General features: G+C 65.1%; 54 protein-coding genes (2 of these 54 running past the window's edge). 19 read left to right on the top strand and 35 right to left on the bottom strand.

Annotated features, from left to right (window positions below):
• From OSH05_RS08730 to OSH05_RS08720, 4 genes are all read left to right on the top strand, one after another.
• A protein-coding gene (locus OSH05_RS08730; protein WP_104219565.1) for a sugar phosphate isomerase/epimerase family protein crosses the window boundary here: on the top strand, positions 1–69 show its 3' end. The gene continues 849 nt to the left of window position 1, outside the view; only the last 69 of its 918 coding nucleotides appear in the window; its start codon lies off the left edge, out of view; the stop codon is at positions 67–69.
• Positions 70–92: 23 nt separating this feature from the next.
• Entirely contained in the window at positions 93–824 is a 732-nt protein-coding gene (locus OSH05_RS08725) for an endonuclease/exonuclease/phosphatase family protein (protein WP_133163121.1), read from the top strand.
• Positions 755–1,117, top strand: coding sequence for an endonuclease/exonuclease/phosphatase family protein (locus OSH05_RS25120; RefSeq protein WP_323181446.1), 363 nt, complete (start codon positions 755–757; stop codon positions 1,115–1,117). Before OSH05_RS08725 ends, OSH05_RS25120 begins: the two co-directional genes overlap by 70 nt.
• A 98-nt stretch (positions 1,118–1,215) precedes the next feature.
• Positions 1,216–2,313 (top strand): choloylglycine hydrolase family protein, encoded by a 1,098-nt coding sequence (locus OSH05_RS08720; protein ID WP_104219567.1) that lies wholly within the window; start codon positions 1,216–1,218, stop codon positions 2,311–2,313.
• Positions 2,314–2,428: 115 nt separating this feature from the next.
• Here OSH05_RS08720 and OSH05_RS08715 read toward each other — a convergent pair whose 3' ends face one another.
• The 4 genes from OSH05_RS08715 to OSH05_RS08700 all read right to left on the bottom strand — a co-directional run bounded on the left by OSH05_RS08715 (position 2,429) and on the right by OSH05_RS08700 (position 7,259).
• Positions 2,429–4,366 (bottom strand): hypothetical protein, encoded by a 1,938-nt coding sequence (locus OSH05_RS08715; RefSeq protein WP_133163122.1) that lies wholly within the window; start codon positions 4,364–4,366, stop codon positions 2,429–2,431.
• Between the two features lie 107 nt (positions 4,367–4,473).
• A complete protein-coding gene (locus OSH05_RS08710; RefSeq protein WP_266352123.1) occupies positions 4,474–5,244 on the bottom strand; it encodes a M48 family metallopeptidase in 771 nt (256 codons plus the stop codon).
• A gap of 85 nt (positions 5,245–5,329) precedes the next feature.
• Positions 5,330–5,773, bottom strand: a complete 444-nt coding sequence (locus OSH05_RS08705) for a DUF2852 domain-containing protein (RefSeq protein ID WP_104219570.1) — start codon at positions 5,771–5,773, stop codon at positions 5,330–5,332.
• Positions 5,774–5,900: 127 nt separating this feature from the next.
• Positions 5,901–7,259, bottom strand: coding sequence for an aminotransferase-like domain-containing protein (locus tag OSH05_RS08700; protein ID WP_104219571.1), 1,359 nt, complete (start codon positions 7,257–7,259; stop codon positions 5,901–5,903).
• A 119-nt stretch (positions 7,260–7,378) separates the two neighbouring features.
• Between OSH05_RS08700 and OSH05_RS08695 the strand changes: the two genes are divergently transcribed.
• Positions 7,379–7,795 carry a DUF983 domain-containing protein gene (locus OSH05_RS08695; protein ID WP_104219572.1) on the top strand — a complete coding sequence of 139 codons (417 nt, stop codon included), beginning with the start codon at positions 7,379–7,381 and terminating at the stop codon, positions 7,793–7,795.
• A gap of 30 nt (positions 7,796–7,825) precedes the next feature.
• On the opposite strand, the gene gyrB is transcribed toward OSH05_RS08695, so the two are convergent.
• Complete coding sequence (gene gyrB / locus OSH05_RS08690; protein ID WP_266352122.1) at positions 7,826–10,282, bottom strand: DNA topoisomerase (ATP-hydrolyzing) subunit B; 2,457 nt, start codon at positions 10,280–10,282, stop codon at positions 7,826–7,828.
• 251 nt (positions 10,283–10,533) lie between these two features.
• On the opposite strand from gyrB, the gene OSH05_RS08685 reads away from it, so the two are divergent.
• The gene (locus OSH05_RS08685; RefSeq protein WP_104221176.1) at positions 10,534–11,136 is read left to right on the top strand and encodes a DedA family protein; all 603 of its coding nucleotides are present in this window, start codon (positions 10,534–10,536) and stop codon (positions 11,134–11,136) included.
• A gap of 2 nt (positions 11,137–11,138) precedes the next feature.
• Here the strand turns inward: OSH05_RS08685 and recQ are convergent, their stop codons facing one another.
• The 10 genes from recQ to mutM all read right to left on the bottom strand — a co-directional run bounded on the left by recQ (position 11,139) and on the right by mutM (position 21,780).
• The gene (gene recQ / locus OSH05_RS08680; protein ID WP_104221177.1) at positions 11,139–12,944 is read right to left on the bottom strand and encodes a DNA helicase RecQ; all 1,806 of its coding nucleotides are present in this window, start codon (positions 12,942–12,944) and stop codon (positions 11,139–11,141) included.
• A gap of 44 nt (positions 12,945–12,988) precedes the next feature.
• Positions 12,989–13,882, bottom strand: coding sequence for a DUF817 domain-containing protein (locus OSH05_RS08675; protein ID WP_104221178.1), 894 nt, complete (start codon positions 13,880–13,882; stop codon positions 12,989–12,991).
• Positions 13,879–14,502, bottom strand: coding sequence for a LysE family translocator (locus OSH05_RS08670; protein ID WP_104221179.1), 624 nt, complete (start codon positions 14,500–14,502; stop codon positions 13,879–13,881). The genes OSH05_RS08675 and OSH05_RS08670 overlap by 4 nt, the downstream gene beginning before the upstream one ends.
• Before the next feature lie 5 nt (positions 14,503–14,507).
• Positions 14,508–15,632, bottom strand: coding sequence for a DNA replication/repair protein RecF (gene recF, locus OSH05_RS08665; RefSeq protein WP_104221218.1), 1,125 nt, complete (start codon positions 15,630–15,632; stop codon positions 14,508–14,510).
• 32 nt (positions 15,633–15,664) lie between these two features.
• The gene (dnaN, locus tag OSH05_RS08660; protein WP_104221180.1) at positions 15,665–16,786 is read right to left on the bottom strand and encodes a DNA polymerase III subunit beta; all 1,122 of its coding nucleotides are present in this window, start codon (positions 16,784–16,786) and stop codon (positions 15,665–15,667) included.
• A gap of 243 nt (positions 16,787–17,029) precedes the next feature.
• A complete protein-coding gene (gene dnaA / locus OSH05_RS08655) occupies positions 17,030–18,544 on the bottom strand; it encodes a chromosomal replication initiator protein DnaA (protein ID WP_104221181.1) in 1,515 nt (504 codons plus the stop codon).
• Between the two features lie 27 nt (positions 18,545–18,571).
• On the bottom strand, positions 18,572–19,018 hold the full coding sequence (locus OSH05_RS08650; protein ID WP_104221182.1) for a rhodanese-like domain-containing protein: 447 nt from the start codon (positions 19,016–19,018) through the stop codon (positions 18,572–18,574).
• Between the two features lie 648 nt (positions 19,019–19,666).
• Complete coding sequence (rpsT, locus tag OSH05_RS08645; RefSeq protein WP_104221183.1) at positions 19,667–19,933, bottom strand: 30S ribosomal protein S20; 267 nt, start codon at positions 19,931–19,933, stop codon at positions 19,667–19,669.
• Positions 19,934–20,081: 148 nt separating this feature from the next.
• A complete protein-coding gene (locus OSH05_RS08640; protein WP_104221184.1) occupies positions 20,082–20,855 on the bottom strand; it encodes an enoyl-CoA hydratase in 774 nt (257 codons plus the stop codon).
• A gap of 61 nt (positions 20,856–20,916) precedes the next feature.
• Positions 20,917–21,780 carry a bifunctional DNA-formamidopyrimidine glycosylase/DNA-(apurinic or apyrimidinic site) lyase gene (gene mutM / locus OSH05_RS08635; protein ID WP_104221185.1) on the bottom strand — a complete coding sequence of 288 codons (864 nt, stop codon included), beginning with the start codon at positions 21,778–21,780 and terminating at the stop codon, positions 20,917–20,919.
• A 103-nt stretch (positions 21,781–21,883) separates the two neighbouring features.
• Here mutM and ubiE point away from each other — a divergent pair, with 103 nt between their 5' ends.
• The 7 genes from ubiE (at position 21,884) to cysK (ending at position 28,934) form a co-directional block, all read left to right on the top strand.
• Positions 21,884–22,660 (top strand): bifunctional demethylmenaquinone methyltransferase/2-methoxy-6-polyprenyl-1,4-benzoquinol methylase UbiE, encoded by a 777-nt coding sequence (gene ubiE / locus OSH05_RS08630; protein ID WP_104221186.1) that lies wholly within the window; start codon positions 21,884–21,886, stop codon positions 22,658–22,660.
• A 5-nt stretch (positions 22,661–22,665) separates the two neighbouring features.
• A complete protein-coding gene (ubiB, locus tag OSH05_RS08625; RefSeq protein ID WP_104221187.1) occupies positions 22,666–24,240 on the top strand; it encodes a 2-polyprenylphenol 6-hydroxylase in 1,575 nt (524 codons plus the stop codon).
• A gap of 381 nt (positions 24,241–24,621) precedes the next feature.
• Complete coding sequence (locus OSH05_RS08620; protein WP_104221188.1) at positions 24,622–25,050, top strand: type II toxin-antitoxin system VapC family toxin; 429 nt, start codon at positions 24,622–24,624, stop codon at positions 25,048–25,050.
• The gene (gene coaBC / locus OSH05_RS08615; protein ID WP_104221189.1) at positions 25,047–26,264 is read left to right on the top strand and encodes a bifunctional phosphopantothenoylcysteine decarboxylase/phosphopantothenate--cysteine ligase CoaBC; all 1,218 of its coding nucleotides are present in this window, start codon (positions 25,047–25,049) and stop codon (positions 26,262–26,264) included. The genes OSH05_RS08620 and coaBC overlap by 4 nt, the downstream gene beginning before the upstream one ends.
• Before the next feature lie 98 nt (positions 26,265–26,362).
• Entirely contained in the window at positions 26,363–27,397 is a 1,035-nt protein-coding gene (locus OSH05_RS08610) for an Lnb N-terminal periplasmic domain-containing protein (RefSeq protein ID WP_104221190.1), read from the top strand.
• Positions 27,398–27,461: 64 nt separating this feature from the next.
• Positions 27,462–27,932, top strand: coding sequence for a dUTP diphosphatase (gene dut, locus OSH05_RS08605; RefSeq protein WP_104221191.1), 471 nt, complete (start codon positions 27,462–27,464; stop codon positions 27,930–27,932).
• A 27-nt stretch (positions 27,933–27,959) separates the two neighbouring features.
• Entirely contained in the window at positions 27,960–28,934 is a 975-nt protein-coding gene (cysK, locus tag OSH05_RS08600; RefSeq protein ID WP_104221192.1) for a cysteine synthase A, read from the top strand.
• A gap of 7 nt (positions 28,935–28,941) precedes the next feature.
• Here cysK and OSH05_RS08595 read toward each other — a convergent pair whose 3' ends face one another.
• The 3 genes from OSH05_RS08595 to OSH05_RS08585 are packed head-to-tail and all read right to left on the bottom strand — an operon-like array spanning position 28,942 to position 32,090.
• The gene (locus OSH05_RS08595; RefSeq protein WP_104221193.1) at positions 28,942–29,931 is read right to left on the bottom strand and encodes an Hsp33 family molecular chaperone; all 990 of its coding nucleotides are present in this window, start codon (positions 29,929–29,931) and stop codon (positions 28,942–28,944) included.
• Positions 29,931–30,854 (bottom strand): ornithine carbamoyltransferase, encoded by a 924-nt coding sequence (gene argF, locus OSH05_RS08590; RefSeq protein ID WP_104221194.1) that lies wholly within the window; start codon positions 30,852–30,854, stop codon positions 29,931–29,933. Before argF ends, OSH05_RS08595 begins: the two co-directional genes overlap by 1 nt.
• Positions 30,855–30,860: 6 nt before the next feature.
• Positions 30,861–32,090: an aspartate aminotransferase family protein gene (locus tag OSH05_RS08585; protein WP_104221195.1), complete on the bottom strand. Its 1,230-nt coding sequence runs from the start codon at positions 32,088–32,090 to the stop codon at positions 30,861–30,863.
• Between the two features lie 409 nt (positions 32,091–32,499).
• Between OSH05_RS08585 and OSH05_RS08580 the strand changes: the two genes are divergently transcribed.
• Complete coding sequence (locus tag OSH05_RS08580; RefSeq protein WP_104221196.1) at positions 32,500–33,042, top strand: GcrA family cell cycle regulator; 543 nt, start codon at positions 32,500–32,502, stop codon at positions 33,040–33,042.
• A gap of 189 nt (positions 33,043–33,231) precedes the next feature.
• Here the strand turns inward: OSH05_RS08580 and phoB are convergent, their stop codons facing one another.
• The 7 genes from phoB to OSH05_RS08545 form a co-directional block, all read right to left on the bottom strand.
• The gene (gene phoB, locus OSH05_RS08575; protein ID WP_104221197.1) at positions 33,232–33,933 is read right to left on the bottom strand and encodes a phosphate regulon transcriptional regulator PhoB; all 702 of its coding nucleotides are present in this window, start codon (positions 33,931–33,933) and stop codon (positions 33,232–33,234) included.
• Between the two features lie 33 nt (positions 33,934–33,966).
• Positions 33,967–34,683 (bottom strand): phosphate signaling complex protein PhoU, encoded by a 717-nt coding sequence (gene phoU / locus OSH05_RS08570; RefSeq protein ID WP_104221198.1) that lies wholly within the window; start codon positions 34,681–34,683, stop codon positions 33,967–33,969.
• Positions 34,684–34,705: 22 nt separating this feature from the next.
• Positions 34,706–35,500 carry a phosphate ABC transporter ATP-binding protein PstB gene (gene pstB / locus OSH05_RS08565; protein ID WP_104221199.1) on the bottom strand — a complete coding sequence of 265 codons (795 nt, stop codon included), beginning with the start codon at positions 35,498–35,500 and terminating at the stop codon, positions 34,706–34,708.
• Entirely contained in the window at positions 35,497–36,378 is an 882-nt protein-coding gene (gene pstA, locus OSH05_RS08560) for a phosphate ABC transporter permease PstA (protein ID WP_104221200.1), read from the bottom strand. Before pstA ends, pstB begins: the two co-directional genes overlap by 4 nt.
• Before the next feature lie 10 nt (positions 36,379–36,388).
• The gene (pstC, locus tag OSH05_RS08555; RefSeq protein WP_407660355.1) at positions 36,389–37,318 is read right to left on the bottom strand and encodes a phosphate ABC transporter permease subunit PstC; all 930 of its coding nucleotides are present in this window, start codon (positions 37,316–37,318) and stop codon (positions 36,389–36,391) included.
• Between the two features lie 146 nt (positions 37,319–37,464).
• On the bottom strand, positions 37,465–38,484 hold the full coding sequence (pstS, locus tag OSH05_RS08550) for a phosphate ABC transporter substrate-binding protein PstS (protein ID WP_104221202.1): 1,020 nt from the start codon (positions 38,482–38,484) through the stop codon (positions 37,465–37,467).
• A 182-nt stretch (positions 38,485–38,666) separates the two neighbouring features.
• Positions 38,667–39,992: an ATP-binding protein gene (locus OSH05_RS08545; RefSeq protein ID WP_104221203.1), complete on the bottom strand. Its 1,326-nt coding sequence runs from the start codon at positions 39,990–39,992 to the stop codon at positions 38,667–38,669.
• A 175-nt stretch (positions 39,993–40,167) separates the two neighbouring features.
• Here OSH05_RS08545 and ppk2 point away from each other — a divergent pair, with 175 nt between their 5' ends.
• Together ppk2 and OSH05_RS08535 are read left to right on the top strand one after the other, a co-directional pair.
• A complete protein-coding gene (gene ppk2 / locus OSH05_RS08540) occupies positions 40,168–41,133 on the top strand; it encodes a polyphosphate kinase 2 (RefSeq protein WP_104221204.1) in 966 nt (321 codons plus the stop codon).
• A 36-nt stretch (positions 41,134–41,169) separates the two neighbouring features.
• Complete coding sequence (locus OSH05_RS08535; RefSeq protein WP_104221205.1) at positions 41,170–42,411, top strand: hypothetical protein; 1,242 nt, start codon at positions 41,170–41,172, stop codon at positions 42,409–42,411.
• Here OSH05_RS08535 and cysN read toward each other — a convergent pair.
• The 4 genes from cysN to ald form a co-directional block, all read right to left on the bottom strand.
• Positions 42,408–44,315, bottom strand: a complete 1,908-nt coding sequence (gene cysN, locus OSH05_RS08530; RefSeq protein WP_104221206.1) for a sulfate adenylyltransferase subunit CysN — start codon at positions 44,313–44,315, stop codon at positions 42,408–42,410. The genes OSH05_RS08535 and cysN overlap by 4 nt on opposite strands.
• Positions 44,315–45,223, bottom strand: coding sequence for a sulfate adenylyltransferase subunit CysD (cysD, locus tag OSH05_RS08525; RefSeq protein WP_104221207.1), 909 nt, complete (start codon positions 45,221–45,223; stop codon positions 44,315–44,317). The genes cysN and cysD overlap by 1 nt, the downstream gene beginning before the upstream one ends.
• A gap of 154 nt (positions 45,224–45,377) precedes the next feature.
• Positions 45,378–46,208: a 3'(2'),5'-bisphosphate nucleotidase CysQ gene (gene cysQ / locus OSH05_RS08520; RefSeq protein ID WP_104221208.1), complete on the bottom strand. Its 831-nt coding sequence runs from the start codon at positions 46,206–46,208 to the stop codon at positions 45,378–45,380.
• 175 nt (positions 46,209–46,383) lie between these two features.
• Positions 46,384–47,496 carry an alanine dehydrogenase gene (ald, locus tag OSH05_RS08515; RefSeq protein WP_104221209.1) on the bottom strand — a complete coding sequence of 371 codons (1,113 nt, stop codon included), beginning with the start codon at positions 47,494–47,496 and terminating at the stop codon, positions 46,384–46,386.
• A gap of 139 nt (positions 47,497–47,635) precedes the next feature.
• On the opposite strand from ald, the gene OSH05_RS08510 reads away from it, so the two are divergent.
• Together OSH05_RS08510 and OSH05_RS08505 are read left to right on the top strand one after the other, a co-directional pair.
• Positions 47,636–48,091: an Lrp/AsnC family transcriptional regulator gene (locus OSH05_RS08510; protein ID WP_104221210.1), complete on the top strand. Its 456-nt coding sequence runs from the start codon at positions 47,636–47,638 to the stop codon at positions 48,089–48,091.
• 75 nt (positions 48,092–48,166) lie between these two features.
• Positions 48,167–49,342 carry an NAD(P)/FAD-dependent oxidoreductase gene (locus tag OSH05_RS08505; protein ID WP_104221211.1) on the top strand — a complete coding sequence of 392 codons (1,176 nt, stop codon included), beginning with the start codon at positions 48,167–48,169 and terminating at the stop codon, positions 49,340–49,342.
• Positions 49,343–49,391: 49 nt separating this feature from the next.
• Here the strand turns inward: OSH05_RS08505 and OSH05_RS08500 are convergent, their stop codons facing one another.
• Genes OSH05_RS08500 through OSH05_RS08490 form a run of 3 tightly spaced genes read right to left on the bottom strand, consistent with a single transcriptional unit; the run spans position 49,392 to position 52,474 of the window.
• Complete coding sequence (locus OSH05_RS08500) at positions 49,392–50,390, bottom strand: ABC transporter substrate-binding protein (protein WP_104221212.1); 999 nt, start codon at positions 50,388–50,390, stop codon at positions 49,392–49,394.
• 33 nt (positions 50,391–50,423) lie between these two features.
• Positions 50,424–51,548 (bottom strand): ABC transporter permease, encoded by a 1,125-nt coding sequence (locus tag OSH05_RS08495; protein ID WP_104221213.1) that lies wholly within the window; start codon positions 51,546–51,548, stop codon positions 50,424–50,426.
• The gene (locus OSH05_RS08490) at positions 51,545–52,474 is read right to left on the bottom strand and encodes an ABC transporter permease (protein ID WP_104221214.1); all 930 of its coding nucleotides are present in this window, start codon (positions 52,472–52,474) and stop codon (positions 51,545–51,547) included. Before OSH05_RS08490 ends, OSH05_RS08495 begins: the two co-directional genes overlap by 4 nt.
• Before the next feature lie 74 nt (positions 52,475–52,548).
• On the opposite strand from OSH05_RS08490, the gene OSH05_RS08485 reads away from it, so the two are divergent.
• A complete protein-coding gene (locus OSH05_RS08485; RefSeq protein WP_104221215.1) occupies positions 52,549–52,962 on the top strand; it encodes a cupin domain-containing protein in 414 nt (137 codons plus the stop codon).
• A 151-nt stretch (positions 52,963–53,113) separates the two neighbouring features.
• Here OSH05_RS08485 and OSH05_RS08480 read toward each other — a convergent pair whose 3' ends face one another.
• The 3 genes in view from OSH05_RS08480 to OSH05_RS08470 are tightly spaced (at most 29 nt apart) and all read right to left on the bottom strand, a layout consistent with a single transcriptional unit that may run on beyond the window.
• On the bottom strand, positions 53,114–53,929 hold the full coding sequence (locus OSH05_RS08480; protein WP_266352121.1) for an ABC transporter ATP-binding protein: 816 nt from the start codon (positions 53,927–53,929) through the stop codon (positions 53,114–53,116).
• 7 nt (positions 53,930–53,936) lie between these two features.
• Positions 53,937–55,394 (bottom strand): dihydropyrimidinase, encoded by a 1,458-nt coding sequence (gene hydA, locus OSH05_RS08475; RefSeq protein WP_104221216.1) that lies wholly within the window; start codon positions 55,392–55,394, stop codon positions 53,937–53,939.
• Positions 55,395–55,423: 29 nt separating this feature from the next.
• A protein-coding gene (locus OSH05_RS08470; protein WP_104221217.1) for a Zn-dependent hydrolase crosses the window boundary here: on the bottom strand, positions 55,424–56,281 show its 3' portion. The gene runs 393 nt beyond the window's last position; the window shows 858 of its 1,251 coding nt (coding positions 394–1,251); its start codon lies off the right edge, out of view; it ends in the stop codon at positions 55,424–55,426.

Below are 56,281 nucleotides of genomic sequence, written 5' to 3'. Positions count from 1 at the left end.
GAATGCCTCGTCCGGGCCCGCGACCTCGCCGAGCGGGTCAATCGTCGCCTCTCCGACGTCGATGCTTGAGAGAGCCGACCATGGACCATCGGGTGAACGTTCCCCACGTCGTGACCGCCACGGTGCCCGCCTTGCCGACGCCGCCTGCGGAGCTCTTCGGCGCAGCTCCGCAGGCGGAGCTGACGCGCGCGGCCCATGATGGCCTCGCCCTCGATCTTCTGGCGTTCAACGCGCTGGAAGTGCGGGCGGCGCCGAGGCGCGTCCCCGATACCGGGACGCTCCGAGTGGCCGCCTGGAACGCCGAGCGGCTCAAGCATGCGGCGCCTTCGGCCGACCTGGTGCGGGCGGTCGGGCCCGATGTTCTGCTCCTGTCGGAGGCCGATATCGGCATGGCCCGCTCCGGCAACCGCCACACCGTTGCCGATCTCGCGGCAGCGCTCGACATGGGCTACGCCTATGGCGTGGAGTTTCTGGAACTTGGCATCGGCGACGAGCGCGAAAGCGAATGGCACCGCGGCGAGCGCAATGATGTCGGTTTCCATGGCAATGCCGTTCTGTCGCGGCTGCCCTTCTCCAATGTGGCCTTGATCCGTCTCGATGACGGCGCCGTATGGTGGATCGATGCGCGGGAGGGTCAGCGCCGTCTCGGTTTCCGCATGGCGGTCGCCCCGAGATCGAAACCCGTGCCGGCCCGCTGCTTGCCGTTTCCGTTCACCTCGAGAGCAAGTCGGACGCAGCCGACCGTGCCGCGCAGATACGCCGGCTCATCGAAACGCTGGACCGACTCTATCCAGGCTCTCCGGCGATCGTCGGCGGCGATCTGAACACGAAGGCTCTGCCGCTCGATCCGTCGCTGTGGCTGACGCAGCCGGAGGCCGACGAACCGCTTTTTGCCCTGCTGCGGGCGGCCGGCTTCGATTGGCTCCCCAGCAACGATGCCCAGGCGACGCTGCGCACCCTTCCCGACGGCAAGCCTTTGCCGCCGTTCCGGCGCATCGACTGGTTGTTCACGCGCGGTGTGCAAGCCTCGCATCCGCGAACCATCGAGGCGGTCGACAGCGAGCGGCGGGCCATCTCCGACCACGAGATGATCGCGGTCGACATTTCATGGCGCTGACGCTGACCCTCGTGAAGCCTTAACCGCGATCTGCTACGATCGCGACGGGGCGTGGCGACGGGCCGCATGGCTCGCCGCGGTCATAGGAAGAGGTTCTCATGCTACGCATTCTCGCCGCCGGCCTGGCGCTCGCGGCCAGCTTCAGCCAGGCCTTCGCCTGCACAGCGGTTGACATCGTCGCCGCCGACAACACGGTCATCGCCGGACGCACCATGGAATGGGCGTTCGACATGAAATGGACGCTGCAGAGCTTCCCCAAGGGTACCGAGCTGACGCTGACGGCGCCGCCGGAACTTGGCCTTCCGGCGAACAAGGTCGCGACGCAATACGCCGTGGTCGGCATCAGCGCCGAGGTCATCCCGGGTGGCGCCATTCTGGAAGGCCAGAATTCCGCTGGCCTCGGCGTCAGCGGCAACTTCCTGCCGGGCTTCACGCAGTATCAGACCGTGACCAAGGACGACACCAGCTACGTGTCGATCCTGGGCTTCGGCCAGTGGGTGCTCGGCATGAACGGCTCGGTCGCCGACGTCCGCGCGAACTTGCCGAAGATCAAGGTCTGGACCGATCCGTCGCTGCCCTCCGGCCCGACCCCCCCGACCATCCATATGGTCTTCACCGACAAGACGGGCGACGGCGTCGTCGTCGAATATGTCGGCGGCGAACTCAAGATGTACGACAATGCCGCGCATGTGCTTACCAACGCGCCGACCTATGACTGGCATCTCCTGAACGTACGCAACTATCTGAACCTGTCGACCATCGGCGTGAACAGCCGCGACATCGGCTCCGTGAATGTCACCGCGCTCGGCCAGGGCGGTGGCATGATGGGTCTGCCGGGAGATTTCACCCCGCCCTCGCGCTTCGTCCGCGCCGCCTTCATGCGCCACAACATCACGCCGCCGCAGACCGGCGCCGAGGCGATCCAGGCGATCGGCCACGTTCTCAACACGGTCGATATCCCGATCGGCATCGCCCAGAGTACGGACGGCAAGGAAGTCGTCTCCGACTATACGCAGTGGGTGGCGATCAAGGATCTGACGCACAACAAGCTGATGATCTCCGATTACGCGCACCGCTTGACCTATGTGACGATCGATCTCGATACGATCTTCGCGCAGGACAAGCCGGCATCGAAGCTGGTGAGCGACCTGCCCTATCCGGCGGCAATTGACGGCACGTCGGCGCTGAAGAACTGACATCGCCCGGACGGCGTTCGTTTCACGCCGTTTGGGAGCGAAACGGTCCGGGTTTCGTCCCGGATCACATCGCGCATCGGCCGGAATGGGGGAACCGCCGGCCGATTGTCCCGGATCACTGGACCTTCTGGGTCGACGACGGCCCGCTCGGTAGGGGGGCCTTGCCGGATGCGGCTGGCGCGGCGGAGGGAGCCTCGCTCGCCGGTGCGGCCTTTGAGGCCCGCGCCGCATCGAGCTGCAGCTTGCCGAGCGCCAGGAGCAGGGCACCCTGACGCATGGCTTCCGCCGACACCTTGTAGGGCGCATCGCTGGTCTTTTTCTCGCCCGTCTGCGCGACGATGACGACATTGTCGTCCTGATAGGGAAAGCGAACCCATCCGCGCTTCTCCCCCTCGGCTTCGCCGACCATGTAGCTGAGCTTCTCGTTGAAGGGCGGGAACGGGTCGATCTGGCCTTGCCCGAACTTGTTGGTCCCCAGCTCGGTGAAGATCGAATTGTCGAAGTTCTCCAGGCTCAGATATTGGCCGGACGCCGCCGCGTCGGGAAAGAAATAGAACGACAAGCTGGTCTCGACGGTGTCGGCAGGGGACTTCAGCGCATAGACGATCTCGGCCGTGCCGTGTCCCGTGGGCGGTGTCAGACTGCCCTTCACATCGATCAGCGCCGTGTCGAGCTTGGCGAGATTGTTGGCATCGGGCGGTGTCGCCAGCAGCCGATCGTAGACAGCCTGCATCTCGGCATTCAGCGATGCCGTGACACCATTCGCCGGACCCGTTCCGGTGCTGATCTTCATGTCCTGGATCGCGTCGAGCTGGTATTTGCCCGCGAGCAGAAGATTGAGTCCCCGCTCCAGCGTTTCGTCCGAGACCTTGTCGGTGGTGACGACCCCTTCCTTCAAGGGTTCCAGCGTCTGGTCGGTGAAGGCAATGATGACGACACGGCCATCCTGGTAGGCCCACCGCGTCCAGCCTATGCGCTTCAGCGCCTGGATGCCGAAGGCATAGTCGATGGGATGACCGAACGGAGCGTCGGCATCATAAGTGTCGTGGTGCACGCTGCCCTCGGGCGAATCCCAGAAGAAGTTGGAGCCCGAGATCTTCTCTGCGAGATATTTCGCGGCTTCGGTTGCGTCGGGATAGATGAGGAATGACAGCCGGCTTGCCGTGCTGCCCGCCAGCGGCTTCAGGGCATAGGTGACCTCCGCCGAACCATGTTGCCAGCGCTGCGACGGCGCCAGATTTCCCGTCGCCGCCACGAAGTCGGAACGGACGAGTGCGGCGTAGGCCGGATTGAGCGGCACCGCCATCAGCAGATCGTAGATCCGCTTGCCCTCGACATCGAGCGGCGGCACGACTTCCTTGGCCGCCTCCGCGGTCTTCTGCGCATCGTCGGCGGGTGTCACGGGGCTCGCGTCCGCGGACGGGGTCGCCGGCGTGTCGGTCTGCGTCGGCGAGCGCACATTGGTGAAATCGAATTGGGCGGCCGCCTTGTTGGCCTCGGCCATCAGCGCCGTGGCGTAGCCGCCCTTGCCGCCCGGCAGGCGTTCGACTGTCTTGTAGAGCTTGCCATTGATGTAGAGCTTCGCCGTGTCGCCGCTGGTCGTCAGGCGGAGTTCATTGCGCTCGTTGAGGCCCTTCTTCAGCGACTTGGCCCGGCCCCATTTGACGATGCTGATCCACTTCTCGTTTTCGTAGCGAAGAACCGCGGCATTGCCGCCCGAATCGACCTCCAAGGCATAGAAATCGTCGCTGGTTGACTGTCCCGAACGCCAGAACTGGATCCCGCCGGCGGATGAGCGCGGATCGTCATCGATCCGTGCCGCGATGGTGAAGCAGACGTCAATCTCGCTGCCGACGACCTGGCGCAGCAGCAGCGCATTCCAGCCATCCGGCTTGGGGCGCAGGATCACCGTGTCGCCGGAAACGAGGATGCCGGAATCATGATCCTGCGTCGTGGTCTTCTTCAGCGCGACGACGGGTCCGTCGCAGGCCGCGAAGGCTGACGTGGCCAGAAGGACAAGAAACGCCAGTGACACGAACATGCGGTGGATCATGGTGCCAATCCGTTCGGTAGACCGGATCTGCAGCATGATCGCGCCAATGCGGCGATGCAACTATGACGAATAGGGAGGGGTCCGAATCGGAGGGCCGGGAGGCCGGATCAGTCGGCGCCCACCGCATGCAGGCTGGCGCCATGTCGGTGCAACCAGTCCTTGCCCGCCTCCATGCCTGGGCAAATCGTGCGGACCAGGCGCCAGAAGCGCGGCGAATGGTTCATCTCCCGCAAATGCGCCACTTCATGCGCGACGAGGTAGTCGAGCACCTCGGGCGGCGCCATGATGATGCGCCATGAGTAGGCGATCGTTCCCGACGAGGAGCAGGAACCCCAGCGGCTCGCCGGATCGCCCAGGCGGATCGCCTTGACGGTGACGCCGAGAGCCGCCGCATGGCGGGCCGTCGCTGCCTCGAGATCGGCCCGCGCCTCCCGCTTCAGGAAATCGGTGACCCGGCGGGGAAGGTGCTCGGCATCGCCAGCCACGACCAGCTCGTCGCCCGTAAGGGTGTGTTGCAGCCGGACCGTGCCACGACCGCCGACATGGCGAAGGCGGACGCTCTCGCCGCGCAGCGGGATCGATGCGCCATCGGCAAGCGGCGTCGCCATCGGCAGCGCGTCGATGCGCGCCTTCAGCCAGCCGCGATGCCGGTCGAGAAAGCCGCGCACCTCGGCCAGCGTACCGCGATAGGGAATGGTGACGACGGGCTCACGCACCGAACCGCGCAGGCGCAGCGTGTAGCGGCTGGCCCGTGGATTCCAGTTGAGCGCGACGCGAACCCGCTCGCCGTCGATCTCGACATGGCAATGATCGGGCGTCGGTGGCGTCTCGGCGCCTCGGCTGCGGAGTCTCGGCAGGAAGCCCATGGCCTGTTTCACGACCGGCGGTGATTCGTCATGTCAGTTTCGCATGAAAAAGGCCGGACCTTGCGGCCCGGCCTCGAATGGATGCGTCGACCTGAATTTAGAGGTCGATGATGCGCCCGTCGTTCTCACCATTGGCGGCTTGCGGGCGAGCCCGGTCCCGATCGGCCTTGAAGCGGTCGAACTCTTCCTGGTCGCGAGCGCGCCGCAGATTGCGGACGAAGGTTTCGAATTCGGCGCGCTCATCCTCAAGACGGCGGCGCTCCTCGTCGAGCCGGCGAAGCTCGGCTTCGCGATAGTCGTCAAACGCTGCATTGCCGCTGGGAGCACTGTTCCAGCTCTTGCGCGCACCACAACCACCGAACGACCGGCTGAAATCGGCCTTCATGCTCTTTGCATTCCGGCGAAACTCGGGAATGCGATCGCCCCAGATGATGTAGGCGAGCATGGCCAGACCGAGCGGCCAGAAAAAGACGAAGCCGAGGACCATCATCGCGATGGTGAGCGGCGTCCAACCGGGACGCAGGGCCTGAGTTTGGGTCATGGATCCTTCCTTCCTGGAAATTTCCCAACGAGAACGGAAGTGGGAATGGAAAATCCGCGATTCAAGAAAAATCGGACATGACGGTTCCGAAATCGGGAAACCTATTCCGGCGGGCGACCCTCGGCTGTCAGGCCGGCGGACCCGAAAGGAGGTCGCGCAGGCGGCGAAGGCCGGATGCGAGCGCCGTGCGATCCGGCGCCGCACCGAGCGAGACTCGGACGGCGCCGGCTCCATCATGACCGATCGCGAAGGCTGCGCCGGGAACGACGGCGACGCCGCCCGTGCCGGCGGCGGCGGCAAAGGCAGAGGATGTCCAGCCGTCTCGCATGGTGAGCCAGAGATGGTAGCCGTTCGCATCCGCACGGTAGTCCGCCGCCGCAAGGTAGCGCGCCGCCAATAGCTGACGCGCCGCGGCCTCTTCCGTGAGTGCGGCGGTGATCCGGTGTAGCGTGCCATCGGAGATCCAGCGCGAGGCAACCGCCGCCATGAGCGGAGACGCCATCAGCGCGGTCGCCCGCAGGACTTCGCCGGGTCCGATCAGGGCGCTGGCGGAGGGCGCGGCGAGATAGGCGATCCGCAGTCCGGGCGTTGCGCATTTCGACAGCGTGGCGATGTGGTAGCTGCGTTCCGGCCCGATCGTGGCGATCGGCGCGGGCGCGCCGTCCGCGAGCGGCCGATAGGGATCGTCCTCGACGATGATGATGTCGAAGCGTCGCGCCACCGCTACGATCGCCTCCCGCCGCGATGTCGGCATGGTTGCAGTGGTTGGATTGTCGATCGTCGGCACGACATAGATCGCCTTCGGGCGATGGCGCTCACAAGCCGTCTCGAAGGCGTCCGGAAGGATCCCTTCGCGGTCCATGGCAAGGCCGATCAACGAGATGCCGATCTGCGCCGCTACGTCCTTGACGCCCGGGTAGGTGGAGGCGCCAGCGCAGAGGCCGTCACCGGGCCGCAGCAGGGTTGCACAGACGGCGTGGAGCGCGGCCTGCGCTCCGTTGGTGACGGCGATCCGATCGGAAAGGTCCGGTCCGAACGCCTCCAGCAGCCAGGCGGCACCCGCGGCCCGGTCCGCTTCGGAGCCGATCGAGGGCACGTATTGCAGCGGCGACGCCGTGCCCGCTCGCAGGATATCCGCCATCGCTCGGCCGATCCGCGCTGGGAGATCGGCGCGGGCGGGCTGCGGCGGGATGTTGAGGCTGAGATCGACCGGGCTTTCCCCGGCCCGGCGCGCGAGCGTGTCGGCGTTTCCCGCAACCCAGGTCCCTCCGCGTCCGGGCCTGGCGGAAAGGAGGCCGCGCGTTTTCGCTTCCCGATAGGCACGCGTGACTGTGGTGAGGTCGATGCCGAGCGCATCGGCGACGCCGCGTTGGGGCGGCATGCGCTCGCCTTCCGTGATCAGCCCTGCCGCGATGTCCTCCGCGATCGCCGCGACGAGGCCCATGAACTTCGAGGGAGCCGATTTCTGAATCCGGGGCTGCCACATGGCGGTTCCTGCTGAAGACCCTACAAACGGATCCATACAATAGACGGGTCAATGCCATTTAATATGCCGCGATCCATACAATATGAAGATCAATCGACTGGAAGTTGGAGTTCCCGTTTATGGAACCGCGCAGACCCGAATATCCGCCGCTCTCCCCGCTCAAGACGGGGATCCGGGGGCGATGCCCACGTTGCGGCGAAGGGCATCTCTTCAGCGGCTTCCTGACGCTGGCGCCCCGCTGCGAGGTCTGCGGCCTCGATTATTCCTTCGCCGACCCGGCGGACGGCCCGGCTTTCTTCGTGATCTGTTTTGCCTGCGTGCCGGCGGTGGTCCTGGCGCTGTGGATCGAGGTCGCGTTCCAGGCGCCCTATTGGGTGCACCTCTTCACGACTTTGCCCTTCCTGCTCGCCACCTGCATTCCGCCGCTCAGGCCGCTGAAGGGCTGGCTCGTCGCCAGCCAATATTACTTCAAGGCTGGCGAGGGACAGATCGACGCCGACTACCATGCCCGCAGCGAAGCGGCGCGCCGGCTGTAAGCGCCGGCCGCCTGTCAGGAGGAGGCGAACTCAGACGTCCAGATTGACGACGTTGAGCGCATTGTCCTGGATGAAGTCGCGGCGCGGCTCGACCTCGTCGCCCATCAGCTTCGTGAACAGATCATCGGCTGCGTCGGCCTCCTTGATGCGCACCTGCAGCAGGGAACGGACATTCGGATCGAGCGTCGTCTCCCAGAGCTGGCTTGCGTTCATCTCGCCGAGGCCTTTGTAGCGCTGCAGCTGGATGCCTTTGCGGCCGGCGGCATAGACGGCATCGAGCAGCGAGCGCGGCCCGAAGATCGGCGTCTCATTGTCCTTGCGGCGGAAGCGCGACGGAGCGCCGTAGATCTCGCGCATGCCGGCCGTGAGGCTGTCGAGCTTGCGTGCATCGGCGGAATCGACCAGCGCGGCATCGATCATGGTCGCCTCGCGTACGCCGCGCACCTCGCGTTCGAACAGATAGCCGCCATCGCTGCCGACTTTCCCCGTCCAGCCGCGTTCGATGTCGTCGGCGACGGTGTCGAGACGCCGCGCCACTTCCTGGACCGCCGCCTGCGCCTGATCGGGATCGTTCATCACAGCGGTGTTGAGCGCCCCGGCGATTGCCGCCTGCTCGATGAGCGTGCGGTCATAGCGTGTGTGCATCGCGTCGATCAGATGCTTGACGGTGCGCGTGTCGCTCACGATCGAGGCGAGGTCCGCCCCGGCGATCACTTCGCCATTCTCCAGCGTCAGCGACGCGTCCTCGACGCCCTGGGTGATGAGATAGTCCTCAAGAGCCCGCTCGTTCTTCAGATATTGCTCGGAACGGCCCCGCGTGACTTTGTAGAGCGGCGGCTGGGCGATGAAGATGTGTCCGCGCTCGATCAGCTCCGGCATCTGGCGGAAAAAGAACGTCAGCAACAGGGTCCGGATATGGGCGCCGTCGACGTCGGCGTCCGTCATGATGATGATCTTGTGGTAGCGCAGCTTGTCTGGCGCGAACTCGTCCTTGCCGATCGATGTGCCGAGCGCAATGATCAGCATGCCGATCTGCTCGGACGAGAGCATCTTGTCGAAGCGGGCTCGTTCCACGTTCAGGATCTTGCCGCGCAGCGGCAGCACGGCCTGGTTCTCGCGGTTGCGGCCCTGCTTGGCCGAGCCACCTGCCGAGTCGCCCTCGACGATGAAGATTTCGGACTTGGCTGGATCGCGCTCCTGGCAATCGGCGAGCTTGCCGGGCAGCGAGGCGATGTCGAGCGCACCCTTGCGGCGCGTCAGCTCGCGCGCCTTGCGCGCCGCCTCGCGCGCCGTCGCGGCCTCGACGACCTTGGTGAGGACCTGCTTGCCCTCGCCCGGATGCTCTTCGAACCACTGGCCGAGCAGATCGTTGACGAGGCTTTCGACCACGGGCCGGACCTCGGACGAGACCAGCTTGTCCTTGGTCTGCGACGAGAATTTCGGATCGGGCACCTTGACGGAGAGCACGGCCGTCAGGCCTTCGCGGCAATCATCACCGGTGAGCGACACCTTCTCGCGCTTCGAGACGCCCTGGCTGTCGGCATAGCTGGTGATCTGCCGCGTCAACGCGCCGCGAAAACCGGCGAGATGCGTGCCGCCATCGCGTTGCGGGATGTTGTTGGTGAAGCAGAGCACATTCTCGTGGTAACTGTCGTTCCACCACATCGCGACTTCGACGGTGATCCCGTCACGTTCCGCCGAAATGCCGATCGGGCCCGGCAGCAGCGGATGCTTGGCGCGGTCGAGATAGCGCACGAAGGCTTCCAGCCCGCCCGTATAGATCAGTTCCTCGCGGCGCGGCTCGACACCGCGACGATCGGTCAGAACGATGCGGACGCCGGAGTTCAGGAAGGCGAGCTCGCGCAGCCGATGTTCCAGCGTGTCGAAATCGAACTCAACCTTCGTGAACGTCTCCGTCGACGGCAGGAAGCTGATCTCGCTGCCGCTGCGGCCCTCATTGACGCCGGCCACGTCCATGGCCTCGTAGGTGCCCGTCTCCTTGAGCGGCGCATCGGCATTGCCATGCGTGAAGCTCATCTCATGGATTTTCCCGCCGCGGCGGATCTTGAGCTTTAGCCAGCTCGACAGCGCGTTCACCACCGAGACGCCGACACCGTGCAGGCCGCCCGAGACCTTGTAGGAATTCTGGTCGAACTTCCCGCCAGCATGGAGCTGCGTCATGATCACTTCGGCGGCGGAAATGCCCTCGCCGGTATGAATATCGGTCGGAATGCCACGGCCATTGTCGATGACCGTGCAGGATCCGTCCGGATTGAGCGTCACGCTGACGAGGTCGGCATGGCCGGCTAGCGCTTCGTCGATCGCGTTATCGACGACCTCATAGACCATGTGGTGCAGGCCCGAACCATCGTCCGTATCGCCGATATACATGCCAGGGCGCTTGCGGACAGCATCCAAGCCCTTCAGAACCTTGATGGAATCGGCGCCGTAGGCTTCGGTGGCTTGGTCGCGGGCGGTATCCGACATTCAATCTTCCTTGGATTCGCGCGCATACACGCGCGCGAGAACTCGATTCGTCGTGCTAATCTATTGCTTCGTCGTGCGAATTGCACGTTTCCGCCTATCATTGAAAGACGGCGCCAAGGTGGCGCGGCCGCATTCTGCCGCCGTTTCGGCGGTTCCCGGCGACGCGTGTCTCCGGCGGGCTTGCGCCGGGACGGCGGAGCATCGATTCTCCCGTTTCATTTGGCGGCGAAAGAGGCGATCGAACTCCACCAATGATGCACGCAATCGATCAGTTCCTGGCGACCTACGGCCTTGTCGTTGTCTATTTCGGTGTGATCATCGAAGGCGACAGCGTGCTGATCGCAGCGGGATTTCTGGCGCATCAGGGCGTCATGAACCCGATCACCGTCTTTCTGGCCGCCTTTGCCGGTTCGGTCACGTCCGACCAGATCCTCTATTATATAGGAAGATATTCTGCGGATTCGAGGCTGGTGAAGCGCCAGACGGTACGGCCTGCTTTTGCAAAGGTGCTGGATATCATCCATCGCCGCCGCGTTCTGTTCATCCTGTCCTTCCGCTTCATCTACGGTGTACGAACGATAAGCCCGATCGCCATCGGCATAGCGGGCGTTTCCCCGTGGCTCTATACGCCGCTGAACGTTGTCGCGGCTGCGGTCTGGGCCGCGCTCGTCACGTCGATCGGCTATTTCTTCGGTCAGATCATCGAGCAATATGCCGGCCGCCTGCATCATATCGAGCACAAGCTGCTCGTCGCGCTGGCGATCGGCCTGGTCTCGCTCGTCGTGCTGCATCTGGGGCGAGGCTGGTGGATGCGACGCCAGGCGGCCGGCGACCCGCCGCCGCCCGGCGCATAGGCTCAGCCGATCTCGGCGATCCGTTCCAGAAACACCTCGCCATAGAGCGACAGCTTGCGCTCGCCGACGCCCTGGACTTCGCGCATCTCGGCGAGCGTCGCCGGCTTGGTCTCCGCCATCTCGATCAGCGTCCGGTCGGGGAAGACCATATAGGCGGCAACACCTTCCTCGCGGGCGATCTCGCGGCGGAGCGCGCGCAGGGCCTCGAACAGCGATGACGCGGCATCGTCGAGGCCGCTGGTGCGGTTCTCGCGCGCTTCGGAACGCCGCGCCCGCTTCGGCGCCTCGCGGCTCTTCCGAAGCGCGATCGTCTCGCGGCCGAAGAGGATGTTTTCGCCCGTGTCGGTCAGGCGGAAGCCGCCATGCTCCGCGCTGGCCTCGGCGAGGGCCCCGGCGGCGAAAAGCTGGCGGATGACGGTCCGCCACTCATTGGCGCCACGGGCCGCGCCGACCCCGAAGGTCTTGATCTGGTCATGGCCGAGCCGGCGGACATTGTCGCTGGCCTCGCCGCGCAGGATGTCGACCAGATGGCCGGCGCCATAGCGCTGGCCGGTGCGCATGACGGCCGACAGCACCTTCTGCGCATCCACCGTGGCGTCAACCAGTTCGGCACCACCCTGGCAGAGGTCGCACGCCCCGCAGGGTCCGCTCGTCTCGCCGAAATAGGCGAGCAGCGCCTGCCGGCGGCAGGTGACGGCTTCGGCGAGGTCGATCATGGCCGAGAAGCGCCGGTGCTCCAGCTGGCGCTGGGCGTCGCTGATCGCCTTCTCGTCGATCTGGCGTCGGCGGAAGGCGAAATCGTCGATGCCGTAGAGCGTCAGCGTCTCGGCCGGCAGGCCGTCGCGCCCGGCGCGCCCGATCTCCTGGTAATAAGCCTCTACGCCGGAGGGCAGATCGGCGTGGATGACGAAGCGCACATCCGGCTTGTTGATGCCCATGCCGAAGGCGATCGTTGCGCACATGACGACGCCGTCCTCCTGCAGGAAGACGTCCTGCCGCTGCGAGCGCACCGCCGCATCGAGCCCGGCATGATAGGCGAGTGCGCGGACACCCTTGCCGCAGAGCCATTCCGCCAGCTTCTCGGTGCGGTCGCGCGAGGCGGCGTAGAGGATGCCGTTCGAGCCGCGATGCCGCTCGAGAAAATCTGCGATCTGGTTCCTCGGCTTGTCCTTGGCCTCGAAGCGCAGATGCAGGTTCGGCCGGTCGAAGGAGTGAACAACAATGCGCGGCGGCGCGGGGAAGAGCTGGCTCGCGATGTCGTTGCGCGTCGCTTGGTCGGCCGTAGCCGTCAGCGCCACGACCTGGACATTGCCGAGCGCCTGCCGGACCTGGGCCAGCTGGCGATATTCCGGGCGGAAATCATGGCCCCACTGCGAGACGCAATGTGCCTCGTCAATGGCGAGCCGCCTGACGGAACTGGCCGCCAGCAGGGAAATCAGCCCGTCACCCGCAAGCCGCTCCGGCGAGACGAAGAGCAGCGAGACCTCGCCGGCCCGGAGCCGCTTCAGCGTCTCGCGATTGGCTTCATCGCCATTGCCCGAATTCAGCGTCGCGGCGGCGACGCCGACATGGCCCATCTGCTGCACCTGGTCGCGCATCAGCGCGATCAGCGGCGAGACGACCACGGTGAGCCCGCCATCGACCACGGCCGGCAGCTGGTAGCACATGGATTTGCCCGAACCGGTCGGCATGACGGCGAGCACATTCTCGCCGGCGAGCACCGCCCCGATCACCTCGTCCTGGCCTGGTCGGAAATCGTCATAGCCGAAGACGGATTTGAGCGCGGCGCGGGCGCGCGAAAGCGGCATTAATTCGGGCCTTCCAACTGATTCGCCGCGGCGATGCTACGCCCTCAGGAGCCGAGATTCACGCCGGAAGGCAGGCGATCTGCCGAAACCTGCGCGAGAAAGGACCTGGGCGGATGGACGAGGAGCACCAGCACATAGGAGAGGATCATCAGGAGATACCACGAGCCGAACTTGGCCGGGGAGACGAGGCCGGTACGGGCATAGCTCCAAGTGGCACTCGCCGTGCCAATCACTTCGGCAAACCAGATGAACAGCGCGATGAGCAGGAAGGCGACGACGAGCGGCATGCGGCGCGGCGTCTGGTCGACGGTGAACTGGACGCTTGTCCGCCCGAAGACGAGGATCGTCGCAGCGAAGAGAGCGATCCGCATGTCCGGCACGAAGTGATGGCTGAAGAAATTCACGTAGATCAACGCCGACACCAGCCCGGCCAGCCAGAGCGGCGGGAAGTTACGGTAGCGGAGATCGAAAATGCGGGTCGAGCGGGCGATGTAGCTGCCGACGCAGGAATAGAGAAAGCCCGAAAACAGCGGCACCCCGCCAATGCGGAAGAAATTTGCCTCAGGATATTGCCACGAGCCCATATGGGTCTTGAAGAGCTCCATGACCGTTCCGACGACATGGAAGAGCAGAATGACCTTCGCCTCGTCGAACCGCTCCAGCTTCAGCGCCAGAAAGGCAGCCTGCACCGCGATCGCGAAGAGGAACAGGAAATCATAGCGCGCGAGAAGCCAACCCTCCTGCCAGACGAGCTTGGAGATGAGGATGGCGCCGAGCATCAGGCCGGCGAAAAGCGAAGCCCAGGCCTCCTTGAAGCCGAAAATCAGGAACTCGCGCAGCGGTGCTGGAAGCCGGTCGATGACACCATGGGCACGACGCCGGGCCGGCTCAAGATAAGCGCCATAGCGGTTTGGGTCGCGGACGGACGACCCGCTCACCGCGCGGCGATCGCCACGGCAGCACCCGCCATCACGACGCCGCTGCCACGATTGACGAGGCGGATCGCCCTCGGGTTGGAAAAGAGCCGGCGGGCGCGCAGCGCCAGCACAACATAGAAGCCGAAGACAAGTGTCAGTACCGCGAGTGTCGTGGCGACCAGCTCGGTGAAAGCGAGCCCGTCGACGGCGGAGAGATCGACGAGGCTCGGCACCAAGGCGAGGTAGAATACCATGGTCTTCGGGTTGCCCATGGTGACCGCGAGGCCGCCAAGGAACAGGCGAACGCGGCTTTCGCGCGCCGTGTTGGCCTCGACAGCTTGGGCTTTGGCCGGAGCCGTCCACATCTTCCAGCCGACATAGAGCAGATAGGCGGCACCGGCATATTTGATCAGGGCGAAGACCTCGTGGAAGGTCTGTGCCAGGACGGCGAGGCCCAATATGGCGAGCGATAGCCAGACGACGTCGCCGATCGCCATTCCGGCGACGAAGGCGATGGCGCCGTCGCGGCCCCGCCCGAGCACGCGCGCGACGATCGCGGCGATGCCGGGGCCGGGCGAGAAGGCGGCAATGCCAAGCGCCGCCGCGAAAAGCGCCAGCCCCGAAAGCGAGATTCCGGTCATGTCGGCTATCCTCCCCGAACGGTGATCGGCTCCACCCTGCCGCCGCCGACCCGGAAGATCGCCGCCGATTGCGGCAATTCGGCGAAGAGGCCGGGATCGGCGCCGGTCATGAAGACCTGGCTGCCGAGGCGTTCGAGCGCCGCATAGAGCGCCGAGCGGCGGCGAATATCGAGATGGGCGGCGATCTCGTCGAGGAGGACGATGGGGGCAAGGCCGCTCTCGCGCGCGACGAGCCGGGCATGGGCGAGCACCAGCCCGACGAGAAGCGCCTTCTGCTCGCCGGTCGAGGCGCGATCGGCGGCGACGTCCTTCGGCCCGTGCCGCACGAGAAAATCGCTCGCCTGCGGTCCGACAAGCGCCCGCCTTGCCGCCGCGTCGCGAGGGCGTCCGTCGCGAAGGGCGGTTCGGAAACGGTGCTCCGCGAGGGAATTGTCCTCGGCCAGCCAGCGATCCATCTCACCATCGAGCGCCAGCAAGGCATGAGGGAAGGGGGATTCTTCGCCTCTCCCTTCCTCGATGATTGCGCTGAGCCGCCGCACGGTCTCGAGCCGGATCCGGGCGATGGCGGTTCCGAGGGCCGCTGCCTCGGCCTCGATGCCATCGAGCCAGGCGCGATCGGGCGCTGGTTCCTCCAGCAGGCGGTTGCGCGAGCGCAGCGCCCGCTCATAGGCCGAAACGCGGCTGCCATGGCGAGCGTCGAGCGCCAGCACCAGCCGGTCGAGAAAGCGGCGCCGGTCGCCGGCCGAACCGGAGAAGAGCCCGTCCATGGCCGGCACCAGCCAGACGAGGCGGAGATAATCGGCAAAGGCGGTGGCGGAGCCGACGCTATCGCCATCGATGCGATAGCGCCGCGTCGGGCCGGTATCGCCGATCTCAATTCCCGTGCCGAGCCGCGTCTCGATATCGTTGCGCTGAAGCGTCAGCGCTATGGAGAAGCCGCCGCTGCCGCCGCTCCGCGCCAGGTCGGCGGGATCGGCCCGGCGAAAGCCTCGGCCTGGCGAGAACAGCGACAGAGCTTCGAGCAGATTGGTCTTGCCGGCGCCGTTTTCGCCGGTGAGCGCCACGAGGCCGGCGCCAGTAGTCAGGTCGAGCGTGGCATAGGAACGGAAATCGACAAGCGAAACGCGCATGATGCGCGGCGCGGCGGCGTCGCCCGGAGCCGTCACACGCGCATCGGCATCAGGACATAAAGCGCGGAATCGTCGCCCTCGTCCTGGATCAGGGTCGGGGAGCCCGGATCGGCGAAGCGGAATTCCGCCTTGTCGGTCTTCAACTGCGCCGCGATGTCGAGCAGATATTTCGAGTTGAAGCCGATATCGATCGGATCGGAATCATAGTCGACGTCGAGTTCTTCCGTCGCCGAGCCGGAATCGGGATTGTTCACGCTGAGCGCCAGCCGTCCCTCCGAGGACAGCGCCAGCTTGACGGCGCGGCCGCGCTCGCTCGCCACGGTCGAGACGCGGTCGACAGCGGAGGAGAAGGTGCTCCGGTCGACCTTCAGCAGCTTGTCATTGGTCTGCGGGATGACGCGGGCATAATCCGGGAAGGTGCCGTCGATCAGCTTCGACGTCAGCACGACCAGGCCGAAAGTGACGCGGATCTTGGTCTCCGAGATCTCAATGATGGCGTCGCCCTCGCCGCCATCCAGCAGCTTCTGGATCTCGCCGACGGTCTTCCTCGGAATGATGATGCCGGGCATTCCCTCGGCCCCAGTAGGGACGGAAGTCTGCGCGCGCGCCAGACGGTGGCCGTCGGTCGCCACGGCGCGCAGCAGCGTCCGGCCCTCGATGGTTGGCGTGTGCAGGTAGATACCGTTCAGATAATAGCGCGTCTCCTCGGTCGAGATCGCGAACTGGGTGCGGTCGATCAGCGATTTGAACGTCGCGGCGGGAAGCTCAAAGCGGATCGGAAACTCGCCGATGGTCAGATCCGGGAAATCGCTCTCCGGCAGCATCTGCAGCGAGAAATTGGACCGCCCGGCCCTGACCGTCAGCGTCTGGCCATCGACCGCCGTCTCCAGCGCCACTTCCGAGCCGTCCTGCAGCTTGCGGACGATGTCGTAAAGCATATGCGCCGGCACCGTGGTCCCGCCGGGGCGCCCGACCTCGGCCGGCACCGTCTCCAGAACCTCCAGGTCGAGATCCGTCGCCTTCAGCGTCAGCGCCTGGCCATTCGCCCGGATCAGTACGTTGGAGAGGATCGGAATGGTGTTCCGACGCTCAACGACGCGGTGAACGTGCGCGAGGGACTTCAGAAGATTGGATCGCTCGAGGGTCGCTCTCATGAAACGCGGAACCTTGCAGGGCGGGCCGAGCCAACGGCGCGTGATCGCGGAAGATGGCGGGCTTGCGCCCGGTATGGGCCGAAGAAATTGGCGGGTTTGGGCGGGAAACGCAAGGCCCGGATTGCCGCTTCTTCGCTGTCCCGACGGCCGTCCGCTATCCGGGAGGCCTGACAGGCAAAACGCCGTCCCGCGATGGCCGGACGGCGTCCTGTCTTGATATTGAAGCGATGCGGACCGAAACGGCTATTCGTCAATCATGCGCCGCAGCAGCTCGACCTCTTCCGCCAGATGCTGGTCGCCCTGCATCAATTCCTCGACCTTGCGCACCGCGTGCAAAACGGTCGTGTGGTCGCGCCCACCGAAGCGGCGGCCGATTTCCGGCAGCGAACGCGGTGTCAGCGTCTTCGACAGATACATCGCGATCTGCCGCGGCCTGACGATGGTGCGTGTGCGCCGGCTCGACAGCAGGTCCGCCTTCGAAACGTTGTAATGCGTCGCGACGATCTTCTGGATGTCCTCGATCTTGACCCGTCGCGGCTCCCGCGCGCCGACGAGGTCGCGCAGCGTCACTTCCGCCGACGCCATGGTCACGGCCTGATGGGTGAACTGCCATTGCGCCACGAGGCGGTTGAGCGCCCCTTCGAGATCGCGGCCATTCGATACGACCGACTGCGCGACATATTCGAGAACGGTCGAGGGGATGTCGAGGCCGGGGCTCTGCGACTGCGCGACCTTGTAGCGGCTCTCCAATATGTGCCGGCGCAATTCGAGATCGGGGGCCCCGATCTCGAAGGCGACGCCGCCGCGAAGGCGCGAGCGCACGCGCTCGTCCAGCGTCTCGAGATCGGCGGATGGCCGGTCGGCGGCAACCACGACCTGACGCGCGCCGTCGATCAGGACGTTCAGCGTATGGCAGAACTCCTGCTGCACCGATTTTCCCTGCAGGAACTGCAAGTCGTCGATCAAGAGCAGGTCGATCTCGCGAAGTCCTTCCTTGAAGGCGATCGCCGACTGGTTCTTCAGCGCCGCGACGAAGCGGAACATGAAGTGCTCGGCCGTCAGATAGACGACGCGGCGGCCGGGGTCGGCCCGCAAGGCCGCCTGGGCGATCGCGTGCAGGAGATGGGTCTTGCCGCGGCCGACGCCCGCATGGATGTAGAGCGGGTTGAACGGCGTCGGGCGACCGGCGGTGGATTCGGCGACGGCGCGCGCCGCGGCATAGGCGACGCGGTTCGGCGCGCCTTCGCAGAACGTCTCGAATGTCAGGCGCGGATCGACCGGCGAGCCGGCCGTGTCGGCATCGATGCGTGACGACGCCATCGAGACCGGAGCCGCGGAGGCGGCAGGGAGCAAGGTCGGCGCGGCCGCCGCGCCCAGCACCGGGGCGACGGGCTTTTCGGTCTTTGGCAGCGGCTTGGGACGCGAAGCGCCGCGAACGGTCAGTTCGACACGGCGGATACCGGAGATCTCGGCGCCCCAGAGACCGATGAGCTTGTCGAGATAATGGGCCTGGATCCAGGATTTCAGGAAACGCGTCGGCACGGAGAGGGTGACGGAGGCGCCATCGGCGCTCTCGAATTCGACGCGGGCGAACCAGCTCGAAAAGACGTCCTCCCCCAGTTCGCTGCGGAGGCGGCGCTTGACCCGGTCCCAGAGAAGTGCGTCGGCACGGACGGTCATCGCACGGTCTTCCTCGATATCGACCGTCCGAAGCGCTGACGTACCCACCCCGAATTCTCCAATCCTGTCATCGCGCATCACAGCCCCTTTTCCTTCTTGCGTCTGTCACGATTGAACCCACGGCAAACCGGCGGCCTTCCAGCCATCGGCGTTGCCGCGATGCCGATCCTCGTCGAGCGGGCCTTCGAAGCCCCCGGCGACGTTGAAGCAGCGATCGAAGCCCTCTGCTGCCATCGCATTGGCAGCGGCGAGGCTCCTTACCCCCGAACGGCACAGGAAGAACAACGCCGTCTCCCGGCCGATCCCCCGCCGGGTCAGTTCCGCCGAGAGAACCTCGGCGAAGTCCTCATTCACGGCCATGGCCGGAAAGCTCTGCCATTCGACCAGCAGGATCTCCTTGCCGATCGAACTCAGATCCGGAATCCCGACATAGCCCCACTCGGCCTTGGTCCGCACGTCGATGAGAACCGATTGCGGTTCGCTCGACAGCGCTTCAAAGGCCTCAAGGGCCGTGACGTCGCCGGCGAACGAGCCGGCAGGTGAACGAGACATAATACCCCCTCATGCGCCCGACATCTCTGTCATGCGCAATCCAGACCCTACACTTTACAAGGCTTGAGAAGTCATCCCCGACGGAAGACAATAAAAATACGCACGGAGCTTCCGTAATATACAGATACAAATTTGCTGAATTTACACGCGGTCACACTTCTAGATTTGAGTTTTGCGCATGGGGCTCGCAAAACCCTGCCGGTTGACCCTCCCGGTCGGACGACGACTTCCGCCGCCATCGCTATGAAGGGAAAATACACAGCCACCCCCCCTATCGCAACGCCTCTCCGCGCATGGTTGGCCTGCTCATGTCCCGCCTCTCGGCCCCCCGTAGCGGATGGCGTTGCGTAAACCCTTGCGAGTCAAAGGCTTCGTTTCGCGCTTTTCGATAAGGCGGGGAAATCCATAGCGGGCGAAAAATTTAAACGCCTTGCCTATTGACTCGGTTGGAATCGGAACACGGGGCGCAGGTCCAACATTACCAAGTCATAACATGTTGGAAAATATAAGGAAATTTTGCTAGATGGCAGCGGGATGAACGGTCGTGCGTGTCGCGCCCGGCTATTGTTCAAGCGGTGCAGCCACTTACCCGCATAACAAAAAGCCCGGCCTGAGCCGGGCTTTGAAAATACGATTTTGACGCTTGGTTCAGGCCGAAAGGGCCTTAACGCGGGCGGCCAGTCGCGACACCTTGCGCGAGGCTGTGTTCTTGGGAACGACACCCTTCTGGGCGGCCCGCATCATCTCCGGCTGGGCGGCGCGAAGCGCCTCCGCGGCGGCGGCGGCGTCGCCGGAGGCAATCGCCTCCTCGACCTTGCGCACGAAGGTGCGCATGCGGCCACGGCGGGTGCGATTGATGTCGGCCCGGCGCGCAATCTTGCGGGCGGCTTTCTTGGCGGACGGCGTATTGGCCATTAAGGGCCTTCCTGGTCAATTCGGTTCGTTGGATTTCCGCGCCGACGACCGCAACGTCGTAACAAGGCGGAAAGGCAGCTCGGGGCCACCTCGGTTCGAGGGCGCCTTATAGTAGGGCCAACAGGCCGCGTCAATGCGCGATCGCGCATCATCGATTCTTGAAGGCCGGCGGCCGTTTCTCAAGGAAGGCTGCCATGCCCTCCCTGGCGTCCTCGGTGGCGAAAAGGGAGTGAAACAGCCGCCGCTCGGTGCGGATGCCGTCCGAGAGCGGCGTCTCGAACGCCCGGTTCACCGCCTCCTTCGCCATCTTCACTGAAGGCCCGGAGAGGGACGCGATCTTCCCGCCCGCCGCGATGGCCGCATCGATGAGGTCCGCGGCCGGCACGACGCGCGAGATCAGCCCGATCCGCTCGGCTTCGCCAGCGTCGATCAGGCGGCCGGTCAGCACCATGTCCATGGTCTTCGCCTTGCCGACGGATCGCGCCAGCCGCTGCGTGCCGCCGGCGCCGGGGATGAGCCCGAGCGTGATTTCCGGCTGGCCGAACTTTGCGTTGTCGGCGGCAATCACAATGTCGCACATCAGGACGAGCTCGCAGCCCCCGCCAAGAGCGAAGCCGGCCACGGCCGCGACCACCGGCTTGCGGACACGGGCAAGCCGCTCCCACGCGGCGACGAAGTCGTTCTCATAGACGTCGACATAGCCGAGCGGCTGCATCTCGCCGATGTCGGCCCCGGCAGCGAACGCCTTTTCCGAGCCGGTGAGCACGATGGCGGCGATGTCCGGGTCGGATTCGAAGGCATCAAGCGTCGCATTGAGTTCGGCGATGAGCTGCCGGCTCAGCGCGTTCAGGGCCTTTGGCCGGTTGAGCCGGATGAGGCCGACGGCTCCGTGAGTCTCGACGATGACGGTCTCATAGCTCATGCCTTGCTCCCGATGCTTTTCATGTTTCGAGCTGTGGCGGAGCGCCGCCCGCCCTCAGACTTCAGAGCTGACAGCGCCGGCAATGAAAGGTCGATCGTCCCGACTGGACAGTGCGCTCGACCACGCCGTCGCAGGTAAGGTTCGGACATGGGTCGCCCTCGCGATCATAGACGCGGAACGAATGCTGGAAATAGCCGAGTTCGCCATTGGTCTGGCGATGGTCGCGCAGCGACGAGCCGCCCGCGACAATCGCCTCGCCAAGAACCGTGCGTACCGCGTCGGCCAGTCGCTCGGCTTCGTCCGGGCGAAGGCTGCCGGCCTGCCGCTCCGGCGACAGGCCGGCCCGGTGCAGCGCCTCGCAGACATAGATATTGCCAAGCCCGGCGACGAGGCGCTGATCCAGCAGAGCGGCCTTGAGCGGCGCCTTCTTGCCCGCGACGAGCCGGTGGAGCGCTTCGCCGTGGAATTCGTTGCCGATCGGCTCGATCCCCAGCGCGGCGAGATGCCGGCTCGCCTCCGCCGTGTCCCTCCGCGCCAGATCCATGAAGCCGAAGCGGCGCGGATCGTTATAGACGACACGCTGCCCACCGGAGAGATGGAAGACGACATGGTCGTGGACGCCGGCCTTGCCGCGCGGATGGTAGAACTCGCCGATCGTCTCCGCATCGTCCCCCGCCTCGATCCGGAAGGAACCCGACATGCCGAGATGCATGATGAGCAGCGCGCCATCGTCAAGATCGGCCAGGAGATATTTGGCCCGCCGGCCGAGCGAGTTCACAGTTCGACCGCCGACCCGCTCGGCAAAGCGCTCGGGGAAGGGGAAGCGCAGGTCGGGCCGCCGCAATTCGAGGCGCTCGATCCGTGCACCTTCCATCGCCGGCAGGAGACCGAGGCGGACGGTTTCGACTTCGGGAAGTTCGGGCATAATGGCTGCGGCGTTCGTTCCGGCCTGTTGGCGTGGCGCGAGGATCGGGCTTCGGCTATCAAGGCGACAGGTTGGTATCGTGTAATATAAGGAGTGGCGCGCCATGACGACCGAAACTTCGGCGAACGGTTCGCGGGAGCACGCTTCGTTCGGCTTCCGCGACGTCGAGGTCGGAGCCAAGCAGGGCATGGTCGATGCCGTGTTCCACAAGGTCGCCTCGCGCTACGATCTGATGAACGATCTGATGTCGGCCGGCCTCCACCGCGTCTGGAAGGACGCGATGGTTTCCTGGCTGGCCCCGCCCTCGAATCGTGATTTCGAGGTTCTCGATGTCGCTGGTGGCACGGGCGACGTCTCCTTTCGCATAATCGATCGCTCCCGCGGCCGGGCGCATGCGATCGTCTGCGACATCAACGCTTCGATGCTGGAGGTCGGCCGCGAGCGCGCCGCCAAGCGCGGTCTCGCCGAGAAGGTCGAGTTCGTCGAAGGCAATGCCGAGGAGCTGCCCTTCGAGAGCGGCCGGTTCGATGCCTACACCATCGCCTTCGGCATCCGCAACGTGCCGCGCATCGAGCTGGCGCTGAAGGAGGCGTACCGCGTCCTAAAGCCCGGGGGACGCTTTCTCTGCCTCGAATTCGCCTCGGTCGACGTGCCGGGCCTCGACCGGATTTACGACCTCTATTCCTTCCACATGATCCCCGAAATGGGACGCCTCGTGGCGGGAGACGCCGAGAGCTATCGCTATCTCGTCGAATCGATCCGCCGCTTCCCGCATCAGGAGCGCTTCGCCGAGATGATCCGCCGCGCCGGCTTCGCAAGCGTCAGCTACCGCAACTTTACCGGCGGGATCGCGGCGATCCATTCGGGCTGGAAAATCTGATCGTCATGGCACGGAGCCCCGCCAGTCTCTTCCGCGTTGCGGCGGCCGGCTTCGTTCTGGCGCGCGAGGGCGCGTTCGGCATTGTTGAGACCGGCGATCTGCCGCCGCAGGCCGTCCTGCTTGTCCGGATCGCCCGCCTGTTCGAGCGCCGATCTGCCAGGATCGAGGACCGCGGCGCGCGCATCTCGGCCGCGCTGAACCGGCTCGGGCCTTCCTATGTGAAGCTCGGCCAGTTCATGGCGACGCGGCCAGATTTTGTCGGGCAGGACGTCGCGGATGCACTCGGCAAGCTTCGCGACGAGATCGAGCCCTTCGGCGAGCTGGCGGCCCGCCTCGTGATTCAGCGCGACCTCGGCAAGCCTGTCGAAGAGCTATTCCTGACATTTTCGCCGCCTATCGCCGCCGCTTCGATCGCCCAGGTTCACAAGGCAAGCCGCCAGCGCGCCGATGGCACGGTCGATTTCGTCGCGGTCAAGGTGCTGCGGCCGGGCGTTCGCGGCCGCTTCCAGCGCGATCTCTCCACCTTCTATGCCGGCGCAGGGCTGGTCGAGGCGGTCGACCCGGCAATGCATCGCCTTCGCCCGGTCGCCGTGGTCGATACGTTGGCCCGTTCCGTGTCGATGGAGATGGACCTCCGCCTCGAGGCCGCGGCGCTGTCGGAGATGGCGGAGCGCACGAAGGGTGATCCCGGCTTCCGCGTCCCGGCCGTCGACTGGGCGCGCACCTCGCGCGACGTGCTGACGCTCGAATGGATCGACGGCGTGAAGCTCTCCGATCCGGCGGCCATCGAAGCCGCCGGCCACGACCTGCGTGCGGTCGCGGTCCGCCTGATGCAGGCTTTCCTGCGCCATGCGATGCGCGACGGCTTCTTCCATGCTGACATGCACCAGGGCAATCTCTTCGTCGATCCGGCCGGCGACATCGTCGCGGTCGATTTAGGCATCATGGGCCGGCTCGGCAAGGCGGAGCGCCGCTTCCTGGCCGAGATCCTCTACGGCTTCATTCGCCGTGACTATCTGCGGATCGCCGAGGTGCATATCGAAGCCGGCTATGTGCCGCCGCGCCACGCACCAGAGGACTTCGCCCAGGCGCTGCGGGCGATCGGCGAGCCGATCCATGGCCAGCCCGCCAGCGACATCTCGATGGGCAAGCTGCTGACGCTGCTCCTGGAGATCACCGGCATCTTCGACATGCAGACACGGCCCGAACTGTTGATGCTGCAGAAGACTATGGTCGTCGTGGAAGGCGTGGCGCGCTCGCTCGATCCGGAATTCGACATGTGGAGCGCCTCCGAGCCGGTGGTCCGCGAGTGGATCGAGCGCAATCTCGGCCCCGCCGGCAAGCTGGAACAGGCCGCCTCAGGCCTTGGCGAACTCGGCCGCGCGGCAACGACGATCCCCGCGCTGCTCGAAAACGGTGCCCGCATTGCCGCCCAACTCGGCGAGGCAACGCGGGACGGTATCACGCTATCGCCGGAAACGGTCGAGGCGATCGGCCGGGCGGAGGGCAGGGGCAATCGCTGGCTGATGATCGGCATCTGGGCCGTGGCGGCGCTGCTCGCGGTGCTGGTGCTGCGCTGACGTTTGAACCTTGCTCAGCAAAGACGTACTATCTCTTGCTCCAAAGGGAGTCTTGCAGGCGCAGCAATCGGTTCGCCGCAATGCGGGATATTCACATGGGGAAGGGGATGTCGGCATGGCATATGGCGCGGCGCGAAAGCATGCTGACCCGTCTCTGGCGGTTTCACAGGAGACACCGTCCGCAAAATCGGGGGTTACCAAGAAGCGCGTTGCCGAGTGGAGCAGCCGTGTTCGCGCGGCCACGCCCGGCGATCGCCCGGCTAGTGGTCTCACCCAGGTCATTCGTTCGATTGTTGATCCGGTCGGAGGGGCAGACCTCGATCTGCCGCCACGGGCCTATCACCGCGAGATCCGGTTCGACAACTGGGGTGAACCGGATTCTTGATCATTCTCGATACAAACGTACTCTCGGAGCTGATGCGGCCTGAAGCCGACGCCTCGCCGGTAGTGCTGGATTGGTTTGCCTTTCTCGACCCCATGGACGCGTTCATCACAAGCATCACGATGGCCGAGATCCTTTCGGGTATCGAATTCATGCCACAGGGCCGGCGACGCAGCGAGAAGCAGGCCGCGGCTCTTGCAGTACTTGCCCTCTTCTCCGGTCGCGTGCTTCCTTTCGACGAGGCTGCGGCGAGCCACTACGCCATCATAATCGCTGGGCGACGGCGCATCGGCCGATCGACATCGGCGCCGGATACGCAGATCGCGGCGATTGCACGGGCGCGCGGCTTCGCAGTGGCCACGCGCGACGATAGCGGCTTTGACAACGCAGGTATCGAGATCATCAATCCCTGGGAGCCACCGGCATGACCCCCCTTGCCTCCCGCCGCATCCTGCTCGTGATCGCCGGCGGCATCGCCGCCTATAAGGCGCTCGACCTGATCCGCCGGCTCAAGGAACGCGGCGCGCTCGTCACCGTGATCATGACGAAGGGCGCGACGGAGTTCGTGACGCCGCTGGCGGCCGGCGCCTTGTCGGGCGGCAAGGTCTATACTGAGCTCTTCGATCGCGACGATGAGCAGGATGTCGGCCATATCCGTCTCGCGCGCGACGCCGATCTCGTCCTGGTCGCCCCCGCGACCGCCGATCTGATGGCGAAGATGACGGGTGGCCATGCCGATGACCTGGCAAGCGCCGTCCTGCTCGCCGGCAAGGGACCGATCCTGCTGGCGCCGGCGATGAATCCCGCCATGTGGGCCAACCCGGCAACGAAGCGCAATGTCGCGCAGCTTGCCGCCGACGGCGTCCACTTCGTCGGACCGGCGACCGGTGAGATGGCCGAGGCCGGCGAGGCGGGAACGGGCCGCATGTCGGAGCCGCTCGCCATTGTCGCCGCGGCCGAGGCGCTTTTTTCGCCGCAGTCAGGCGCTCTTTCCGGGCGCCATGTCGTCGTCACCGCCGGGCCGACGCAGGAACCGATCGATCCGGTGCGCTACATCGCCAACCGCTCCTCCGGCAGACAGGGTTACGCCATCGCCGCAGCAGCCGCGGCCGCCGGCGCTCGCGTAACCCTCATCAGCGGCCCTGTGAACCTCGCACCGCCGCCGGGTGTCACCGTCCATCCGGTCGAAACCGCGCGCGACATGCTGGCGGCGGTCGAGATCGCGCTGCCGGCCGATATCGCCATCTTCGCCGCCGCCGTCGCCGATTGGCGGCCGAAGCACGAGGTTGTCTCGAAGATCAAGAAGGATGGCAGCGGCAAGGCACCGCCGCTTGTCATGACCGAGAATCCCGACATTCTCGCCACGGTGGCCCATCGCAGCGCCGGCCGGCCGCGCCTCGTCGTCGGCTTTGCCGCCGAGACGGACGAGTTGCTCGCCAATGCAAAGGCGAAGCTTGATAGGAAGGGCTGCGACGTCATCGTCGCCAACGACGTCTCGCCGGGAACCGGCGTCATGGGCGGCGCCGACAATACGGTCTGCCTCGTGACTGCCGAGGGCGTGGAGCGATGGCCGGAGCTTCCCAAGGAGGAGGTCGGCCGCCGCCTGATCGACTGGATCGCAGCGCGCCTCGCGCGCGACTGAGCGGCGCGGCAACGAAGCTGCAAAATCGGTAGCGCCGCCATTTCGGCCGCATGCCCGCATGCTACAAGGCGCGCAGGGCGATGGCAGCGAGGGCGGAAATGAGCGGCGGACTTCTGTGGATCGGCCGTTTTCTGCTGCGCGCGCTCCTCTTTCTCGTCGTCGCTCTCTCGGCGGTCTGGATCGGCTTCTGTCTCTATTTCCAGCTGCCGCTGCCCGACATCGCCAAGTCGATCGCGGTTCTCGCCTGGGCGCTTTTCGCCGTCGCGATCCTCACCTTGGAGATCGCCAGGCCGAGCTGGCGCGTCCGCGGCCTTTATATCCTGGCGATCATCGTTTTCGCGGCCTGGTGGTCGACGATCCTGCCGACCAATGATCGCGACTGGCGTCCCGAAGTGGCGCATGGCGTCACCGGTACGGTGGATGGCGACATCGTAACACTGTCGAATGTCCGCGACTTCGACTGGCGTTCGGATACGGATTTCACCGAGCGCTGGGAGACGCGGCGTTACGACCTCTCCAAGCTCGCGACCGTGGATCTCGTGCTCGGCTATTGGATGGGCCCGCAGATCGCCCATACGATCATCAGCTTCGGCTTCACCGACGGCCAGCACCTATCGTTCTCGGCCGAGATCCGCCCCGACAAGACGCAGGAATTCTCGGCACTCGCCGGCTTCTTCCGTGTCTTCAACCTCGTGCTGATCGCGGCGGACGAGCGGGATGTCATCTATGTGCGGACCAATGTGCGCCGCGAGGATCTCTATCTCTATCCGATCGAAATGCCGCAGGCGGGAATGCGGGCGTTGTTCCTGTCCTATGTCGAAAGCGGCAACGCGCTGGCGGCGCGGCCGAAATTCTACAATACGCTGACGACCAACTGCACCACCGTGGTTTTCCGGCTGATCCGCGCCCTCGATCCCGGCCTGCCGCGCGACTATCGCATTCTGCTCTCGGGCTATCTCCCGGACTATGTTTTCGAGCATCAGGGTTATCGAACCGGCCTCTCGCGCGAAGAATTCCGCGCGCGGGCGGCGATCAGTGCGCTGGCGCTCGCGGCGGGCAACACGCCGGGTTTCTCGGCGGCGATCCGCCCGCCGACGGGGCTCGCCGGCGCATTGCCGGTTGATAAGCCGTGAAGCTGGGTTGATTTCGCCCGTCCGACGCGGACCATCGCTTCCGGATAAAACGGAGATTCATCGCGTGCGACTGGAACCGTCTGTCGAGTTGAAGATCCTGGATCCGCGACTCAGCGAATGGGGGTTGCCGAGCTACAAGAGCCTGGGCGCGGCGGCGATCGACCTCCACGCCTGCCTCGACCAAGCGCTGACGCTCGAGCCGGGCGCGCCGGCCGAACTGGTGCCGGCCGGCTTCTCGATCTTCATCCGCGACCCCTTCGTGGCCGCGACGATCCTGCCCCGTTCCGGCATCGGCCATCGTCAGGGCATCGTGCTCGGCAATTTGACCGGCCTGATCGATGCCGATTATCAGGGACCCATCCTCGTCAGTGTCTGGAACCGGGGAGGGGAGAGCGTGAGCATCTCGCCCGGTGATCGCATCGCGCAGATGATGTTCGTCCCCGTGATCCGGCCGCGCTTTACAGTCGTCGACGCTTTCTCAGACGCCACGGAGCGTGGCGCCGGTGGCTTCGGCTCGACCGGGCGCTCGGTCTAGACTAGCCTTCGAGGGCAGGAGACGAACATGACTGACCCAAGTGCAGCGAAGCGTCCGGGGCGTGGCCGGATCTACGAATCGATCACCGATACGATCGGCGACACACCGCTCGTCCGGCTGAAGCGGATCGAGGCGGAGGAAGGCGTCGGCGCCAAGCTCCTGGCCAAGCTCGAGTTCTTCAATCCGATCGGCTCCGTGAAAGACCGCATCGGCGTCGCGATGATCGACGCGCTGGAGGCTGAGGGCCACATCACGCCGGGCCGAACCGTGCTCGTCGAGCCGACGTCCGGCAATACAGGCATCGCGCTCGCCTTCGTGGCGGCGGCGCGCGGCTATCGCCTTATCCTGGTCATGCCGGAAACCATGTCGTTAGAACGGCGCAAGATGCTGAAGCTTCTGGGTGCGGAGCTCGATCTGACCGAGGGCGCCAAGGGAATGAAGGGGGCAATCGCCCGGGCTGAGGAACTGGTCGCCTCGATCGGCGATGCCGTCATGCCGCAGCAATTCCGCAACCTCGCTAACCCGGCCATCCACCGCGCCACCACGGCCGAGGAGATCTGGAACGATACGGGCGGGGAGATCGACGCCTTCATCGCCGGAGTCGGCACCGGCGGAACCATCACCGGCGTTGGTCAGGTGCTGAAGCCGCGCCGGCCTTCGCTGCGGGTTATTGCGGTCGAGCCTACCGAGAGCCCCGTCCTGTCCGGTGGGGCGCCGGGGCCGCACAAGATCCAGGGCATCGGCGCGGGATTTGTCCCGGCCGTGCTCGACACGTCGATCTATGACGAGGTGGTGCAGGTTCCAAGTTCCGATGCCATTGTTTTTGCGCGGCTGACCGCGCGGCTTGAGGGCATTCCCGTCGGCATTTCCTCCGGCGCCGCTGTGGCGGCCGCCGTCGCCGTCGGCCGCCGGCCGGAAATGGAGGGGAAGACGATCGTCCTGATCATCCCTTCCTTCGCAGAGCGCTATCTCTCGACGGCGCTGTTCGAAGGGCTGGACTAGCCGCGGATCAGGACAGGAATTCCGCCGGATCGAAGCTGTAGACGAGGCCGCAGAACTCGCAGGTGACCGTGATGCGGCCATCCTCGATCGACTGGGTGATTTCCTCGGCGGTGAAGCTCCGCATCACCCCTTCGATCCGTTCCTGCGAGCAGGAGCAGCGGTCGTGCACGGTGGTCGGCTCGAAGACGCGCACGCCGCGCTCGTGGAACAGGCGGTAGAGCAGCAGTTCGGGCGTGACGTCGGGATCGATCAGCTCATGATCCTCGATCGTGCCGACAAGCGACTTCGCCTCAAGCCAGGCATCATCCTCGTCGCTCTCGATCTCCATGTCGTCCGGCAGGTCGCCGCCCGGCAGGTCCCGCTGGCGGGACTTGTCTTCCGACTGCGGCAGGAACTGCACCATCAGGCCGCCAGCTCGCCAGCTATGGGCGACGCCGCCTTCCTCGCGCGTCATCATCTCGGCGACGGCAAGGCGCACCGCGGTCGGGATCTGTTCCGACTGTTCGAAATAGAGATGCGCCACCTCTTCGAGGCTCGATCCGTCGAGCGGAACGATGCCTTGGTAACGGCTCGTATGCGGCCCCTGGTCGATCGTCATGGCGAGCGTGCCGTCGGCCAGCAGCATCGACGGCTCCAGTGTCCCGGCAGCCTCCATTTCGGCCACCGCATCTGCATCGAAGCGGGCATAGGCCCGGATATGGCCGGGCGTGCGGAAATCGACGACGAGCATGTCGACCGGCCCGTCCGTCTGCGTCTGCAGGATGAACTGGCCTTCGAATTTGAGCGAGGAACCGAGCAGGACGGTGAGGACGATCGCCTCGCCGAGCAGCTTCGAGACCGGCAGCGGATAATTGTGGCGATCGAGCAGCGTCGAGAGCGCGGGGCCCATTTGGATGACGCGGCCCCGAACGTCGAGGCCGACAACCTCGAAGGGCAGCACGGCATCGTCGCCGGCCGAACCGAGTGGTTGCGGCTCGCTAGCCTTCGATCCTTCCATCAGAGCGCCTCCGGACCGGCGAGGCACCAGGCGAGAATGCCCTTCTGCGCGTGAAGGCGGTTTTCCGCCTCGTCGAACACGACGGATTGCGGCCCGTCCATGATCTCGGCCGTCACCTCCTCGCCGCGGTGAGCGGGGAGGCAGTGCATGAAAATGGCGTCCGGGCTGGCTCGGGACATCAGCCGGGCATTGACCTGGTAAGGCTTCAGGAGATTGTGACGCCGTTCGGCCTCGTTGTCGCCCATCGACACCCAGGTGTCCGTGATGATGCAATCGGCGCCATCGGCTGCTTCCTGCGCATCTTCGCCGGCGATCACCTCGCCGCCATTCATCCGCGCCCAGTCCAGCAGCTTGTGCGTCGGCGCGAGTTCGGATGGTGTCGCGATCTTCATGCGGAAGTCGAACCGCGCCGTCGCATGAATCCAAGAGGCCATGACATTGTTGCTGTCGCCGACCCAGGCGATCGTCTTGCCGGCGATCGGGCCGCGATGCTCCTCGAAGGTCATGATGTCGGCCATGACCTGGCAGGGATGCGAACGGCGCGTCAGTCCGTTGATCACGGGAATGCTCGCGTGGCGGGCCAGCTCCGCGAGTTGTTCCTGGTCGAGGATGCGGATCATGATGCCGTCGACATAGCGCGACATGACGCGCGCCGTGTCGGCAATCGTCTCGCCGCGGCCCAGCTGCATCTCGGCGCCGGTCAGCATCAGCGTCTGGCCGCCGAGTTCGCGCATGCCGACATCGAAGGAAACGCGCGTGCGCGTCGAGGGCTGCTCGAAGATCAGCGCCAGCACCTTGCCGGCGAGCGGGCCGACACCATCGCGGGCGCCATTGCGCACCGACTTCAGCCGCCGCGCGCCATCGAGGATCTGCCGCAATGTCGCGGAATCGAAATCGGACAGGTCGAGAAAATGCCGTGCCATGAAGGTTTACGCCTGGATCTGCTGCCGCTCAGCGGCGGGAGCGAGTGCGTGGCACGCTGCCTCGATCTTCTCGATCGCCGCGTCGACCTCGGTTCTGCCGATGGTGAGCGGCGGCAGCAGGCGCACGACATTCTCGCCAGCGCCGGCGACGAGAAGATGCTGGGCGCGCAGCGCCGCCACCACCTCAGGAACTGGCTGAACCGCATGGAGGCCGACGAGCAACCCCTCGCCGCGCACACCGTCCAGCACATCGCCATGCTGGTCGACGAGCGCCGCCAGCCGCTGCTTCAGATAGAGGCCGGTCTCGCGCACATGATCCAGGAAGCCGTCAGCGAGGACGACGTCGAGGACGGCATTTCCAACCGCCATGGCGAGCGGATTGCCGCCGAAGGTCGTGCCATGCGTGCCCGGTGTCATGCCCTTGGCGGCCTCTTCGGTCGCAAGGCAGGCGCCGAGCGGGAAGCCGCCGCCAATGCCCTTGGCGAGCGTCAAAATGTCGGGCGTTACCCCTGTCCATTCATAGGCGAAGAATTTGCCGGTGCGTCCGACGCCCGTCTGGACCTCGTCCATCACGAGCAGCAGGCCATTCGCGTCGCAGAGCGCCCGGAGCTCCTTGAAGAACCCGGCCGGGAAGCTGCGCACGCCGCCTTCGCCCTGGATCGGCTCGACCATGATGGCAGCCGTCTCAGGCGTCACCGCGGCCTTCACGGCATCGATATCGCCGAAGGGCACCTGGACGAAGCCGTCGGCCTTGGGACCGAAGCCTTCCAGGTATTTTTCCTGGCCGCCGGCCGCGAGCGTCGCGAGCGTCCGCCCGTGGAAGGCACCCTCGATCGTGATGATATGGAAGCGCTCGGGATGGCCGTTCACGAAATGATAGCGACGCGCGGTCTTGATCGCGCATTCATTCGCTTCCGCGCCGGAATTGGCAAAGAAGACGCGGTCGGCGAAGCTCGCAGCCGTGAGCCGCTCAGCAAGCCGCTCCTGCCCCGGAATGCGGAAGAGGTTCGATGTGTGCCAGATCTTGCCGGCCTGCTCGGTCAGCGCTGCGACCAGCACCGGATTGGCGTGGCCGAGCGAATTGACGGCGATGCCGGCCGAGAAGTCGAGATAGGCCTCGCCCGCGGGCGTATAGACCCACGCGCCCTCGCCTCGCTCGAACTCGAGCGGGGCACGCGCGAACGTGTTGTAGAGGCTCGAATGCGGCTTGGGCGGAACGGTAGCGGGGGCGGTCATATCCCCTCCTGGGGTCTAGTTAGGCTCTGCAAAGGCACCAAAAATCAAAGGTGCCACCCGAGGCCGTCGCGCCGGGCAGCACCTTTTTGCGTTGCCCTTATATCACGGTGGTGACGATTTCTGTCAAGGAAAGCCGTGCATGACGAGGTTCCGAGGCGGCTAACCGATTGACGCGACTCAAACTTCGCGCCTTGGCATCCAATCTGGGGAAAAAGCCGAGATCGCCGTCTCTGATTCGGCCGGACTCTTGTCAGCGAGTCACGCCATATAGTAGCTTAATGTTCGTTAAGATACGAAATATCGAGCGAGCTGTTTTCCCCGAACCTTGTATTTGCGCAGTCGTCGTCCGGCGTAGCGGGCGGCGAGCATTAGGGATTCCGACGGCCGCTCCGACCGACAAGGATGAGCCATGACTTGGACGGACGAACGGGTTGAGTTGCTCAAGAAGCTTTGGGCCGACGGTCTCAGCGCCAGCCAGATCGCGACGGAACTCGGCGGCGTGACGCGAAACGCGGTCATCGGCAAGGTGCATCGCCTCAGCCTTTCGGGCAGGGCGAAGCCGGCCACGACGCCGATCGCCAGACCCCGCAAACAGCCGGCAGTCTCGACCGGCCGTACCAACGTATCCGGCCGGCCGCAGCCGCCGATGACACGGCCGCTCGTCGCCGGCAATACGGCGCTGAAGCCCATCGGGCAACTGGCGCCGGAGCCGCGTCGCGCCCCTCGTCCGACCGACAGCAACGATGTCGTCGTTCCGATCAGCCTGCATGCGAGCATCCTGACGCTCACCGAGCAGACCTGCAAATGGCCGAATGGCGATCCGAGCTCCGAGGATTTCCATTTCTGCGGCCAGCGCTCGAATTCGGGAATTCCATACTGCGAGTATCATTCCCGCATCGCCTACCAGCCGGTTCACGAACGCCGGCGCGAGCGCAAGATGGTCAGCGCCTGAGTGCGCTTCCCTCTCTCGTCCGCGAGAGAGGGTCCCCATAACCGCGATCCGACCTCTCCGCAGGAGAGGTCTGGACGAGGCCGATGCTCCCAATGGAGCTTGTCCTTCAGGAACGCGTGCCCGCCTGCCTTCCCCTTTCGGCGTATTACGCGGGGGAAGGCCTTCTTTTAAGCGGCGGCGACTATTCTGTCAGTTGACCCCGACGAACTGGTCGTCGAAGGCGTAGCCTGAGCCGCGGACGGTCCGGATCGGGTCCTTGACGCGGCCGCGATTGACCGCCTTGCGCAGGCGGCCGATATGGACGTCGACGGTGCGCTCGTCGACATAGACGTCCCGTCCCCAGACCCCGTCCAGCAATTGCTCGCGCGAGAAGACGCGGCCTGGGCTCTTCATCAGGAATTCGAGCAGGCGGAACTCGGTCGGCCCCAGCCGCAATTCACGGCCGGAACGGCGGACGCGGTGCGTCTCCCGGTCGAGTTCGATGTCGCCGGCCCGCAGCAGCGAGGCGATCACCTCCGGCCGCGATCGGCGCAGGATAGCGCGGACGCGCGCCATCAGCTCCGGCACGGAGAACGGCTTCACGACATAGTCGTCTGCCCCCGTGGACAGGCCGCGTATGCGCTCCTGCTCCTCACCACGCGCGGTCAGCATGATGATCGGCAGCGTGCGCGTGACGTCGCGCGCGCGCAGCCGGCGGCAGAGCTCGATGCCCGAGATTCCAGGCAGCATCCAGTCGAGCAGCAGCAGATCGGGAACGGTCTCCCGCAGCCGCGTCTCGGCATCGTCGCCGCGAGGCACCACGTCGACCGTGTAGCCTTCCGCTTCGAGATTGTATCGTAGGAGGAGGCTCAGCGCCTCCTCGTCCTCAACCACCATAACCCGTGGTGTCATTCAGCTAACCCCGACCAGACCGGAGCGAGCCGATCAAATGTTCTCATAGGTGACGTTCGTCAGGCTCGACTCGTCCTGCTTCGGACGATCCTGCGTGAGCGCTTCGCCGGTGACGACGTAGTGCACGGTCTCGGCGATGTTCGTCGTGTGATCGCCGATCCGCTCGATATTCTTGGCGCAGAACAGCAGATGCGTGCACAGCGAGATGTTGCGCGGATCCTCCATCATGTAGGTGAGGAGTTCGCGGAACAGCGACGTGTACATCGAGTCAATATCGGCATCGCGCTTCCAGACCTCGAAGGCCTGGTTGACGTCGCGCGTCGCATAGGCGTCGAGCACGTCCTTGAGCTGGGCGAGGGACAGCTCCGCCATATGCTCCACACCCGTCATGAAACGCTTCGACTGGAACTGCCCGTCGAGCGCGAGGACGCGCTTGGCAATGTTCTTGGCCAGATCGCCGATGCGCTCGAGGTCGTTGGAGATGCGCATCGCGCCGATGACCTCACGCAGGTCGACAGCAATGGGCTGGCGTCGGGCGATGATGCGGATCGCCTCTTCCTCGCATTCGCGCTGGATCTCGTCGAGGCGCCGATCCTCGGCGATGACCATGTTCGCGGTGGCCGTGTCGATCCGCGTCAGCGCGGACACGGAGAGATCCACCAGCCGTTCGGCCATGCCGCCCATTTCCGCGATGCGGCGCTGGACGTTCTTCAGCTCGTCGTCGTATCGGGTAACAATATGTTCCGACATGTCGTCCTCCTGCCGTCCGGGCTCAGCCGAAGCGTCCGGTGATGTAGTCCTGCGTGCGCTTGTCGCTCGGAGCCGTGAAGATCTTCGACGTCTCGTCGAATTCGATCAGCTCGCCGAGATACATGAAGGCGGTATAGTCCGAGACGCGGGCCGCCTGCTGCATGTTGTGGGTAACGATCGCGATGGTGTAGTCGGCGGTCAGCTCGTCGATGAGCTCCTCGATCTTGGCGGTCGAGATCGGGTCGAGCGCCGAGCAGGGCTCGTCGAACAGAACGACTTCCGGCCGTACTGCGATCGAGCGGGCGATGCAGAGGCGTTGCTGCTGGCCGCCGGAGAGCGACAGGCCGCTCGACGTCAGCTTGTCCTTGACCTCGTTCCAGAGCGCACCGCGCGTCAGCGCCGCCTCGACGCGGGCGTCCATCTCGGAGCGCGAGATATTCTCATAGAGGCGGATGCCGAAGGCGATGTTGTCATAGATCGACATCGGGAACGGCGTGGGCTTCTGGAACACCATGCCGACGCGCGCGCGCAGGAGATTGAGATCCTGGCCCGGCGCCAGGATGTTGCCGCCATCGAACAGAACCTCGCCTTCCGCATGCTGCCTCGGGTAGAGGTCGTACATGCGGTTCAGCACGCGCAGCAGCGTGGACTTGCCGCAGCCCGACGGCCCGATGAAGGCCGTGACCTTCTTCTCGTAGAGCGGCAGGTTGATCGACTTCAGCGCCAGGCTCTCGCCGTAGAAGAACTTCAGATTGCGGATCGTGATCTTCTCGGCCATGCCATGTCCGGCGACGCTCGCGGAGGCGATCTGGGTCATTTGGAGGTCCTCGGGCTAAGGAATGTGCGGGCAACGATGTTGAGCGCAAGCACTGTGAAGGTGATGAGCAGGGCGCCGGTCCAGGCGAGCTTCTGCCATTCCGGATAGGGGCTCAAAGCAAACTGGAAGATGGTGACCGGCAAGCTGGACATCGGCGCATTGGGGTTGGTGCTGAAGAACTGGTTGTTCAGCGCCGTGAACAGCAGTGGTGCCGTCTCGCCGCTGACGCGGGCTATGGCGAGCAGTACGCCGGTCACGATGCCCGACATGGCGGCGCGATAGGCAACCTGCCGGATCATGACCGCACGAGGCAGGCCCAGTGCGGCCGATGCTTCGCGAAGCGTGTTCGGAACCAGATTGAGCATGTCCTCGGTCGTGCGGACAACGACCGGAATAACCAGGATGGCCAGGGCAAGGGCGCCGGCGAAAGCCGAGAAATGGCCCATCGGCGCGACCACGACCTCATAGACGAACAGACCGATGACGATGGACGGCGCCGCCAGCAGGATGTCGTTGATGAAGCGAACGATGTTGGTCAATTGGTTGTGGCGGCCGTATTCGGCCATGTAGGTGCCGGCGAGGATGCCGATCGGCGTGCCGATCAAAACACCGGCGATCGTCATGATCAGGCTGCCGACGATGGCGTTGAGCAGACCGCCGGCCTCGCCCGGCGGCGGCGTCATCTCGGTGAAGATCGCCAGCGAAAGCCCCGAAAAGCCCTGCCAGACCAAGGCCGCCAGGATCAGCACCAGCCAGGCGAGGCCGAAGATCGTCGCAGCGAAAGACAGGCTGAGCAGGATGCCGTTGCCGCGGCGGCGCTTCTTGTAGAGCGCCTGGGCGGTTGGACTGGAGACGGCCGAGTTTCCCAAGGTTGCCATGGTTTTCGCCTCAGTTGCCGGCTTTGACGTTCATGCGGGCCAGCATGATGCGGGCTGCCGCCAGAACGATGAAGGTGATGATGAACAGGATCAGACCGAGGGCGATCAGCGACGAGGTGTAGAGCTCGCCGACGGCCTCGGTGAATTCATTGGCGATCGAGGCCGAGATGGTCGTTCCCGGAGCCAGGATCGAGGCCGAGATCTTGTGGGCGTTGCCGATAACGAAGGTGACCGCCATGGTCTCGCCGAGGGCGCGGCCGAGGCCGAGCATGATGCCGCCGATGACGCCGACGCGGGAGAAGGGCAGCACGACCTTGGTAACGACTTCAGCCGTCGTGCAGCCGAGGCCGTAGGTTGCTTCTTTCAGCACCGGCGGAACCGTGTCGAACACGTCGCGGGTGATCGAGGTGATGAAGGGAAGCACCATGATCGCCAGGATGATGCCGGCCGTCAGGACGCCGATGCCGTAGGGCGGCCCGGCGAACACGCTCGAAAGGCCGGGCACATTGCCGAACAGGCCGATCAGCGCCGGCTGGATGGTGGTTTGGAAGAAGGGGGCAAAGACGAAGAGGCCCCAGATGCCGTAGATGATCGACGGGATGCCGGCGAGCAGTTCGATCGCGACGCCGATCGGACGCTTCAGCCAGGGCGGGCAGAGTTCGGTAAGGAAGATCGCGATCCCGAGTCCCACCGGGACAGCGATCAGAAGCGCGATGATCGACGTGACCACGGTGCCATAGATCGGAGCCAGCGCGCCGAACTTCTCGGTGACCGGATTCCAGCTCTGCGTGGTTACAAAGCCGAGACCGAAAGTCTGAAAGGCGGGTATCGAGCCGTAGATCAGCGAAATGATCACGCCGCCGAGCAAGATCAAAACCGTCAGCGCGGCCGCGAACGTAACCCAGTTGAACACCAGGTCGCCAGCACGAAGCCGGCTCATCCGCTTGAGCTTGCTGCTATCTACGCCTGTGCTCCGCAACCCGGTCATTATAGCGTCCGCCATCTCGGTCCCCCGGCTCAGCTCTGAGCCTTCAATCTGAAGAGATCAGGAGAGGGGCGGCGCCCCTCTCCCAGGATCGGTCGATCTTACTTGGCCATCTCGACGAAGAGCGGCTTGCCGTCCGCGCCGACGATATCCTTGGCCCAGGTGGCCTTGATGTTGGCGACGACGGCGTCGGGCATCGGGATATAATGCAGGTCGGCAGCGGCCTGATCGCCATTGGCATAGGCCCAGGCGAAGAACTTCAGCGCGGCAGCGGAAGCGGCATCATCCTTCGGCGTCTTGTGCATCAGGATGAAGGTCGCCGCGGTGATCGGCCAGGACGAGGCGCCCGGCTCGTTGGTCAGGATGACGTAGTAGCCCGGCAGCTTCGACCAATCGACGCCTTCGGCGGCGGCGGCGAAGTTCGGCACTTCCGGAGCGACCGTCTGGCCGTCCTTGTTGACGAGCTTGGCGTAGGTCATGTTGTTCTGCGCGGCGAACGCATACTCGACATAGCCGATCGAACCGACCGTCTGCGACACGCCGGCGGCGACGCCTTCATTGCCCTTGGCGCCGAGGCCGACCGGCCATTCGACAGCCGAAGCGGCGCCGACATCGCCAGCCCATGCCTGGCTGACCTGCGACAGATAGGTCGTGAAGACGAACGAGGTGCCCGATCCGTCCGAGCGATGCACGACGGCGATGGCGGTCGCCGGCAGCGTCAGCGAAGGATTGAGCTTCTTGATCGCCGCGTCGTCCCACGACGTGATCTTGCCCTGGAAGATATCGGCGAGAGTCTGGCCGTCGAGAACGACATCACCCGGCTTGACGCCCGGAACGTTGATCACCGGCACGACGCCGCCAATCACGGTCGGGAACTGCACGAGCCCTTCCTTCTCCAGCTCTTCCGGCTTCAGCGGCGCGTCGGTGGCGCCGAAGGTGACCGTCTTGGCCTTGATCTGCTTGATGCCGCCGCCCGAACCGATCGACTGGTAGTTGAGCTTGTCGCCGGTTTCCTTCTGGTAGGTATCGGCCCACTTCGCGTAGATCGGATAGGGGAAGGTCGCGCCTGCCCCCGAGATATCGACGGCTTGGGCGGAACCGAAACCGATGGCGGAAGCCATTAGGCCAGCCGCAAATGCGATGTTCGTGAGTTTCACAGACCATCTCCCTAGTGGAGTCAAAAATGAAGCGAAACGCTGCCGCGAGGAGATCGCGGCGGCGACGCGGGTCGGACCCTAGTGACCGCTGGTAATGGTTCTATGACGGATAGCTGACAAGTTTATGACAGACTAACCCGTTGATTTTACGATATCGCCAGTTTCTGAGGCGGATCGATGGGCGAGGCCAGCGTCGGGAACTCGATCGTGAAGACGGCCCCGTCGCCCGGGCGGCTCTCGATGTTCAGTCGCGCTTTGTGGCGGTTCAGGATGTGCTTGACGATCGCCAGTCCGAGGCCCGTTCCACGCTGGGCACCCGTGGCCTCATGGTCGGCGCGGTAGAATCGCTCGGTCAGCCGAGGGAGATGTTCCGGCGAGATTCCGGGGCCGAAATCGCGCACGGCGACGCAGGCCAGTCGGCCATCCTCCGAGGCCTTCGCCTCAACCAGGACGCGGCCGCCGGAGCGGCCATATTTGCACGCGTTCTCGACGAGGTTCTGGAACACCTGGATCAGCTCGTCGCGATCGCCCGCCACCATCAGCGGCCCGGCAGGGAACTGCGTCTCGATGACGACGGACAGATCGCGCGCCTGCGGTTCGAGCGCGTCGACCACGCCGCGGATGATCGCCGTGAGATCGACCGGCGATTCCGGGCGCATATGGGCCTTCATCTCGATGCGCGACAGCGACAGGAGATCGTCAATGAGCCGGCTCATCCGCGTCGCCTGGTCGTGCATGATCGCAAGGAAGCGCTCGCGGGCCCGGGCATCGTCGCGCGCGGGTCCCTGCAACGTCTCGATGAAGCCGGAAAGCGAGGCCAGCGGAGTCCGAAGCTCGTGGCTGGCATTGGCGACGAAATCGACGCGGATCTTCTCGCTTCGCCGTCGCTCGGTCAGATCGGAGATGATCAGCACGACAAAGCCGGCGCGGCGAACCTCGTCATGGGGCTCCATGAGCGAAAAAGAAGCCTGGAACCAGCGTTCGGTCGGCACCCGCTCCAGGAATTCGATGCGCTCGGGCGACCCGCCGGCCGCCACCCGCTCGAAGGCGCGCACGAAATCAGGCGAGCGCAGCCGAAAGGTCAGCGGATCGCCGGGCCGGATCGGGAAAGCCGCCTCGGCTAGGTGATTGGCATAGCGCACGACGCCGCGGCGATCGAGGATGATGCAGGGCTCGGGCAGCGCATCGGCCATGTGCTTGACGCCCGTTTCCGGCCAGACCGAAGGTGGCGCTCGAAGCGAGAGCCGGATCGGCTGCTCCCGCGTCTCCGGATAGGCGAAGGCGGTGGCCAGTGCGATCGCGGCCAGAAGAAGCATCGCCGGCAGCAAGGCGAGATGGCCAAGCAGCGCGAAAACCGTGACGACGATGACCACGAGCGCCAGCAGGAGGCGGGCTTCGGTAAGGCGGCGAAGGACGCCGCCCGTCCGCGCCAGCGCCTCGCTTGGCTTCTCCTCGTGCTCTCCGTCGCTCATACAGCGCCTCGCGATCCGGTTGTTACATGATCAGACTGGCGACAGGCCGAATCCTGCTGCCATCGAACCGTCCGAATCCTCCGGCGAAGATGCCATAGGGTGCGGGACAAACCGATGACATATGTGACAGAATCGCAGTCCTCGCGAGCGCACAAGCAAGAAGGGCGGAAAACCCATGTCCAAGGCGGACAAGAAGAAGGTGGCCAACGATACATTGCCGGTGGCAGCGGTCGTCGCGCGCACGCCAGAGACGCTGCCCAGCGTTCTGGTGCCTTCGGTCGACGCCGCGCCGATCGCGCTGAAGCCCGGCAATTTCGACCTGGACGACCCTCAATTGCCTGCCTGGGTCGACGAGCGGGCGTTCAAGTCCGGCGGGTATCCGTATGACAAGTCGCTCAAGACGGAAAAATACGAGGAGGATCTGAAGGCCCTGCAGGTCGAACTCGTCAAGCTGCAGACCGACGTCATCGCCAAGAAGCGCAAGCTCGTGATCCTTTTCGAGGGCCGCGACGCGGCCGGCAAGGGTGGTGCCATCTTCGCGTTCCGCCAATATCTGAACCCACGCAGCGCCCGCGACGTCGCCTTGCCGAAGCCGACAGAAACCGAGGCGGGTCAGTGGTATTTCCAGCGGTACGTCGCCGAACTGCCAACGGGAGGCGAAATCGTCACCTTCGATCGCTCCTGGTACAACCGCGCCGGCGTCGAGCCCGTCATGGGGTTCTGCACGCCCGAGCAGCACAAGAGCTTCCTGAAGCAGGCGCCGCGATTTGAGAGCATGTTGGTCGAATCAGACCTCATTCTTTTCAAGTTCTGGTTGGACATCGGCCGCGAGATGCAGTTGAAGCGGTTCCACGAGCGCCGCCACAACCCGCTCAAGATCTGGAAGCTGTCGCCGATGGACTACGCCGCTCTCGACAAATGGGACGCCTATTCGAAGGCAAGGGACGAGATGCTGGCCGCTTGCCATTCCGATGCGGCGCCGTGGACCGTCGTCCTTGCCAATGACAAGCGCCGCGCCCGCCTCAACATCATCCGCCACGTCCTCGGCAAGGTGGACTATGAGGGCCGCGACAAGGACGTCGTCGGCAAGCCGGACGCGCTCATCCTCGGCCAGGGGCTGTCCTTCCTCCAGCAGAAGTGAGACAAGGCGGCCGCCGATGACGGGGCGGAGCGATCCGTGCCGCCGTCCAACCACCCGCCTACCGCCGTCATGAGCCAGCTCGACATAGTCCTTCGCCGCTCGATCGCACATCTCGACCCGTCCGACCGGATCGGGCGAGATCGCGTCTTTGCGAGCGCTCGCGCGGCGATGATCCGCCTGCTGCATGTCTATGATCCGCCGCTCACCTCCGACGAGATCGCCAGCAAGATAGGCGAGTTCGACACGATCGCGCGCGCGATCGAGGCGCAGTTCCTGTTGGCGAGGCCCGCCGGTGGAATGCTGATGCTAGAGGCCGCCAGCGTCTTCGAGAAGCGGGGTCCAGTGGCCCCGCTGGCGCTGCCCCGCCCCGAGGCGCCCCTGCTTCCCGATCCGGAGATCGAGGAGGACGAGGAAGAGCCGCTCGTGGACGATGGCGAGGCGGTGGAGCCGGCGGAAGACGTCGACCTTTATGCCGATTACGAGGACGACGATCCGGACCGGGACGATGACTATTACGACGATGAGAACGACGACGAACATGTCGGGCCGAAGGATCGTTTTCTCGACATGATCGATGCGATCGGCTGGCGGCCGATCGCTGTCGCTGGCGCGCTCCTGCTCCTTGGCGCCGCCTTCGCCTGGTTCGTCTATGCGCGCTCGCCGGAGCCGGCCCAGTCGGCCTCGGCGCCGGCCGTTTCCGAGTCCGCGACACCCGAGACCGTATCCGAGCCTGCCGCTCCGCCCGCCGCGCAGCCCGAGTCACCGCCGGCCATTGACGCCGCGGCACCCCGGCCGGCTCCGACACCGGCAGCCGCGCTGTCGCCCACCGGCCTCGCGCTCGAATCGCTGGTCCTTTTCGACGGCCGCGATCCGAGCGTGTTCCAGTCGGCGCCGGAGAACCCGGTATCGTTCCAGGGCGATGCGGAGGGCGGCTTCGCCCGCGTTTCGTCGTCGACGGGATCGACCGGCGCCCGCGTCCAGGTTGGCCGCGGGGTCTATCAGCGGATCGCCGGCCATCAGATCCGCATCGTCATCGTCGCCCGCGCGGCGCGCACCGCACCGGCCACGACCCTGCGCTTTGCCTATCAGAATGGCCGCATGCAGAGCCCGTGGACAGACGTGCCGCTGACCGGCACCTACACGCCGCTCTCCGCTGTCTGGACGGCGCCGCCGGAACGCGGCGGTCCCGAAAATGATTCCCTCATCATCGAGCCTGGCATTCCCGGCGACGACACAGCGGTCGACATCCGCTCGGTTCGGATCGAGATCCTGAACTAGACGTCGATGATGCCGCGATCGCCGAGATAGGCGAGGATGCGATCGGCCATCGCTTCGGGATCCGAACCGGCCGCATCGAGATGAATCTCGGCAGCCTGCGGCGGTTCATAGGGGCTGTCGATGCCGGTAAAGTTCTTGATCTTGCCTTCGCGGGCCTTCTTGTAGAGCCCCTTCACGTCGCGGGCCTCCGCGACCGCCAGCGGCGTATCGACAAAGATCTCGACGAACTCGCCTTCCTCGACCAGATCGCGCGCCAGTTGGCGTTCGGAGCGGAAGGGCGAGATGAACGAGACGAGGACGATCAAGCCGGCATCGAGGAACAGCTTCGCCGTCTCCGCGACGCGGCGGATATTCTCCACCCGATCCGCGTCGGTGAAGCCCAGATCGCGGTTGAGGCCGTGGCGGACATTGTCGCCGTCGAGCAGATAGGTGTGGCGGCCCCGGAGATGGAGCTTCTGCTCGACGAGGTTGGCGATCGTCGACTTGCCGGCGCCGGAAAGCCCGGTCAACCACAATATGACGGGCTTCTGGCCCTTCGCCTCTGCCCTCGCGGCCTTGTCGATGGCGAGCGCCTGACGATGGACGTTGGTGGCGCGGCGCAGGCCGAAGCGGACCATTCCCGCCGCGACGGTCTGGTTGGTGAAGCGGTCGACCAGGATGAAGGCCCCCGTGGTCCGGTTCTCCTCATAGGGGTCTAGGGCTATCGGCTCGGACAGCGAAAGATTGCCGAAGCCGATGTCGTTGAGCGCCAGCGTCTTGGCCGCAAGCGGCTTCAGCGTCTCGATCTCGAGGCGGTGCTTCAACTCGCTCACCGCCGCGCCGACGGTGCGAGTGCCGATCTTCATCCAATAGGGCCGGCCCGGCAAAAGCGGCTCGTCAGCCATCCAGATCAGATGGGCCGCGAACTGGTCGGAGACTTCCGGTCGTGTGGAGGCCGGAGCGAGGACGTCGCCGCGCGAAACATCGATCTCGCGGTCGAGTGTCAGTGTCACGGCATCGCCGGCCGAGGCGCTCGCGATATCGCCATCATAGGTGACGATCCTGGCGACGCGCGCCGTCTGCCCGGTCCGCGCCACGACGATCTCGTCGCCGGCCTCGACGGTGCCGCCCGCCAGCGTTCCGGCATAGCCGCGGAAGGTCAGGTCCGGCCGGTTCACCCACTGGACCGGAAAGCGCATCGGCCGCGGCACCAGCGTGTCGATCTCGATCTCGACCGTCTCCAGATGCTCGATCAGCGTCGGGCCGCGATACCAGGGCATCGCATCGCTGTGGAACGAGACATTGTCGCCGAAGCGGGCGGAGAGCGGGATGGCGACGCGGCTGGCAAAGCCGTAATGGCCGGCATCCGCGTCGAATTCGGCGATGATCCGCTCGTAGATCGCAAGGTCGTAGCCGACGAGATCGAACTTGTTGATCGCGAGGACGACGTGGCGGATGCCGAGCAGCGACGCGATCGTGGCGTGGCGCCGCGTCTGGTTCAAAATGCCCTTGCGCGCATCGATGAGCAGCACGGCAAGATCGGCCGTCGAGGCGCCGGTTGCCATGTTGCGTGTATATTGCTCGTGGCCGGGGGTGTCGGCCACGATGAACTTGCGCTTCTCGGTTGCGAAGAATCGATAGGCGACGTCGATCGTAATCCCCTGCTCGCGCTCCGCCTCGAGGCCGTCGACGAGGAGGGCGAAGTCCATGTCGTCGCCGACCGTGCCGAACTTCTTCGAATCCTTCTCGAGCGTCGCGATCTGGTCGTCGAAGAGGCGCTTGGAATCGTAGAGCAGGCGGCCGATCAGCGTCGACTTGCCGTCATCGACGCTGCCGCAGGTCAGGAAGCGCAAGAGACCCTTGCCACCGGCCTCCCGCGCGGGAAGGACTTCGCTAAGTTGAAGAACGGAAAGCGGATCGGCCATCAGAAATATCCTTCCCGCTTCTTCTTCTCCATGGAGCCGCTCTCGTCATGGTCGATGAGCCGGCCCTGCCTCTCGGAGGTGGTGACGTGGAACATCTCTCGGACGATGTCGGCGACGGTTTCCGCGTCCGATTCAACGGCGGCGGTCAGCGGGTAGCAGCCGAGCGTGCGGAAGCGCACGCGGCGAAGCTCGGGCGCCTCGCCTGGCAGCAGCCTTAGCCGCTCGTCATCGGCCATGATCAACTGGCCATTGCGCTCGACGACAGGCCTCTCCGCCGAAAGATAGAGCGGCACGATCGGGATCTCTTCCGCAAGGATGTATTCCCAGATGTCGAGCTCGGTCCAGTTGGAGAGCGGGAAGACGCGGATCGTCTCGCCCTTGGCGATGCGGGTATTGTAGAGCGACCAGAGTTCGGGGCGCTGGTTCTTCGGGTCCCAGCCATGATTGGCCGAACGGAACGAGAAGACGCGCTCCTTGGCGCGGCTCTTTTCCTCGTCGCGCCGCGCCCCGCCAAAGGCGGCGTCATAGCCGCCGGCGTCCAGCGCCTGCTTCAGCGCTTCCGTCTTCATGATCTGGGTATAGTTGGAAGAGCCATGGTCGAACGGGTTGATGCCGGCGGCCTTTCCCTCGGCATTGGTATGCACGCGCAGATCGAGGCCGAGCCGGCGCACGGTCTCGTCGCGAAAGGCGATCATCTCGCGGAATTTCCAGGTCGTGTCGACATGGAGGAGGGGGAATGGTGGCCTGGCCGGATGAAACGCCTTTATCGCCAGATGCAGCATGACCGACGAATCCTTGCCGATCGAATAGAGCATCACAGGATTTTCGAAGTTCGCCACCACCTCCCGCAGGATGAAGATGGCCTCGGCTTCGAGGCGGCGAAGGTGAAGCGGCAAGGAGGGCGTCATGAACAACTCCGGAACAAGCCGGAAAATAGTCCTCCCTCATGCTGCATCACAAGCACGGCCATCGCGTATCTCTACGACGATTCAACGCGACTTGGCGTGAAAACAGAAATCAGAGCAATCTTGTTTCATAAAAGTCTATAAGGTTAGTCGTGTTTTATTGGCCCGCCGGCCGGGCGCTACCGCCCCAGGCGATGAAGGACGAGTTGCGATAGGCCTCGATCCCGAGGCCGTAGCTTGGCCCATAGCGCAGCAGGTCGCCGTCCGGCGTCGTCACGCTGCCGCCCGCGGCACGTAGCACCGCATCGCCCGCGGCGGTGTCCCACTGCATCGTCGGCCCGAACCGGGGGTAGAGGTCGGCCTTGCCTGAGGCGAGCAGGCAGAATTTCAGAGACGATCCGGCCGGGACGATCGAGGCGTCAGGATATTCCGCCAGGAAGTCGTCGGTCTCTGGCGTCCGGTGCGACCGGCTTGCGACGATCCGCGGTGGCACGGAGGGCGTCGCAACGGTGATCGCGCGTCGGGCGACGATGGCGCCGGCGGCGATCTTCATCTCTTCCGCGCCAAGACCGGCCCGGCCCATGAACAGGACGCCGAGGGCTGGCGCATAGACGATCCCGAAAACCGGCTCGCCATCCTCGACGAGGGCAATATTGACCGTGAACTCGCCGTTTCTACCGACGAACTCGCGCGTTCCGTCAACGGGATCGACAAGGAAGAATCGGCTCGTGACGTCCGGCACGATGCCGGCGCAACAGGCCTCCTCGGCGATGACGGGGATATCCGGCGCGAGCTTCGCCAGATCGGCGAGGATGATCGCCTCGGCCAGCCGATCGGCCTCCGTGACGGGAGACGCGTCGCTCTTCGCGTCGACGCAGAAATCCTGCCCATAGATCGCCATCACGGCCTCGCCGGCCGCAAGCGCTGTCGCGACGAGCGTGTCGGCTAGGGATGCCAATGGAGAAGGGTCGGCAATCGATAGGATCATGCCTGGGTCCGTCCGGACGTTGGTTGGCCAGATAGGCCGTACCTAGGCTGCATGCGCCCCGATAGCAACGCCCTTGGACATTCCTCGGGGCTGCAGCGAAATCCTGCGGCGCTCCCTCTGCCGAGTTTCGGGGCCGATCCACGGACCCGAAAAGGGGTTGATGATATTGGCCGCCTCAGGCCGCGACACCCACCGGGTCCGCGAAATTCTCGCCGAGCGCCTCTGCGACGGCGCGGTGCGTGATGCGGCCGCGATGGACGTTGAGGCCGGCGCGGAGGTGAGGATTGCGGGCGATTGCGGCAAGGCCCTCATCGGCGAGCGCCAGGCCGAAGGGCAGCGTCGCGTGGTTCAGCGCATGGCTTGAGGTCAGCGCGACGGCGCCCGGCATGTTGGCGACGCAATAATGGATCACACCATCGACGACATAGGTCGGCTCGGCATGGGTCGTGGCATGCGAGGTCTCGAAGCAACCGCCCTGGTCGATGGCAACGTCGACCATGACGGCGCCGCGCTTCATCTTGCCGAGCATGGTGCGGGTGACGAGCTTGGGCGCGGCGGCTCCGGGGATCAGCACCGCTCCGATCACGGCATCGGCGGAGAGCACTTCAGCTTCCAGCGCGTCGATGGTCGAATAGCGGGTGTGTACGCGGCCGGCGAAGAGTTCGTCGAGCTGGCGCAGGCGCGGGATCGAACGGTCGAGCACGGTGACGTCGGCGCCGAGGCCGACCGCCATGCGCGCGGCATGCAGGCCGACGACGCCGCCGCCGATGACGACGACCTTGGCCGGCGCCACGCCCGGCACGCCGCCGAGCAGGATGCCGCGACCGCCATTCGGCTTCTGCAATGCCGTTGCGGCGGCCTGGATGGAGAGGCGTCCCGCGACTTCGCTCATCGGCGCCAGCAGCGGCAAACCGCCCTGCGCGTCGGTTACCGTCTCATAGGCTACGGCCGTGACGCCCGACGCCATCAGGCCGCGCGCCTGGTCCGGATCGGGGGCGAGGTGGAGATAGGTGAAGAGGATCTGGCCTTCATGAAGCTGCACCCATTCGGAGGGCTGCGGCTCCTTGACCTTCACGATCATGTCGGAGAGGGCGAAGATATCGGCGGCGTTCGGAGCGATCGTGGCCCCGGCCGCGACATAGGCGTCGTCCGACGCATCAATGCCGACACCGGCACCGGTCTCGATGAGCACGCGATGGCCATGCGAAACATACTCGCGCACCGCCGACGGCGTCAGGCCGACCCGAAACTCGTTGTTCTTGATTTCCTTCGGAACGCCGACGAGCATGGTGAGATCCCCTGGTTTTCTTGGATTTCGAGCAGGGTATTGCCACGTTGGAGACGATTTCATGCTATTTCATGCTGACAAAAGGCAATGTCAGCACGTTCCATGCGCATGAAGCGCGCCGGGAGGTGAATCCGTGCAGATGGACGATTTCGACCGCAGGATCGTCGCCCAGCTCGCCCGCGAGGGGCGGCTGACGGCAGTCCAGCTCGCCGACCGGGTCGGACTATCGGCGTCGGCGGTGACGCGCCGATTGCAGCGGCTGGAGGTCGATGGCGTGATCGGCGGCTACCGGGCGGTGGTCGATCCGGCGGCGGTCGGGCTCGGCATCACCGCCTTCGTCGAAATCTCGCTCGACCGGCAGAATGATGAGGCGCTGAAGGCATTCGAGGCGGCGGCGAAGAAGTGCCCCAACATCCTCTCGCTCTATTTGATGTCGGGCACGAGCGACTATTTGCTTCGTATCGTCGCCCGCGATCTCCCCGATTTCGAACGCCTGCACGCCAATGTCCTCGGCCATCTGCCGGGCGTTGCCCGTATCGAATCGAAATTCGCGCTTCGTGAGGCGATCGAGCGGCCATTGGTGCCGATCGGCTGAGGGATTGCTTCGCCGCATCGACCCCGCCCGGGTGTCATGCCATTCTCTCCCTTCGTCCTTCCCAGGGGGTCCTGATTGCCGAGCCATGACGTCATCATCGTCGGCGGTGCTGTCCACGGTGCCTCGGCGGCCTATCACCTCGCAGCGCATCCCGCCTTCTCCGGCCGCGTCCTTCTGATCGAGAAGGATCCAAGCTTCGCATTCGCCGCCAGCGCGCTTTCGGCCGCCTCGATCCGCCAGCAATTCTCCGACCCCACCAACATTGCCATCTCGCTCTATGGCATCGAATTCCTGCGAGCGATCGGCGAGCGGCTTGCTGTCGGTGAGGACAGGCCCGCGATCAGCCTGGTCGAGGGCGGCTATCTGTTCCTGGCGACCGAGGCTGGTCTTCCAGTCCTTGCCGAGAACCACGGGCTGCAGGCGGCGCTCGGCGCCGACATGGTCCTGTTCTCACCGGAAGAACTCGCCGGGCGCTTCCCCTATCTGGCGGTGGAGGACATCGCGGCGGCAAGCTTCGGCGCCACTGGCGAGGGCTGGTTCGACGGCTACGGCCTGATGCAGGCTTTCCGCGCCAAGGCCCGCGCGCTCGGCGCCCAGATGATGACGGGAACCGTGACCGAGATCGCTACGGAGGGAGGGCGTGCGACCGGCGTCCGGCTTGCCGATGGCAGTTTCCATGGCGCCGGTACCGTGATCGTCGCGGCCGGAACCGGAGCGCGTCCGCTGATCGAGCCCCTGGGCCTGCCTATGCCGGTCGAGGCGCGTAAGCGCTGCATCTTCACCTTTGCCTGCCGCGACAAGCTGCCCGGCTTCCCGATGCTGATCGACCCGTCGGGGACCTATTGCCGGCCCGAGGGCGAACTCTACCTGTGCGGCGCGGCGCCATCGCCGGAAGATGATCCGCTCGCGACGGATTTCGAAGTCGACCACGCGCTGTTCGAGGAACAGATCTGGCCAATCCTCGCTGCACGCGTCCCGGCCTTTGAGACGATCCGGCCGGGTCGGGCCTGGGCCGGTCATTACGACATGAACCTGTTCGATCACAACGCCATCGTCGGGCGCGTGCCGGGATTCGATAATTTGCTGATCGCCAACGGCTTCTCCGGCCACGGATTGCAACAGGCGCCGGCCGTCGGGCGCGGATTGGCGGAATGGATCGTCGACGGCGCGTACCGGATGCTCGACCTCTCGCCGCTCGGCTATGAGCGGATCCTCGAGGGTCGGCCGATGGTCGAGAAGAACATCGTCTGAAACGCAAACGGGCGCCCGGAGGCGCCCGCTGCCAGCTTTGAAAGCCGCCTTACTTCAAGCCGGCCGCGTCGGTGACCGCGTGGGTCCAGGCGCCGGTCGGCTCCTTGGTGATGACCGGGCTGTCGCCGCCGGCCGACAGCAGCGTCGCGACGGTGCGCTTGTAGTCCGCCTCGTCGAGCGCGCCGCTGGTGCCGTCGGTGAGCTTGTTGATCTCGCCGATCATGAACTTCTGGTGCGCTTCGGTCTGGGCGCCGCTCTCGTCATTGTCGAGAACGATCTTCGCCGCTTCGTCCGGATTGGCGCGGGCATAGTCCCAGCCCTTTTCTGAGGCCTTGACGAACTTCGCCATCTTCTCGACGAAAGCCGGGTCCTTCAGCTTGTCTTCCATGACATAGAGACCGTCTTCCAGCGTCGCGACGCCCTGGTCTTCATATTTGAAGACGACCAGTTCGCTCTCCGGAATGCCGGCGTCCAGCACCTGGCCGAACTCATTATAGGTCATGGTCGAGATGCAGTCGGCCTGCTTCTGGATCAGCGGATCGACGTTGAAGCCTTGCTTCAATACGGTGACGCCGTCCGGGCCGCCATCGGTCTTGAGGCCGAGCTTCGCCATCCAGGCGAGGAAGGGATATTCATTGCCGTAGAACCACACGCCGAGCGTCTTGCCCTTGAAATCGGCCGGCGAAGCGATGCCGGTTTCCTTGCGGCAGGTCAGCATCAGGCCCGATTTCTTGAACGGCTGGGCGATGTTGACGAGCGGCACGCCCTTTTCGCGGGAAGCGAGCGCTGCCGGCATCCAGGTGGTGATCACGTCGGCGCCGCCACCCGCGATGACCTGCTCGGGAGCGATGTCCGGTCCGCCCGGCTTGATGGTGACGTCGAGGCCTTCGGCCTCGTAGAAGCCCTTCGCCTTGGCGACATAGTAGCCGGCGAACTGCGCCTGGGTGACCCATTTCAGCTGCAGCGTCAGCGGATCGGCCGCAAAGGCCGGGGCGCTCAATGCGAGGCCGGCGGCAAATGCCAGCGCTCCGATCATCGTCTTTTTCATGGACCCCTCCGTTCGGGTTCGTTGGTCCGTCCGTCAGGTGCGGAAGGACGGATGCCAAAAGGTCGCGGCGCGCTCGATCAGCGCCACCACGCCGTAGAACACGGAGCCGGCGAGTGCCGCCACCGCGATTTCCGCCCACACCATGTCGATGTTCATGCGCCCGACTTCGGTTGAGATGCGGAAGCCCATGCCCACGATCGGCGTGCCGAAGAATTCGGCTACAATGGCTGCGATCAGGGCGAGAGTCGAATTGATCTTGAGCGCGTTGAAAATGAAGGGCAGCGCTTCGGGCAGGCGCAGCTTGAACAGCGTCTGCCAATAGCCCGCCGCATAGGTCCGCATCAGGTCCCGGCTCATCGGTTGCGCGGCCGCAAGTCCGGTCACCGTATTCACCAGCATCGGGAAGAAGGTCGAGATAACCACGACCGCTGCCTTGGACGGCCAGTCGAACCCGAACCACATCACCATGATCGGCGCCATGCCGACGATCGGCAGCGCCGACACCAGATTGCCGATCGGCAGCAGCCCGCGCTGCAGGAACGGAACGCGGTCGACCAGGATCGCGGCGAGGAAGCCGGCACCGCAGCCCATCGCATAGCCGGCAATCACCGCCTTCAGGAAGGTCTGGCGGAAATCGGCCGCCAGAGTCGGGATCGAGGTGGCAATCCGCGCCCCGATCGCCGATGGCGGCGGGATCAGCACGAACGGCACCTTTAGCACGACGACCACGATCTGCCACAGAATGAGCAGCCAGAGTCCGAACAGGAACGGAATGAGAAGGCGCAGCAGGGTGGCGTCGAAACCCTTCTGCGGCGGCAGCGCGGAAAGCTGCGAGACGAGGGCCCAGGCGAGCAGCCAGCTTGTCACCACAAGCGCGACGAAGCCCGGCCCGGCATGGCCGGCGAGCATCGGCAGCCAGGAGATGGCCGCGAAGGCGCCGAGATGGGCGGCGATGGCAAGCAGCACGCCGGCAGTCCCGCTTTGCTCGGCGCGGATCGAGGCGACGATGGCGAGCGCCGTGGCGACCAGCACCGACCAGCCGAGCCATCCCTCGCGCGGAATCATGATCGCTGGATCGGCGCTGTCCAGAGGCAGCGCCACCATGGCGAAGAGGCCTAGCAGCGCGAGCCAGGGCTGAAGACGGCCACGCGGGTTCATCGTGCCATCCCCATGCGCTTGACGACCGCCGTACCGCCGAGGCTGACCATCCAGACGAGCAGGGCGGCGAGCACCGAGGCGGCGACCAGCGCCGACCAGATCTGCACGGTCTGCCCATAATAGGAGCCCGCGAGCAGCCGGGCGCCGATGCCGGCCGTGGCGCCGGTCGGCAATTCGCCGACGATGGCGCCGACAAGGCTGATGGCGATCGCGACCTGCATCGAGGTGAAGAGATAGGGCAGCGCCGCCGGCAGGCGCAGCTTCCAGAAGGTCTGCCCGCGCGTCGCCGAATAGGTACGCATCAGATCGAGATGCAGGATTTCCGGCGAACGGAACCCCTTCACGAGGCCGACCGTCACCGGGAAGAAGGAGAGATAGGTCGAGATCATCGCCTTGGCGATGAAGCGCGACAGATCGGTCGACAGTCCCATCTGCCCGTTCATGAGATTATAGCCGACGACGACGATCATCGGCGCGATCGCGACGATCGGCACGGTCTGCGAGGCGACGACCCAGGGCATCAGGCTCTTGTCGAGGCTCGCGACATGGACAATGCCGATGGCGAGGAGAAAGCCCAGCAGCGTGCCGCTGATGAAGCCGGCCAGCGTCGCCGACAGCGTCACCCAGGAGTGATAGACGAGGCTGCGCTTCGAGGTGATGTTCTGGTCGACAGTCGTCTTCCAAATCTCGGTGGCGATCTGGTGCGGCGCCGGCAGGAGCGGGCGGTCCATGGCGAGCGTCGCCGCGATCATCTGCTCGATGGTGGGCTCGACCTTCTGCCGCTTGAATGCATCGCGCACCAGCGACGCATTCATGAAATAGGCGCCGACGTACCAGATACAGACGATCGCGATCGAGACGACGAGGATCGGCAGCAGCCGGCCGGGGGGCTTGACGGGTCCGCGACGCGCGGCTGCGGCGCTCATGGCGCGATCCCCCCGGTTGGGCTCGGCAACGAAGCGGCGTAGATTGGGCGCATCATTTGCGAGGAGCGGGAACGATGAGCGTCGAGGAAAAGGCAACCTGCCGGGTCGTCCAGCCGGGTGCGGTCACTTATGAAGGCAAGCAGGGCCACACCTATGTCGCCGGCATCAGCGCCGAGGCGGTCGGCGCCAGCGGCATCTGCATGCTGATGTTGACCCTGCCGCCCGGCGGCCGCGCCAAGGCGCATCTGCATGAGAGCCACGAGACGGCGATCTATGTGCTCGCCGGCGAGGCCGAGACCTGGTTCGGCGAGAAGCTGGAGCAATGCCTCACCGTGCGCGCCGGCGAGATGTTCTACATCCCCGCCGGCATGCCGCATCTGCCGATTAACCGCGGCACCGAACCCTGCACGGCGGTCATCGCCCGCACCGACCCGAACGAGCAGGAGAGCGTCGTGCTGCTGCCGGAGTTGGAGAAGTATGTGGCCTAGGCCGACTCTCTTCCCTCTCCCCCCTTGTGGGGGAGAGCCGGAGAGGGGGGTAAACCGCCCTCTCCGGAAAATGCGCGCCCTTCCCCGGCAGACCCCCCTCCCGGCCTCCCCCACAAGGGGGGAGGAGAAGGAAAGATCATCGGCCAGCGCCTCAATCCTCATAGGAATGCCCTGCCCGCAGCCCGGCACGGACACGCGCCGCGACTTCGAGGAATTCCGGCGTCTCGCGAAAATCGAGCGTGCGGTCATGCGGGAAGCGGCATTCGATCACGTCGGTGACGCGGCCGGGCCGTGGCGACATGACGATGATCTTGGTCGACAGAAACACCGCCTCGGGGATCGAGTGGGTGACGAAGATGACCGTCTTCTGCGTATGGGCCCAGAGCTTCAGGAGCTGATGGTTCAGATGGTCGCGCACGATCTCGTCCAGCGCGCCGAACGGTTCGTCCATCAGCAGCAATTCGGGCTCGACGGCGAGCGCGCGGGCGATCGAGGCGCGCTGTTGCATGCCGCCGGAAAGTTGCCAGGGGAACTTCTTCTCGAAGCCCGCCAGATTGACGAGGGCGAGGTTCTCGGCGATCCGCTTCTCGCGCTCCGCCTTGGGCAGCCCCATGATTTCCAGCGGCAACGCGACATTCTTCGCGATCGTCCGCCAGGGATAGAGCGCCGCCGCCTGGAAGACATAGCCATAGGCGCGGTCCAGCCGCGCCGCTTCCGGCGAGACGCCGTTGACCGTTATCGAGCCGCCGGTCGGCCGTTCCAGATCGGCGATGATGCGCAGCAGCGTGGTCTTGCCGCAGCCGGACGGGCCGATGAAGGAGACGAATTCGCCTCGCTTCACATCGAGATCGATGCCCGACAGCGCCTGGACCGGCCCGTCATTGGTCTCGAAGGTCAGCGAGAGCCCGCGAATATCGATCGCGCTGTTCTCGCCGGCCTTCTCGTTCTCCCCCTCTCCCCCACTCATTGGCCGATCACACCCCGATCGGCATATGCTCGGGCGAGCGGGTGACGGCACGCGGCGCCGTCAGTTCCTTCCACTTGGACAGCGCCTTGTTGACGGCCGGGAACGGCTTGCGGGCGATGAACTTGCCGCGGCCGGGCTGCGGCGCCGAATTCTGCCCGTCCGACCAGACGATTTCGCCGCGCGACAGCGTGTAGCGCGGCAGGCCGCGAACCTCGATGCCTTCGAAGACGTTGTAGTCGATGATCGATTTCTGGTTGGCGGCCGAGATGGTCTTGGAGAGCTTCGGATCCCAGACGACGAGGTCGGCATCGGAACCCGGCAGGATCGCGCCCTTCCTCGGATAGATGTTGAGGATCTGCGCGATATTGGTCGAAGTCACGGCCACGAATTCGTTTGGCGTCAGCCGGCCGGTTTCGACGCCCCGGCTCCACAGCACCGGCATGCGGTCCTCGAGACCGCCGGTGCCGTTCGGGATCTTGCGGAAATCGCCGAGACCGAACCGCTTCTGCTCCGTCGTGAAGGCGGCATGATCGGTCGCCACCACCTGCAGCGAGCCGCTCGCGAGGCCGGCCCAGAGGCTGTCCTGATGGCTCTTGTCGCGGAAGGGCGGCGACATCACGCGGCGGGCGGAATAGTCCCAGTCGGTGTTGAAATAATCGCGTTCGTCGAGAACGAGATGCTGGATCAGCGGCTCGCCATAGACGCGCATGCCCTTCTGCCGGGCCCGGCGGATCGCCTCATGCGCCTGCTCGCAGGAGGTATGGACGATATAGACGGGCACGCCAGCGGCATCGGCGATCATGATGGCGCGATTGGTCGCCTCACCCTCGACCTCGGGAGGCCGCGAGTAGGCATGGCTCTCCGGGCCGGTCTTGCCCTCTGCCATATATTTCTGCTGCAGCGCCGCGACGATGTCGCCGTTTTCGGCATGGACGAGCGGCAGCGCGCCGAGCGCGGCGCAACGCTGGAACGACGCGAACATCTCGTCGTCATTCACCATCAGCGCGCCCTTATAGGCCATGAAATGCTTGAAGGTGTTGACGCCGCGCGAGACGACGGTCGCCATCTCGTCGAAATGCTTTTCCGACCAGCCAGTGACGGCCATGTGGAAGGAATAATCGCCCGAGGCCTGGCGCGCCGAGCGCTCGGCCCATTCGTCGAGCGCCGCGACCATGCCGGTCTCGCCGGGGATGATGAAGTCAACGACCGTGGTGGTGCCGCCTGAAAGGCCGGCGAAAGTGCCGCTCTCCCAGGTCTCGGCCGTCGTCGTGCCCATGAACGGCATTTCGAGATGAGTATGCGGGTCGATGCCGCCGGGCATGACATAGGCGCCCGTCGCATCGACGACGGTATCGCCCTTCAGATCCGGCCCGATCGCCTGGATCGTCTCGCCCTCGACCAGGATATCCGCCTCATAGCTGCGGTCGGCCGCTACGATCGTCCCGCCTTTGATCACCGTCGACATTGATTTCCCTCTTTATCGTTCGTTCGGACTCAGCCGACGATCTCGGCCGTTTCGAGCACGGCATGGAGCAGCACGTCGGCCCCTGCGGTTGCCCATTCCGGCGTGATCGTCTCGTCCTCATTGTGTGAAAGCCCGTCGACGCATGGGCACATGATCATGGTCGTCGGTGCCACCCTGGCGGCCCAGCAGGCATCGTGACCGGCGCCGGAGATGATGTCCATATGGCCGTAGCCGAGGCGTTCCGCCGCGGCGCGGACCCGTCCGACGAGGATCGGATCGAAGGTGACCGGATCGAAATGGCCGACGGGCTCGATGGCGAAGCCGACGCCGAGCGCCTCGGCGATTTTCGGCGCCTCTTCCTCGATCCGCGCCCGCATGGCGGTGAGCTTGGCGAGTTCCGGGCTGCGGATGTCGATGGTGAACACGACCTTGCCGGGCAACACGTTGCGCGAATTCGGGCTGAAGAACATCTGGCCGACGCCGCCGACGCAGCCGGGCTGGCTGTCCATGGCGACTTTCTGCACCATTTCGAGAATGCGGGCCATGGCAAGGCCGGCATTGACGCGCATGTTCATTGGCGTCGAGCCGGTATGCGCTTCCTTGCCGGTCAGCGTCACCTCCAGCCACCAAAGGCCCTGGCCGTGGGTGACGACGCCGATCGGCTTGTCATGCGCTTCGAGGATCGGCCCCTGCTCGATGTGATATTCGAGGTAGGCGTGCATCTTGCGCGCCCCGACCGTTTCCTCGCCAACCCAACCGATCCGCTGCAATTCCTCGCCGAAAATCTTTCCTTCGGGGTCCTTGCGCCCATAGGCATAATCGAGCGGAATTTCGCCGGCGAAGACGCCGGAAGCCAGCATGGCCGGGGAGAAGCGCGCGCCCTCCTC

Origin of the sequence: Kaistia algarum (assembly GCF_026343945.1) — a bacterium.
GTDB classification, from domain to species: Bacteria; Pseudomonadota; Alphaproteobacteria; order Rhizobiales; family Kaistiaceae; genus Kaistia; species Kaistia algarum.
The sequence above is the reverse complement of the archived record's forward strand: the minus strand, read 5'-3'. Positions and strand labels throughout refer to the sequence as shown.

Bases quoted from the DNA above. Each gene is read 5' to 3' on its own strand.
- gyrB (WP_266352122.1), bottom strand. From the start codon at position 10,282: ATGTCGGATACCGCCCGCGACCAAGCCACCGAAGCCTACGGCGCCGAT.
- OSH05_RS08510 (WP_104221210.1), top strand. From the start codon at position 47,636: ATGGACGATTTCGACCGCAGGATCGTCGCCCAGCTCGCCCGCGAGGGG.
- argF (WP_104221194.1), bottom strand. From the start codon at position 30,854: ATGGCACGGCATTTTCTCGACCTGTCCGATTTCGATTCCGCGACATTG.
- coaBC (WP_104221189.1), top strand. From the start codon at position 25,047: ATGACCCCCCTTGCCTCCCGCCGCATCCTGCTCGTGATCGCCGGCGGC.
- OSH05_RS08670 (WP_104221179.1), bottom strand. From the start codon at position 14,502: ATGACCGGAATCTCGCTTTCGGGGCTGGCGCTTTTCGCGGCGGCGCTT.
- cysQ (WP_104221208.1), bottom strand. From the start codon at position 46,208: ATGATCCTATCGATTGCCGACCCTTCTCCATTGGCATCCCTAGCCGAC.
- dnaA (WP_104221181.1), bottom strand. From the start codon at position 18,544: ATGCGCGATGACAGGATTGGAGAATTCGGGGTGGGTACGTCAGCGCTT.
- pstB (WP_104221199.1), bottom strand. From the start codon at position 35,500: ATGACCCAGATCGCCTCCGCGAGCGTCGCCGGACATGGCATGGCCGAG.
- cysK (WP_104221192.1), top strand. From the start codon at position 27,960: ATGACTGACCCAAGTGCAGCGAAGCGTCCGGGGCGTGGCCGGATCTAC.
- OSH05_RS08580 (WP_104221196.1), top strand. From the start codon at position 32,500: ATGACTTGGACGGACGAACGGGTTGAGTTGCTCAAGAAGCTTTGGGCC.
- pstC (WP_407660355.1), bottom strand. From the start codon at position 37,318: ATGAGCCGGCTTCGTGCTGGCGACCTGGTGTTCAACTGGGTTACGTTC.
- OSH05_RS08500 (WP_104221212.1), bottom strand. From the start codon at position 50,390: ATGAAAAAGACGATGATCGGAGCGCTGGCATTTGCCGCCGGCCTCGCA.
- OSH05_RS08490 (WP_104221214.1), bottom strand. From the start codon at position 52,474: ATGAGCGCCGCAGCCGCGCGTCGCGGACCCGTCAAGCCCCCCGGCCGG.
- ubiE (WP_104221186.1), top strand. From the start codon at position 21,884: ATGACGACCGAAACTTCGGCGAACGGTTCGCGGGAGCACGCTTCGTTC.
- OSH05_RS08610 (WP_104221190.1), top strand. From the start codon at position 26,363: ATGAGCGGCGGACTTCTGTGGATCGGCCGTTTTCTGCTGCGCGCGCTC.
- cysD (WP_104221207.1), bottom strand. From the start codon at position 45,223: ATGACGCCCTCCTTGCCGCTTCACCTTCGCCGCCTCGAAGCCGAGGCC.
- OSH05_RS08650 (WP_104221182.1), bottom strand. From the start codon at position 19,018: ATGTCTCGTTCACCTGCCGGCTCGTTCGCCGGCGACGTCACGGCCCTT.
- recF (WP_104221218.1), bottom strand. From the start codon at position 15,632: ATGCGCGTTTCGCTTGTCGATTTCCGTTCCTATGCCACGCTCGACCTG.
- pstA (WP_104221200.1), bottom strand. From the start codon at position 36,378: ATGGCAACCTTGGGAAACTCGGCCGTCTCCAGTCCAACCGCCCAGGCG.
- OSH05_RS08585 (WP_104221195.1), bottom strand. From the start codon at position 32,090: ATGACCGCCCCCGCTACCGTTCCGCCCAAGCCGCATTCGAGCCTCTAC.
- ubiB (WP_104221187.1), top strand. From the start codon at position 22,666: ATGGCACGGAGCCCCGCCAGTCTCTTCCGCGTTGCGGCGGCCGGCTTC.
- OSH05_RS08695 (WP_104219572.1), top strand. From the start codon at position 7,379: ATGGAACCGCGCAGACCCGAATATCCGCCGCTCTCCCCGCTCAAGACG.
- OSH05_RS08715 (WP_133163122.1), bottom strand. From the start codon at position 4,366: ATGATCCACCGCATGTTCGTGTCACTGGCGTTTCTTGTCCTTCTGGCC.
- OSH05_RS08545 (WP_104221203.1), bottom strand. From the start codon at position 39,992: ATGAGCGACGGAGAGCACGAGGAGAAGCCAAGCGAGGCGCTGGCGCGG.
- ppk2 (WP_104221204.1), top strand. From the start codon at position 40,168: ATGTCCAAGGCGGACAAGAAGAAGGTGGCCAACGATACATTGCCGGTG.
- OSH05_RS08480 (WP_266352121.1), bottom strand. From the start codon at position 53,929: ATGAGTGGGGGAGAGGGGGAGAACGAGAAGGCCGGCGAGAACAGCGCG.
- OSH05_RS08705 (WP_104219570.1), bottom strand. From the start codon at position 5,773: ATGACCCAAACTCAGGCCCTGCGTCCCGGTTGGACGCCGCTCACCATC.
- phoB (WP_104221197.1), bottom strand. From the start codon at position 33,933: ATGACACCACGGGTTATGGTGGTTGAGGACGAGGAGGCGCTGAGCCTC.
- dnaN (WP_104221180.1), bottom strand. From the start codon at position 16,786: ATGAGAGCGACCCTCGAGCGATCCAATCTTCTGAAGTCCCTCGCGCAC.
- OSH05_RS08720 (WP_104219567.1), top strand. From the start codon at position 1,216: ATGCTACGCATTCTCGCCGCCGGCCTGGCGCTCGCGGCCAGCTTCAGC.
- mutM (WP_104221185.1), bottom strand. From the start codon at position 21,780: ATGCCCGAACTTCCCGAAGTCGAAACCGTCCGCCTCGGTCTCCTGCCG.
- recQ (WP_104221177.1), bottom strand. From the start codon at position 12,944: ATGCCGCTTTCGCGCGCCCGCGCCGCGCTCAAATCCGTCTTCGGCTAT.
- pstS (WP_104221202.1), bottom strand. From the start codon at position 38,484: ATGGCTTCCGCCATCGGTTTCGGTTCCGCCCAAGCCGTCGATATCTCG.
- ald (WP_104221209.1), bottom strand. From the start codon at position 47,496: ATGCTCGTCGGCGTTCCGAAGGAAATCAAGAACAACGAGTTTCGGGTC.
- OSH05_RS08700 (WP_104219571.1), bottom strand. From the start codon at position 7,259: ATGTGGCAGCCCCGGATTCAGAAATCGGCTCCCTCGAAGTTCATGGGC.
- phoU (WP_104221198.1), bottom strand. From the start codon at position 34,683: ATGTCGGAACATATTGTTACCCGATACGACGACGAGCTGAAGAACGTC.
- OSH05_RS08485 (WP_104221215.1), top strand. From the start codon at position 52,549: ATGAGCGTCGAGGAAAAGGCAACCTGCCGGGTCGTCCAGCCGGGTGCG.
- hydA (WP_104221216.1), bottom strand. From the start codon at position 55,394: ATGTCGACGGTGATCAAAGGCGGGACGATCGTAGCGGCCGACCGCAGC.
- OSH05_RS08640 (WP_104221184.1), bottom strand. From the start codon at position 20,855: ATGAGCTATGAGACCGTCATCGTCGAGACTCACGGAGCCGTCGGCCTC.
- OSH05_RS08685 (WP_104221176.1), top strand. From the start codon at position 10,534: ATGATGCACGCAATCGATCAGTTCCTGGCGACCTACGGCCTTGTCGTT.
- rpsT (WP_104221183.1), bottom strand. From the start codon at position 19,933: ATGGCCAATACGCCGTCCGCCAAGAAAGCCGCCCGCAAGATTGCGCGC.
- cysN (WP_104221206.1), bottom strand. From the start codon at position 44,315: ATGGCCGATCCGCTTTCCGTTCTTCAACTTAGCGAAGTCCTTCCCGCG.
- OSH05_RS08595 (WP_104221193.1), bottom strand. From the start codon at position 29,931: ATGGAAGGATCGAAGGCTAGCGAGCCGCAACCACTCGGTTCGGCCGGC.
- OSH05_RS08495 (WP_104221213.1), bottom strand. From the start codon at position 51,548: ATGAACCCGCGTGGCCGTCTTCAGCCCTGGCTCGCGCTGCTAGGCCTC.